The 42,435-nt window shown below is 30.8% G+C and carries 34 protein-coding genes and 1 tRNA gene (1 of these 35 running past the window's edge); 15 read left to right on the top strand and 20 right to left on the bottom strand.

Annotated elements, in window-relative coordinates; translation table 11 throughout:
• Positions 1–162: 162 nt before the first annotated feature.
• The 7 genes from KO500_RS02600 to KO500_RS02570 all read right to left on the bottom strand — a co-directional run bounded on the left by KO500_RS02600 (position 163) and on the right by KO500_RS02570 (position 8,256).
• Entirely contained in the window at positions 163–759 is a 597-nt protein-coding gene (locus tag KO500_RS02600) for a mobile mystery protein B (protein WP_215954937.1), read from the bottom strand.
• Positions 750–1,211, bottom strand: a complete 462-nt coding sequence (locus KO500_RS02595; protein ID WP_215954936.1) for a mobile mystery protein A — start codon at positions 1,209–1,211, stop codon at positions 750–752. Before KO500_RS02595 ends, KO500_RS02600 begins: the two co-directional genes overlap by 10 nt.
• A 360-nt stretch (positions 1,212–1,571) precedes the next feature.
• Complete coding sequence (locus KO500_RS02590) at positions 1,572–2,195, bottom strand: CatB-related O-acetyltransferase (RefSeq protein WP_215954935.1); 624 nt, start codon at positions 2,193–2,195, stop codon at positions 1,572–1,574.
• Between the two features lie 349 nt (positions 2,196–2,544).
• Positions 2,545–3,450 (bottom strand): sensor histidine kinase, encoded by a 906-nt coding sequence (locus KO500_RS02585; protein ID WP_215954934.1) that lies wholly within the window; start codon positions 3,448–3,450, stop codon positions 2,545–2,547.
• Between the two features lie 157 nt (positions 3,451–3,607).
• Positions 3,608–4,753 carry a PepSY-associated TM helix domain-containing protein gene (locus KO500_RS02580; RefSeq protein WP_215954933.1) on the bottom strand — a complete coding sequence of 382 codons (1,146 nt, stop codon included), beginning with the start codon at positions 4,751–4,753 and terminating at the stop codon, positions 3,608–3,610.
• 14 nt (positions 4,754–4,767) lie between these two features.
• Positions 4,768–5,817: an alpha/beta hydrolase gene (locus KO500_RS02575; RefSeq protein WP_215954932.1), complete on the bottom strand. Its 1,050-nt coding sequence runs from the start codon at positions 5,815–5,817 to the stop codon at positions 4,768–4,770.
• Positions 5,818–5,889: 72 nt separating this feature from the next.
• The gene (locus tag KO500_RS02570; RefSeq protein WP_215954931.1) at positions 5,890–8,256 is read right to left on the bottom strand and encodes a TonB-dependent receptor; all 2,367 of its coding nucleotides are present in this window, start codon (positions 8,254–8,256) and stop codon (positions 5,890–5,892) included.
• Positions 8,257–8,375: 119 nt separating this feature from the next.
• Here KO500_RS02570 and KO500_RS02565 point away from each other — a divergent pair, with 119 nt between their 5' ends.
• Entirely contained in the window at positions 8,376–9,365 is a 990-nt protein-coding gene (locus KO500_RS02565; RefSeq protein WP_215954930.1) for a helix-turn-helix domain-containing protein, read from the top strand.
• Positions 9,366–9,656: 291 nt separating this feature from the next.
• On the opposite strand, the gene KO500_RS02560 is transcribed toward KO500_RS02565, so the two are convergent.
• The 6 genes from KO500_RS02560 to KO500_RS02535 form a co-directional block, all read right to left on the bottom strand.
• Positions 9,657–10,187 (bottom strand): YSC84-related protein, encoded by a 531-nt coding sequence (locus KO500_RS02560; protein ID WP_215954929.1) that lies wholly within the window; start codon positions 10,185–10,187, stop codon positions 9,657–9,659.
• 128 nt (positions 10,188–10,315) lie between these two features.
• Positions 10,316–11,494 carry an acyl-CoA dehydrogenase family protein gene (locus tag KO500_RS02555; RefSeq protein ID WP_215954928.1) on the bottom strand — a complete coding sequence of 393 codons (1,179 nt, stop codon included), beginning with the start codon at positions 11,492–11,494 and terminating at the stop codon, positions 10,316–10,318.
• 162 nt (positions 11,495–11,656) lie between these two features.
• Complete coding sequence (locus KO500_RS02550; protein ID WP_215954927.1) at positions 11,657–12,358, bottom strand: hypothetical protein; 702 nt, start codon at positions 12,356–12,358, stop codon at positions 11,657–11,659.
• Positions 12,359–12,450: 92 nt separating this feature from the next.
• A complete protein-coding gene (locus KO500_RS02545) occupies positions 12,451–13,182 on the bottom strand; it encodes a tRNA1(Val) (adenine(37)-N6)-methyltransferase (RefSeq protein ID WP_215954926.1) in 732 nt (243 codons plus the stop codon).
• Positions 13,183–13,317: 135 nt separating this feature from the next.
• Entirely contained in the window at positions 13,318–13,959 is a 642-nt protein-coding gene (locus tag KO500_RS02540) for an HmuY family protein (RefSeq protein ID WP_215954925.1), read from the bottom strand.
• A gap of 15 nt (positions 13,960–13,974) precedes the next feature.
• Positions 13,975–16,050, bottom strand: coding sequence for a TonB-dependent receptor plug domain-containing protein (locus KO500_RS02535; protein WP_215954924.1), 2,076 nt, complete (start codon positions 16,048–16,050; stop codon positions 13,975–13,977).
• A gap of 94 nt (positions 16,051–16,144) precedes the next feature.
• Here KO500_RS02535 and KO500_RS02530 point away from each other — a divergent pair, with 94 nt between their 5' ends.
• From KO500_RS02530 to KO500_RS02510, 5 genes are all read left to right on the top strand, one after another.
• Positions 16,145–17,050 (top strand): DUF6607 family protein, encoded by a 906-nt coding sequence (locus tag KO500_RS02530; protein WP_215954923.1) that lies wholly within the window; start codon positions 16,145–16,147, stop codon positions 17,048–17,050.
• A 4-nt stretch (positions 17,051–17,054) separates the two neighbouring features.
• Positions 17,055–18,554, top strand: a complete 1,500-nt coding sequence (locus KO500_RS02525) for an ankyrin repeat domain-containing protein (RefSeq protein WP_215954922.1) — start codon at positions 17,055–17,057, stop codon at positions 18,552–18,554.
• 1 nt (position 18,555) lies between these two features.
• Positions 18,556–19,050, top strand: coding sequence for a DUF2271 domain-containing protein (locus KO500_RS02520; RefSeq protein WP_215954921.1), 495 nt, complete (start codon positions 18,556–18,558; stop codon positions 19,048–19,050).
• 9 nt (positions 19,051–19,059) lie between these two features.
• Positions 19,060–21,246: a PepSY domain-containing protein gene (locus tag KO500_RS02515; RefSeq protein ID WP_215954920.1), complete on the top strand. Its 2,187-nt coding sequence runs from the start codon at positions 19,060–19,062 to the stop codon at positions 21,244–21,246.
• Between the two features lie 96 nt (positions 21,247–21,342).
• Positions 21,343–21,705: a hypothetical protein gene (locus KO500_RS02510; protein WP_215954919.1), complete on the top strand. Its 363-nt coding sequence runs from the start codon at positions 21,343–21,345 to the stop codon at positions 21,703–21,705.
• A 14-nt stretch (positions 21,706–21,719) separates the two neighbouring features.
• Here the strand turns inward: KO500_RS02510 and rimM are convergent, their stop codons facing one another.
• Entirely contained in the window at positions 21,720–22,250 is a 531-nt protein-coding gene (gene rimM / locus KO500_RS02505; protein WP_215954918.1) for a ribosome maturation factor RimM, read from the bottom strand.
• Positions 22,251–22,267: 17 nt separating this feature from the next.
• A complete protein-coding gene (locus KO500_RS02500; protein WP_215954917.1) occupies positions 22,268–22,804 on the bottom strand; it encodes a 30S ribosomal protein S16 in 537 nt (178 codons plus the stop codon).
• A gap of 225 nt (positions 22,805–23,029) precedes the next feature.
• Here KO500_RS02500 and dnaE point away from each other — a divergent pair, with 225 nt between their 5' ends.
• The 4 genes from dnaE to KO500_RS02480 all read left to right on the top strand — a co-directional run bounded on the left by dnaE (position 23,030) and on the right by KO500_RS02480 (position 29,093).
• Entirely contained in the window at positions 23,030–27,463 is a 4,434-nt protein-coding gene (gene dnaE / locus KO500_RS02495) for a DNA polymerase III subunit alpha (RefSeq protein WP_215954916.1), read from the top strand.
• A 103-nt stretch (positions 27,464–27,566) separates the two neighbouring features.
• Positions 27,567–27,884 (top strand): thioredoxin, encoded by a 318-nt coding sequence (trxA, locus tag KO500_RS02490; RefSeq protein ID WP_215954915.1) that lies wholly within the window; start codon positions 27,567–27,569, stop codon positions 27,882–27,884.
• Between the two features lie 126 nt (positions 27,885–28,010).
• Complete coding sequence (locus tag KO500_RS02485; RefSeq protein ID WP_215954914.1) at positions 28,011–28,940, top strand: DUF58 domain-containing protein; 930 nt, start codon at positions 28,011–28,013, stop codon at positions 28,938–28,940.
• A 76-nt stretch (positions 28,941–29,016) separates the two neighbouring features.
• Positions 29,017–29,093: transfer RNA gene (locus KO500_RS02480), tRNA-Asp, on the top strand.
• A 66-nt stretch (positions 29,094–29,159) separates the two neighbouring features.
• Here the strand turns inward: KO500_RS02480 and KO500_RS02475 are convergent.
• Both KO500_RS02475 and KO500_RS02470 read right to left on the bottom strand, forming a co-directional pair.
• A complete protein-coding gene (locus KO500_RS02475; protein ID WP_215954913.1) occupies positions 29,160–29,885 on the bottom strand; it encodes a hypothetical protein in 726 nt (241 codons plus the stop codon).
• A gap of 113 nt (positions 29,886–29,998) precedes the next feature.
• Positions 29,999–32,035: a tetratricopeptide repeat-containing sensor histidine kinase gene (locus tag KO500_RS02470; protein ID WP_215954912.1), complete on the bottom strand. Its 2,037-nt coding sequence runs from the start codon at positions 32,033–32,035 to the stop codon at positions 29,999–30,001.
• Between the two features lie 281 nt (positions 32,036–32,316).
• Here KO500_RS02470 and KO500_RS02465 point away from each other — a divergent pair, with 281 nt between their 5' ends.
• From KO500_RS02465 to KO500_RS02445, 5 genes are all read left to right on the top strand, one after another.
• Entirely contained in the window at positions 32,317–32,829 is a 513-nt protein-coding gene (locus KO500_RS02465) for a hypothetical protein (RefSeq protein WP_215954911.1), read from the top strand.
• Between the two features lie 221 nt (positions 32,830–33,050).
• A complete protein-coding gene (locus KO500_RS02460; protein WP_215954910.1) occupies positions 33,051–37,709 on the top strand; it encodes a PAS domain-containing protein in 4,659 nt (1,552 codons plus the stop codon).
• A gap of 3 nt (positions 37,710–37,712) precedes the next feature.
• Positions 37,713–38,138 (top strand): response regulator, encoded by a 426-nt coding sequence (locus KO500_RS02455; RefSeq protein WP_215954909.1) that lies wholly within the window; start codon positions 37,713–37,715, stop codon positions 38,136–38,138.
• A gap of 4 nt (positions 38,139–38,142) precedes the next feature.
• Positions 38,143–39,177 carry a response regulator gene (locus tag KO500_RS02450; protein WP_215954908.1) on the top strand — a complete coding sequence of 345 codons (1,035 nt, stop codon included), beginning with the start codon at positions 38,143–38,145 and terminating at the stop codon, positions 39,175–39,177.
• A complete protein-coding gene (locus tag KO500_RS02445; RefSeq protein WP_215954907.1) occupies positions 39,167–39,571 on the top strand; it encodes a response regulator in 405 nt (134 codons plus the stop codon). The genes KO500_RS02450 and KO500_RS02445 overlap by 11 nt, the downstream gene beginning before the upstream one ends.
• Here the strand turns inward: KO500_RS02445 and KO500_RS02440 are convergent.
• The 3 genes from KO500_RS02440 to KO500_RS02430 form a co-directional block, all read right to left on the bottom strand.
• Positions 39,568–40,152 (bottom strand): precorrin-2 dehydrogenase/sirohydrochlorin ferrochelatase family protein, encoded by a 585-nt coding sequence (locus tag KO500_RS02440; RefSeq protein ID WP_215954906.1) that lies wholly within the window; start codon positions 40,150–40,152, stop codon positions 39,568–39,570. The two genes, KO500_RS02445 and KO500_RS02440, sit on opposite strands and share 4 nt — an antisense overlap.
• A gap of 102 nt (positions 40,153–40,254) precedes the next feature.
• Positions 40,255–41,400 carry an AEC family transporter gene (locus KO500_RS02435; protein ID WP_215954905.1) on the bottom strand — a complete coding sequence of 382 codons (1,146 nt, stop codon included), beginning with the start codon at positions 41,398–41,400 and terminating at the stop codon, positions 40,255–40,257.
• A gap of 105 nt (positions 41,401–41,505) precedes the next feature.
• Positions 41,506–42,435, bottom strand: partial view of a pyridoxal phosphate-dependent aminotransferase gene (locus KO500_RS02430; RefSeq protein WP_215954904.1) — the 3' portion only. The gene runs 261 nt beyond the window's last position; 930 of the gene's 1,191 nt are visible here — the last part of the coding sequence; its start codon lies beyond the right edge, outside the window — the gene reads right to left on this strand; the stop codon is at positions 41,506–41,508.

Below are 42,435 nucleotides of genomic sequence, written 5' to 3'. Positions count from 1 at the left end.
CAGGACGGGTCAAAATTGCGTAGAACGTGATTGTGTATGGTTAGTTGCGTGGTTAAGTAACTAATTTAGTAAACAAATACGAACCTGAGAAAATTCCGAAGGAATTTTCCAAATAAGCACTTGCCAAAGCAATTAATTATACACGGTGTTGGCTTTAGTTTTTTAGTTTTCTGCAAATTTTATTAATGGTTTTATATTTCCATTGTCAGCTTTTCTTAATGCTATGATATACTCTTTTCTTGTTTCATCCGCTCTAACCATATTTGACTTGTGCCAGCTGAAAATTTCTTTTCCGAAAATAGATTCAATAATTATATCAGCCATCATTCTTGAGTGTCTACCATTTCCATTAGGAAAGCAGTGAATTGCTACGATTCTATGTTTAAATCTAATAGCAATTTCTTTAGGTGGATAAGTCTTATTTTCTAACCAATATTTAGTGTCATCAATTAGATTTTTTAGTTCTATTCCGATTTGAGTCCATTTTATTCCAATGTTTTTGTCAGTCTTTCTAAATTCACCTGCCCATTTCCAAACATCGCTGTACATTTTTTTGTGTAAATCTTTTATAAACTTTTCAGTCAATATTTTTTCAGGTTTTAAATTAGCACGAATAGTCCATTCTACAGCTTTTTCAATATTTAACTGTTCAAATTCATCGAGTTCTTTTTGTGTTGTTATTGATTTTATTTTTAGACCTTCTTTTTCGTCTTCATCTAAAGGTGTTTGGCCATCTGCGTATTTTAAATCTAATCCCATAATGACTTTCTCATTTCCCTTTTTATTTCATTAGCCAAGTCATTTATTGAATGATCAATTTTATCTTCACTGATTCCTTGGTCCTCTAATTTCATATTTTGATTGGTCCTTAAAACAATTTTTCGGGCCAGTTTTTCAGCCTTTAAGTTGATTAGACTTTCGATGGTCCCATCTTTAGGAATAAAACCATAGATGAATTTCATATTCAAGGCATTGCCAACATCCTTTAGTTTATTGATGGTTATCTGACCTGTAGCTTCACGTTCCTCAATTTTTTGAATAGCTCCTTTAGTCAAGTCAAGTTTGGTTCCTAATTGGTCCCTTGTCATATTAAGAGTAGTTCTAATAGTATTTACCCATCCTTTTTGTGGGACCAGGACCATTCCTGCATCTTTAAAATTAGTCAGTTTTTGGTCTAATTGTTCTATGAGTAGTTTTTTCTTGTTTCTCATTTGTTAACATTTTATACATATAAGTATGTAAATTAAAACAAAAGTATACAAATATGTATAAATAAACAAATAAAAGAATACTTATATGTATTCTTTTTATGTCAATAATCATACACATATGTATGAATAAGTTTGTCTAAAAGGTTCTGATTTAAATTAAAGCCAACGGTTAGTATAATAATAGTAAGGGATTAAAAAATGCACTTACTTTCAGATTTAGCACTTAGCCAAATTTACAATTTCACCGTTATTTTTCTTTAAACTGTCAAATTGTAAATTTGGCGGACTTTGTTAATATGCACCAACTTTGGGTTTGGCACTTACCCTTATTATTTTTATACATTGTTGTGCGTTCGTTTTTTATTCAATTATTTTTTCAATTTCAGAGCCCGTCAAGTTTTTAATATTCTTTGTGATTTTTTCAATATCCCAATTCCACCATTTTAGCTCTAATAATTTTGAGATTGTTTCTTTAGGGAATCGTTTCTTTATTTCTTTCGCTGGATTTCCTCCAACAATTGAATAGGGTTCAACATCTTTAATTACGGTTGAGTTTGTCGCAATAATTGCTCCATCTCCGATTGTCACACCAGCCATAATAGTTGCGTTATAGCCAATCCAAACATCATTACCAATATTTATGTTTCCTTTTTGAGGATAAGATTTTCCTTCCATTGCATTTTCCCAACCATTCCCAAAAATCGCAAAAGGATAAGTTGTTAGAGAATTTGTTAGATGATTTGCTCCATTCATAATAAATTTTACATCAGATGCAATCATACAGAACTTGCCAATAATAAGTTTGTCACCTACAAAGTCAAAATGATATTTTACGTTTTTTTCAAAATTTTCTACATTTTCGAAATCGTCATAATATGTATAATCTCCAACAATGATGTTAGGGTTTTTTATGATATTCTTTAAAAAACAAAGTCTGTCATAATTCTCAAGTGGAAATTTTATGTTTTTATTTGGACCTGTCATATGTTTTATATTCTATTAAGTTTATTATGGTTCGAAATGACGCACAACTTGTTTATATACGGAACTTTCTTCCGGTTATAATGCCTTTTTGGTTGGCTATGCGGAACTTTTATGCTTTTTAGCTTCTTTTAATTTAAAAACATAAAGCTCCTAATTTGTACTAAATTAAGATATTGTGTGTTATTTATGACTAAAATAAAAGTAAATATTTTTTGTTTTCTACAGTTTGTAAAAACAATGGTTAGAAATTTTTTTTGATTGGTCTTTCTGCCTTATTTATCCTATAAATTAAAAACTATAATTTTCTATTGTAGCATAACTATTTCTATAAACTAAGTTGCTTAATAGCTTATCCTTTAGGTAATAAAATAGACACCTTAGTTCCTTTACCCACTTCACTATCAATTAAAAGATCGCCATTATTTTTTTTTAAATAATACAAGCATGTTCTTAGCCCAAAACCAGTACCTTTTTCTTCTGAGGTACCTTTTGTTGTATACCAGTTTTCGCCTTTTAAAATTTTCTCAATTTCTTTGGTATGTATTCCAACACCAGTATCAGAGATTATTGTATGTATTAAACCATTTATCTCCTTTGTTTCTAATACTATAATGCCAGATTGTTTAGTGAATTTTATAGCATTTTGCAGTATGTTTCTAAATACAAATGTATAACTGTCAATATCAGCATACATTTTAGTATTTAAATTGTTAGTGTTAATTGTAATGTTTTTCTTTAAAGCTTCGTGTTCAAGTAATTCCCACATTGGTTTAATTGCCTGTAATGCTTCAAAAGTAACAAAACTTAAAGGTTTGTTTTGTGTTTGTCTGCGTGACCAATCTAGCAATCCGTCTAAAAAAATATTTACATTTTTTACTTTTTTAGAGAGCTCTTTAAAGTATAATTTAGCTTCGTCACTATCAATATCATTGTTAGCGACTAAATCAATAGTGCCAATTAAACTTGCTAAAGGCGATCTAACATCATGAGAAATTAATAGAAAAAGCTTTTTATTAATAGTATCTAAATGCTCTAATTCTTTTTTTTGAGTATTTATTTTTTTAAAATTTTGTTGTAGAATAAAGGCTATAGGTAAGGCAATTATAATTGGTAAGGCAATGGCCAAATAAAGGCCTAACCAAAATTTTATCCAATGCACAAAATAATCACTTATTAAATAGCCTGCAACAGCTATAAATAATGCTAATGTTACCACTACAAATGGGTTATTTAATTTATCTCTTATTGGTAACATGTGTAGGGAGTAAATCCTATAAATTATAGTTAATTGGTTGCTTATTATAAAGATAAAATTACAAAAATATTGTATTAATTACTTACAATATTTAAAACGCAGTAATGTAAAGGTATTTTTATATCGTGTTGATATGAAGTTGTTTTGGTTTTTAAAATTATTTTTTCTTTAATTTATTAATCCAAATTATGGTGCCTGTAACGGGTAATGATGTAGCAATTAGGCAGGCTAAAAAATAGATGATTTTTGTAAAATTTCCTGCAAATGAACCTACATGAATGCTTCTAATTAAGATAGCTATTTTAGAGCCAAATTTTTCATTTTTAAAAAGGGTTTTCGAAACCAGTTTGTTTGTGTACGGGTTAAATTGAAGCTTATCGGTGGCATCATACGCTAAAAAGGCATTACTTTTTTTACGAATCATAACACTTTCATTCTTTTTTAAAGGCAAGTTAATTCTTGTTGCTTTATTTTCGTACGGCAGTATGCTATCTGCTTTTTGTAAAAGTGTGCTCAAATTTAATTTTGGAGAGTTCTCTTCTGTTGTATTTAATAGTATGGTGGTATCAAACCTAGATTTACCTAATTTGTCACCTAAAACAACTTCAAGACCATTATAATACCATTGAAAAGACCAAAGTAAACCTGTTAGCCCCATTAGTAGCATTGGAAATAGTGCATAGAAACCAAAAGTGTTATGTATATCGTAATTTATTCTTTTCCAGTTTGCTTTTGTTTTTAACGTTAAGCCTTGTTTCCATGATTTCCATTTTTTAAACTGCTTAAGCTTTTTAGGCATCCAGAGGATCAAGCCAGAAATACATAGTATGATAAATATAATGGTACACACCCCAACAATAGGCCTGCCAATTTTTGTGTCAAGTAACAAGTAACGGTGAAACTCTTCAATAAAATGAATAAAAGCTCTTGTTTTACCTATAGAAATTACCTTTTTGCCTGTGTACGGGTTTATTTGAACCGATTTTCCTCTGGCTGGTTTTCCAGAATTTGCTTCTTCCTTAGTCAGTAAAGTGAATTGAATGTTTTGACTTTCATCATTAAAAAAAATGAAATCTTTTACAACAGAACCATCAGCCTCTAGATTTTTTACAATAATCTCGAAAGGAACTTTATTACCTGTTTTTTCTGAAAAATGATCTTGTTTGTCAAAGGTTTGTACTAGTTCTGTTTCAAAAGCTAAAATTGTACCAGTCAAACAAACTATAAACAATACTATGCCACTTGCAATACCTAGCCATAAGTGAATATCATTTATAAATTTTCTGATGGTATAATTTCTCATGATAGGTGTTGGTTTTAGTTGAATTTGCTTTTCAAATAATTGTTCTGAGGGTATAATTTTTTATTGATGTTATTTAAAATTATAGCATTTTCTTTTTCACCTCTTTTTAATGCTAAATCTACGACACGGTTAATATATGTTGCTTGAGGTATAAAGTTATAATTTAAATTGGAAGATAGGTTACTGTAGTTTTCTTCTAATAAAGATGGATTTTTAATAAGTTCTTTTACATTAATACGAAATCCTGTAAAAACGGTGCGTAAACCATTTATAAGTGATGGTAGTACAACGCTACCGTGATCTTCATTTTCGTAATGCTTTACCACAAAATTTAAGTTTTTGGGTGTAGTAGTATTTAGTATTTCAATAGTGTTTTTTTTAGCTTTAAAATGTGCATAATGCTGTTCACTAGGTTTTGGTTGATTGCCTATTGAATTTGCATTGGCGAAAAATAAAACACTACCTGCGAAATCTAAAGTTTTGATATTCTTGTCTAACTTTTTTACAAGTAAATTATCATCCCACCACAAACTTGGGTCAATTGTAATATATGCATTAAAGGTTGATGGTTTATCAAATAAAATATTTAATGCAAAAAGGCCTCCAAAAGAATGGCCGATAAGTAATTTGTAATCTAAAGTTCTGTAATTTTTATTGATTTCAGGAACCAACTCTTCGCTAATAAATGCTGTGAATTTTGTAGCTCCGCCTGATTCATAATTTAATTTAGAATCTTTCGTTGGGGTTAAATCTCTTGATCTATTTGTATTTTTAATAGCAACTATAATACATTCAGGAATTAATGGGTAATACCCGTTTGATAAATTACTAACCATGCCACTAGTTACATGAAAAAATTTTTCACCATCAACTATGTAAATTACTGGGTATTTCTGATCTTGAAAATTTTTATTAGTATAGTTTTCAGGTAAAGAGATAAAGTATTCTCTTTCTTCACTAAGCGTGGAAGAATAAATGGTTTTCAACTCTCCAATTTCAACTTTTTGAGCGTGTACTAAAAATGAAAATATACAAAGTATTACAAATAGTATTCCTTTATTCATAAGTGTTGTTGCTTAAAATATAAAAAAGAGAATGCTGTTAAACATTCTCTTTTTGTATTTGTTTTTTATTTTTTAAAATGCGCTGTAAGTTAAACCTACTCTAAAATTAAAAGGTTTTTGCGGTATACCATAGCCATTATAGTATTCCTTATCAAAAAGATTATCAGCTTTTAGGCTAACCTTATATTTGTCTTTTTTGTAAAATGCAGTTGCATCAACAGTAGTATACGCTTCTGAACCAAAGTTGTTAGTGGTACTATTGTATATTTCACTCATATGGTTTGCGCCAAAACCAAAGCCTAAACCTTTAGCTTTACCTTTTAATGCTTGGTAGCTTAGCCAAAAGTTCCAAACATTTTCTGGTGTGTATGTTAAGCTGTTTCCTAAAACGGCCTCATTACCAAAATCTACTTTTTCTAATGTTGCTTTATTTTTTGTATAACCAGCAACAACATTTAAACCTGGTGCAGGGTTTGCAATTAAATCAATTTCAAAACCTCTACTTAATGTTTCACCAGTTTGAGAGCTAATACCATCTTCATCAGTAATTATATCATTATCAATTGAGATGTTATAGTAACTAATTGTACTTAATAATTTACCTTCAAAAAAGTCAAGTTTTGTACCTACTTCAAATTGTTTAGCTCTTTCAGCATCCCAAGTAATAACTTCACCAGTACCATTATCAGAAGGTGCATTATTACTAAGACCATCCATATATCCTAAAAATAAAGATGCTTTATCATCAAATGGGTTATAAGCTAAACCTAACTTGGTATTAAAAGTACTTTGATTATACCCGTTTGTGCCTTCTGCACCATTTGTAATTGTGTTTTTAGACATAAAACGGTCAAAACGTAAACCACCAGTTAAAGTTAACTTCTTATTTAAAGTAATCGCATCAAATGCATAAATACCTAAAGTTTGAAACTCAATAACTGTTTTGTTCTTTGTTTGATCAGCAATATTTGCTTCAAACTGATCATTTGTTAAACCTGAAATTACAGGATCTGTAGTATCAACAGCATCAATTTCATTCCAAACACCTGTTCTTTGGTAATCTTCTAGGTTGTGTAAGTAACTAACACCAGCAACTAATTTGTTGTCAATTTTATCACCTTCAATTACGTTTAAAAAGTCTTGTTGAATGTGCGTGTTGCTTGTTTCTCTAGGGTCGTATTGTAAATAGTATCTACTCACCGTAGTTTCATCAGTCATTACAACACGTAGATAATTAGCATCAGTATACGTAGTAGCTTTTGTTAATGTTGTTTTTGATGACCAAGTATCAGATAATTTATAATCTAAATGAATTTGAGCAGCTAAATTTGAAAAATAACCAGCCATTTCATTTGTTCCGTAGTTTGTGTAAAAATCCCAGTTTAAATCATCCCAAGAGTTTACATCGTCAGTAATTAGTGAGCTAGATAAACCTCTTGCAAAGTTTAAGTTACGTTTACTTTGGTTGTATTCTAAATTTGCATTTACCGTTAATTTATCAGATAAATCAATAGTTAATGATGGTGCCACCATAAACTCTCTTATAATTCCTTGATCTTGAAAACTGTTTTCTGATGTGTAAGCAGCGTTTAATCTAAAATAGATATTGTCATCTTCACTAACGACAGTATTATAATCAAGCGTAGCTCTTTCTTGTTCCCATCTTCCAGCAATAAAACCAATATCTAGTTTTTTACCGTCATAAGCTTGTTTTGTTACTTTGTTTACAACACCACCAAAATTAGCAATGTTATCTACATTTGTACCGTATAATAATGATCCAGGACCTTTTACAATTTCTAAACGCTCAATGTTTTGAGGGTCAATTGGAGCTTTAATCCAAGCAATACCACCATTTCTTAAATGTACATCAGATCTAAATCCTCTTAAATATACACTTACGTTTCCGTCGTTTGATTGTACATAACCACCACCAGTTATACTTTTAAATGCAGAAGGTAAATCTGTAGTAATTTGTTCTTCTAATAATGCATTAGTTACAACAGAATATGATTGTGGGTTGTTGATATTTTTTAAAGGTACACGAGCTACATATTCAGATTCTTTATGTGCAAACTGGTTTAGTCGTTGTGCGCTAACCACTACCTCACTTAACTGCTCATTACTTTCATTTAAAATTACATCTTGAATGTTTAGTGTAGGAGAGTTAACATCAATAGAAACTATCTTACTTTCCATTCCAATAAGGGAAAACTCTAAAGTATACGAACCGTAAGGTATATTTTTAAACTCATACTCACCATCAAAATTTGTAATTGTTCCTTTTTTGATAGACTTGATCATTACATTGATAAATTCTGCAGGCGAATTGTCAGAAGTAACAACTTGGCCATAAATTTTAGCGCTATTTTGTTGGGCGTTTAGATTAGTAACTAGCAAGAAGATAGTTAATATTGCTAGCATTTTAGATATTCTCATAATAATCTATTATTTTCGTTATTTATAATTAGTTTAAATAATAATAGCGACAAAAGTATTCTAATACTTTGTTAAAAAGTTAACGCGAAAAGTATTATTAAAGCCGTAAAAAGTATTTTATGAAATCAGTTTATAAAAACCACTTGTACCCCCATAAAATCATTGTAAATAATTTTTCTGAAGGCTTCAAAAAAAGAGTGATTGAAGATAAAATTATTAAGGCTGACAACCCTTTAGTAGAAGGTGAAACTCGTGAAATTTTACTAAATGGTATTAAGTTGAGCATGCGTAATGGTAAAATAACACCACCATTAATGGTTGATGTTGATCATGATTTTCCGTTTTTAAAAATTCATTTTGAAATGGAGGGAAGCAGTATTTATAAGCCAAGAAACAAGAAAAGTATTGAGGTAAATATACCTGGTGGCCATTATAATTTCTTTTTCTTACCAGAAGTAAGTGGAACTTTAAAATATGACGAACCTTATAGAAAGACTTTAGAAATACTTTTTACCAAAGATTATTTAAAGCGAGCTTTTGGTACATCGTTTAAAAAAGAATGTTCTGATTTTGGTACTGCATTGCAAAACAATGAGCCTTTTAAAATGTGGGAGAAGAGCAAGCCAATTACTCCTCAATTGCATCATCATATTAATGATATTATAAATTGTAAGTTTGAAGGAGGCTTAAAAAAAGCATATTTAGAATCTAAAATCACTGAAATATTGGCCATACTTTTTAATGATTTAAAAGCGAAAGATAAAGCTGACAAACAAATTGTAAGTGATGATGATTATAAAAAAATAATGGATGTTGAGGTTTTAATTAAAGAAAATTTAAAAAAGCCCTTAACTATAGCTGAACTTGCCATTATATGTGGCATTAACCAATTTAAACTGAAAAAGAATTTTAAGTTGATTTTTGGGAAACCTATATTTTCTTATTTAACGGAGATTAGAATGGAAGAGGCTAAAAAATTAATTATAGAGAAAGGGTATACCATAGCAGAGGCAGCTTATGAAATTGGTTATAAAAATCCACAACATTTTACTGTGGCTTTTAAAAAAGTGTTTCACTGCTTGCCAAGTACTTTAAAGAATAACATATAGATTAAAATTAAAAAGAGTCCGAAATCAATTAAGATCCGGACCCTTTTACGAGAACACTATATGAAAATGAAAAAATTATTTACGCTTTAATTACACTTCAAAGATATATAGGTAGCTCTCTTTTTTAAAACTAATGATGTGTAATAAGAGAATGTTGTTGTGAAATGATACGATTAAGTTATGTAGCTATTTTATTTCTAATTTTAAACGAATAATTAGCCTAACAAATAGGTTTGAAATAAAAAAAAGGAGCCAATTGGCTCCTTTTATACTTTTTTTGATATTCTTAAATTAAAAACTGTCATAGCTAAATTTTTGTCCTCCAACAGACGCATCAGCCATTAAACCTGCTTTAGGTAGAGCAAATACTGCAACGCCATCTTTATATTTTGCGTTGAATGCAATTCCAGATTTGATTGCTACAGCAGAAGCTTCAGCACCAAAATTGAAGTTTTCTTTTTTAAACTCCCTAACATCACTAGGTGTTTCAAAGAAAATTACTTCAATAATTGATTGTCCACCAGCCTGTAAGCCAATGTTTAGCTTTTTTAAGCCAGCCATACCAACTTTTTCTCCACCTTCATAAACAACACCATTACCAGATGCTCCACCAATAATGAAACCACCTTTACCTACGTTGGGGAAAATAACATAACCTGCGGCATTGTCAAAGAAATGCTTTAAGCCTTCATCAGTTTTTAAAAGTGTTTCTTTAGCTTCAGTAGCATCTTCAATAATTCTTTTTTGTTTGCTAGTCTGTGCATTTACATTAAATGCAAGTAATACTATAACTAGGGCCGTGAAATATTTCATCTTTTTCATATTTGTATAATTTTGATTTTGTAATTGATATACGAGCAAAATTATACTTCTTGTTTTTTGCGCTCTACTAAGAATTTGTTAAATAGCTATTTGTGGTATCTAATTAATTTTTAGTGTGCTTTTACCAATTATTGAAAAGCAGAAAAACCTGTAATATCGGCACCTGTGATTAATAAATGAATATCATGAGTACCTTCATAAGTAATAACACTTTCAAGGTTCATCATATGACGCATAATGCTAAACTCACCCGTAATACCCATTGCGCCTAATACTTGCCTAGCTTCGCGTGCAATTTTTAAAGCCATATCAACATTATTGCGTTTAGCCATTGATATTTGTGCACTTGTAGCTTTGTCATTATTTTTAAGTTGCCCTAATCGTAAAGCCAATAATTGTGCTTTGGTGATTTCAGTTACCATTTCAGCTAATTTTTTTTGCTGTAACTGTGTTGCTGCAATAGGTTTGCCAAATTGTACACGTTCTTTTGCATAACGTAATGCTGTATCATAACAGTCCATTGCGGCACCAATTGCTCCCCAAGCAATACCAAAACGAGCAGAGTCTAAACAACCAAGTGGAGCGCCTAACCCTGTTTTGCCTAATAAAATATTTTCTTTAGGTACTTTTACATTATCAAAAATAAGTTCACCAGTTGCTGATGCTCTTAATGACCATTTATTATGTGTTGTAGGGGTGGAGAAACCTTCCATACCACGCTCAACAATAAGTCCGTGAATTCTATCTTCTTCGTTTTTTGCCCATACTATAGCAATGTCAGCAAAAGGTGCATTTGAAATCCAAAGTTTTGCACCGTTTAAAAGATAATGGTCACCCATATCTTTGTATTTTGTTTCCATACCACTAGGATTAGAACCGTGGTTTGGTTCCGTTAAGCCAAAGCAACCGATTAATTCACCTGAAGCTAATTTTGGTAAATATTTAGTGCGTTGTGCTTCATTTCCGTATGTGAATATAGGGTACATTACTAATGAAGATTGTACTGATGCTGTAGAACGTATACCACTGTCACCACGTTCAATTTCTTGCATTATTAAGCCGTAACTGATATGGTCTAAACCAGCACCACCGTATTTTTCAGGTATGTATGGACCAAAAGCTCCAATTTCAGCTAAACCTCCTAATATTTCTTTAGGGAATGTAGCTTTTTGTGCGTGTTCTTCAATTATTGGAGAAACAGATCGTTTAACCCATTGCCTTGCCGCATCACGAACCAATTTATGTTCTTCTAAAAGTAAATCATCAATATTATAATAATCAGGAGCTTCAAATAAATCTTTTTGCATAAACTGGTTTTCAGTAAAGATAATTAAAGATTTGTAACAGTTAAATGATATATTGTTTTAAAAATATTTAATCAGGCTGATTTATGTATACGTTGAATTATAAAAAAAGCAGACTATTTATACAAATAGTCTGCTTTTTTAAAACGAGTTTATATGTGTTACTTAATTGCAATCTCTTTCAAAACCGATTGATGTATCAGCTTCATTGGTTAAAGCAACATATGTAGCTCTACATTCTTCAATGTTCCAATCACCAATATAATTGGCTAAAGTCATAGATAAATTATTAAAAGTAATAACACCATTTTCAATACTCCAATTTCCTTCGTCAACAATGTCACCGTCTGCATTGTAAACGTGAATATTCATATTCGAAAAATCAACTTTAAGTCCTTCTTCTGGCACATCACCATTCATATACCAGATACATTCTGCTAAATATGATATAATTTCATCATCAGAACAAGGTGCTTCACATTCCTGTGCTTCTAAAGTTATAGCCTCTTCGTCTTCACTACGTAAGAGTGAAAAATTGTCTTCACCACATTCGGTAACGCTCCAATCTCCATTGTAAAATTGTAATTCAACTAAATCACTAAATGTAATTACTCCGTTAGCAATACTCCAGCTAGCCTCTTCGTAAGCTTCACCGCTATTGTCATATAAAATAACTTCAGTTTCTGTAAAACTTAATAAACGGTCTCCCGTCATATTCCATTTGCAAGAATCTAATAAATAAGTTGTAATTTCTTCATCTGTACAAGGTGCTTCAGTAGTCATTTCTTCATTTGAATTATCGTCACTATCACATGATGCGAATAGTAACATAATTGAAAAAATAGCAATACTAAAAATTGATTTCATAGTTTTTCTAATTTGAGATTTATATGATATAAAAACGTTTGAAAAACTTAAATATTATTTTTTTTCGATGAACCGTAATTTCAATTTCTAATTTACATTTTTAAATAAAAATCCTTAGTTAGGGCTTTGTATTCATCAGTGTAACTATTACGTTCTTTTTCAATAATAAGTTCATTGGCTAAAACATCATCTTTGGTAAATGAATATTCTAAAAGGCTCCGTTTTATTTCAGCATTTTCATTGCCTTTAACTCGTGTTACTCTATTTAAAAATAACTTATGATTACTTGCTAGAACGGTAAAATGTTCTTCTTCTTTGAAAGGGATAATAGTTGAAAACACACCATTAGGGGAAAGAAGTTTTGATACTCCTGAGACTAATTCTTCAAAAGGTAAAGATGAATTTTGACGGGCATTATCTCGAGCATTATCACCACTAGAAACATCTTCATTGTAAAAAGGAGGGTTTGAAACAATTAAGTCATACAATTCGGCTTCATCGGGTTCTTCCTCAGTATATTCATCAACAAACTCATCAAAACCTGCATGAAAACAAAACAATCTGTCTGACCAGTCAGATGCTTCGAAATTTTCTGCGCATTGTTCAAAGGCATCACCATCAAGTTCAATTGCTTCTATATTTTCAGCATCACTACGTTGTGCTAACATTAATGATATAACACCAGTGCCAGCGCCAATATCTAATATAGAATAAGTGTTGTCTTTAATAGATGCCCAAGCTCCAAGTAAAACACCATCAGTACCAATTTTCATTGCGCACTTATCTTGATTTACTGTAAACTCTTTGAACTTAAATGGTTTCATATATGTAATTTGAATTCAAAATTAATACTAATTTATTGGGCATAAAAAAATCCCTCGACAATTACGTCTTGGGATTTAAAATTATATTGGAATAATTTTTGTAAAAAACACTAAAGCTAAAGTTGTTAAATTTTATTACTCAAAAGAAGTTTCACCTTCATTAGGTTGATATACATAATTAAAACTGTAGTATTGAGAGTTGCTTAAATCTTCATTTGCTTCTCCATCTTCATAATAACTAGTTATTTCAAATTTAGCATACGTACCGGTTGTAGTTTTAACAACTATAATTTTACCTGCAATTGGAGAAATTATATGAGTCGTAGAATCATAAGTATACCAGCCATTATCAGAACCTGTGGTAATTGCTAATCCATCAGTAGCACTATCAACTTCAAATAATTCGGTATTTACTTCTGTAATACTAGCTAAAGTACCAGATGCTATATAAATACCTGCATCACCTGTTCTTTCTGGTTCATCATCAGAGGTTGCTTCTCCTCCGTTAACTAAAATAGTAGTGCCTCTAAAAGCAACATCCCAGTCATCTCCGGTAGTTGTAGAGCCAGAATCAAAAGAAAATCGAATGTAATCTCCAGTAATTGTTGCAGGGCTTGTAGTGTAATCTGCACTTTGCGTAGCTTGTAAATTGGTAACTGTGTTTGATTCTACAGCTTCACTGCTTGAATTATCAGTGTCATCGTTATTGTCACAAGATGTAAATGCTAAAAATAGCCCAAAAGTTAGTACTAGTTGAATTGTTCTAATTGTTTTCATGAATATAATTTAAAGTTAAAAATGTATTTTTAGTTTTCCGTAAATAAGCTTTCCTGGAATATTGGTAATATTATCAGGATCAGTAAAATTGAATAGATTATCAATACCGAATCCTAGTTTGTAGTTTTTGTAAAATGTTTTATTGATAGAAAAATCTAGTATGCAATATCCATTAACAAAGTCATCATAATTGTCTAAATAAGTATTTCCGTTACTATCTGTTAGACCGTATTTACTTCTGTAAGTAGTTCTTATATTAGCGTCTGTTTTATATTTAGGAATGTTGTAGAATATTTTTAGGTTAGACATGTGTCTAGATCTATTGTATAGACCATAATAATCGTCTTTCTGTAATTGGAATGAAGAATTATTGTTGTCTCGTGCATATACTTCACCATTGTTAAATGCTTCTTTGGCATCTTTATCTTTGGCATATAAGAGTTGATACCCGCCTAAAATTTTTAAATTCTTTGTAGGGTTCCATTTTAAATTGAATTCTAAACCTTCTGTATAAACATTGTTCACATTGTAATAGCTGTATACGTTTTGCCCATTTGTTTTATTTGCTATTACTCTTGTGTCTATTAAATTGCTAATATTATTTCTAAAAAAATTTATAGTACTAGTAAGTTTTGAGTTGAATGTATAATCAATCCCTAGGTTTATGCTTACAGAACTTTCAGGTTTTAATTCGCTATCAAATTCAGAAATTGGAACTATAATACTTGATATTTCTCCTTGTGCTTCTAGTTCTGGTATTGCAGTGGCTACAGCATTATACCCTAATACCGTATAACCAACTGTTGCATTTGTAAAGTCAAAATATAGTTGCCTAAAATCGGGGGCTTTATAGCCATAACCTATAGATGATTTTATAGCTAATTTATTTGATAACTGGTATCTAATGGCAGTTTTTGGGCTGAATTGTGACTTATACTTATTGTGGCTATCAAAACGAGCACCAATAATTAAATTTAATTTATCTGTGGGGTTTGCATCATATTGAGCGTAAATGTAGGGAGAGTTAAATATTGGTTTTTCAGTAAAATCGTCACGATCAAGGGTTTCATGGTTTAAGCCAATACCTCCTATAAAACTATTTTTATTATTTACATGATATGCAACTCTAAATTCTGGTCTAATTAAAACTTGATCGTAGTTTGAATCACTATATCTAGAACCAGTACTAATAGAGTCTAAATATTCTTTTGCTATATAACGTGTTGTATATAAATCAAAATTACTACTCCATTTTTTATTATAATTATGACTTATTTTAAAGCGGGCATTCCATTCGTTAATGTTACTCTCGCCTTTTAATTCTTCTGAAGCAACGTAATCTTGATTCTGAGTATAATACCTTCCTGATAATAAAATTTTAGTTTTTTTTGAAATATCATAAGTAAGTTTGCTGTTAAAAGTATAGTTACTGTAAGGTTCAACTGTTTTTAGGGTAACATCGTCATCTAAATCGTAACCGTTAGAGCTATATCTATTGATAAATGTACTTATGCCTATTTTTTTCTTTTTATAAGAAATTAATGTGTTTAAATCGTGTGTATTATAGGCTCCAAGTCTGTAATTTATATCACCATTTAAGCCTTTTTTTGGGTTTTCAGTAATAATATTGATTACACCACCAAGGGCTTCACTACCATACAAACTTGATGAGGCGCCTTTTACTACTTCTATTTGTTTAATATTTCCAACTGTTAATCTTGTAATATCAAGAGTTCCTGCGGAACGACCTATTAGTGGGACTCCATCAATTAAAATTAGTGTATACTGAGAATCTAATCCTTGTAATTGTATTCCTTCCCCTCCGCCATAATCGGGTACGGTAATTAAGCCAGTTTGTTCATTTAATATATCACTAAGGCGGATAGAATTTGAACTTTCAATATCTTTTTTAGAGATTATTTGTACAGGAAGTGGAAGTGAAGATAACTGCCTAATTGTTCTTGTGGCTGTAATTACAACTTCATCAAGTTGTTTTATTTCAGTTGAATCACTTTTAACTGTTTGTGCTAAAAGAATGTAGTTTAAAAAAAGGCATAAAATAAATATGCAATTATTTTTATTTAGATTCATTCTTGATTAGATTTGTCACAAATATATAATCTTATTTTAATTGAGTCTAAATAAGGTTTAATTTTTTTGCATCAAATTGTTAAACACAGAACAAATGAAACAAACTTTTTTAGTAGCTATACTGGGTATGTTGCTTATTTCTAATTTAAGTGCTCAGAATAAAAAGAAACAAGATCAAAAGGCCATCAAAAGTATGTGTGGTTGTTATGAAGTATCTTTCAACTTTGCTGAAACTTTTCAGTATGCTGAAGATTCAACGTATGTAGCATCAAAAACCAAACATGATAAAGGTTTAGAATGGGTGCAATTGGTTGAAGATTCTGACGATAAAATTATGCTACAACATTTATTAATTGTTGGGCCAGAGTCATCACCTTATATTGTAAAACACTGGCGTCAAGATTGGGAGTTTGAAAATACAGACTTATATGAGTTTGATCATGATAACAAATGGAACTTTGTAAGTTTACCAAAAGATGAAGTAAAGGGTCAGTGGACTCAAAAAGTTTTCCAGGTTGATGATAGTCCGCGTTATGAAGGAAGTGCAACTTGGGTGCATGTTGATGGTAAAAGTTATTGGGAAAATACAACTGATGCACCATTACCAAGAAGGGAGTATACAACGCGTAGTGATTATAATGTAACAACAAGAACTAACAGGCATGAAATAGTTGAAAATGGTTGGTTACATGACCAGGATAATAACAAGGTGATACGTGAAGATGGTAAAGAAGATATTTTATTAGCGCAAGAAAAAGGACATAATACGTATGTAAAGGTTGCTGATGAGAAATGTAAAGCTGCTCAAGATTACTGGGTGTCTCATGAAAATAAATGGCAAATTGTACGTTCAAAGTGGAATGAGGTTTTTGCACGTAATAAAGTTTTACATTTAGAAGAAAAAGTTGATAATAAGTTGTTGTATAAATATTTATTTGACGACGAAAATTATAACACTAGCGAACAAATTAACCCAGTAATAGAATCATTTGTAAAATAAAATCATGAAAAAAACACTATTTATATTATTCATTTCAATTTTTAGTGCGCAGTTAAGTGCACAAGGTCATGGACCAGCAAAAACTGAAGAAAATGTTTTTTTAAATCGAGAATTTTGGGGCTCAAAACCTACGATTAAATTAATAGAGGAAAAAATTAATGAAGGAAATGATATTGCAGGAAAAACTTCAAGCAATTTTGATCCTGTTGTTTACGCAATTTTACAACAAGCAGATAATTCCGTAATTAAATATATTCAGTCAAAAGAAGGTAACGATGCCAATAAACTTACACATGACGGTAGAACATATTTATTTTGGGCAGCGTACAAAGGTAATGTAGAGATCATGAAATATTTAGTTTCAAAAGGAGCTAAAATGGATATCACGGACGATAAAGGAAGTACGGTATTAAATTTTGCAGCAGCAGCAGGTGAGCAAAATACAGCTGTTTATGATTTTTGTATAGCAAATGGTGCTGATCTTAAAAAAGACCTTACACCTTATGGCGCAAATGCATTGTTGTTAGGTATTCAAAAAGATAAAAATTTTAAACTAACGGATTATTTTGTTAGCAAAGGTTTGTCAATTAATAGTGTTGATGCAAAAGGTAATGATGCTTTTAACTATGTTGCAAAAACAGGAAATATTGAAGCTTTAAAAGCTTTACGTGAAAAAGGAGTTAACGGTAATGATAATGCTTTTATGTTTGCTACCCAAGGTGGACGTAGAGCTAAGCTAAAACCTTTAGAATTCTATAAATTTTTAGAATCTTTAGGTTTAAATCCTAATGTAATTGATAGTGAAGGGAAAACTCCTTTACATAACTTAGCTTCTTATGCTACAGATAAAGAAGTATTTAATTATTTTATAAACAAAGGGGTTGATGTAAACCTTGCAGACCAAGAAGGTAATACAGCGTTTTTAAATGCAGTGAATAGAAACGAAGTTGAGACAATTGAATTTTTTCTACCAAAGATAAAAGACATAAATCTTAAAAATAAGAAGGGAGAAACTGCTTTAGCAATTGCTACTGAAAATAATTCACCTAAAGTTGTTGCATTTTTACTTCAGAATAAAGCATCAATTAAAACTATTGATAATGAGGGGAATAATTTAGCTTATTATTTATTAAAATCTTACAGTCCAAAATCAAAAACTGATTTTGATGCAAAATTAAAATTGTTAACTGAAGAAGGTTTAGATATTACTGCTCCTCAAAAAAATGGAAATACATTATATCACTTGGCTTTAGCTAATAATGATGTTAAATTGTTAGAAGTGGTAAAGCAATATAATATTGATGTTAATGCTAAAAATAATGATGGTGTTGCTCCAATTCATGTAGCAGCAATGCGTGCAAAAGATGATAAAGCTTTGAAGTATTTATTATCAATTGGTGCTAAAAAAGATGCTACCACTGATTTTGATGAATCTGTTTATGATTTAGCTTCAGAAAACGAATTATTACAAGAGAAAAATATATCAATTGAATTTTTAAAGTAAGATGAAAAAAGTATTTAAAATAACATTTTTTGCAACAGTGGCTATTTTGGTGTTATCTGTTTATTCTTTCACCTTAAAACCTGCAACTACAAAGTATAAGTGTATGATGCAGATGATTAACTACACAGGTGAAGGTGCTTATGTGGTAATTTCATTAATTAACCCGGAAGGAGCATATGAAAAAACACTATATGTTCAAGGTGATGATAGTGAGTGGTATCATGATATTACAGAGTGGTGGAAATTTTATGGTAAAAAACGTTCAGATTTAGATGCTATTACTGGTGAAACTATTGCTGGTGGTGCGCGTACAATTAGTGTTATTGAAATAGATGATGATAAAGTAAATAGTGGTTACAAAATCCGTTTTGAAACTGCTGTTGAAGATCAGGAATATTATACCAAAGACGCAGAGTTTGAATTAACTTCTGAATCGGTAAAAAGTAAAGTAGAAGGTACGGGTTTCTTACGTTATGTGCGTATGTTGCCTAATTAATAACTACATATGACAATTTCTATTTGGAGATATAGCCACCTTGCACTGGCTGTATCTTCTTTTGTTTTTATACTATTAGCTTCTTTAACCGGAATTATCTTGGCTTTTGAACCTATTTCTGAGCAAATACAACCCTATAAAGTATCGGGGTTTGATGAGCTTACCGCTTCAGAAACTATTTCCGTTTTTAAAGATAAATATTCTGAAGTTTTGTCTTTAGAAATTGATGCTAATGATTTTGTAACTGCTTCGGTATTTACTGATGAAGGGGGATCATTAACAGGTTTTTTTAATCCGATTACTGCTGATTTCATAGGAGAGAAACCTGAGGTTTCAAAGTTTTTTCAGTTTGTAACCAGTTTACATCGTTCTTTATTTTTAAAAAGTATTGGACGTTTTTTTGTAGGTCTATGTTCTTTTTTACTCTTCTTAATTACCGTTTCTGGTACGGTGCTAATTTTAAAACGACAGGGTGGAGTTCGTAAATTCTTTACAAAAGTAGTTAATGAAAGTTTTGCACAGTATTGGCATGTGGTGTTGGGTAGAGCTACATTAATTCCTATAATAATCATTACACTTACTGGGGTGTATTTATCCCTTGAAAAATTCAATGTTTTTCCTGCCGATAAAAAATCGCATCTAATAGATTTTGAGCAGATTAATGCCACTCCACAATTAAATATTAATGATTTTCCTGTTCTGAAAGACGTACAATTATCAGATGTTGAGCACGTAGAATTCCCATTTTCTGATGATGTTGAGGATTATTACACGATTAAATTTCAAACCAAAGAATTGGTAATTAATCAATTTACTGGTGAAGTTTTAAGCGTGATTGAAGATCCTTTAATTAATGTGCTTTCAAAACTAAGCTTGAAATTACATACTGGTGAGGGTTCTATAATATGGTCATTTATATTATTGATAGCTACCGTAAACATTTTGTTTTTCATTTATTCTGGTTTTGCTATGACCCTTAAAAGAAGAGCATTTAGAATTAAAAATAAATTCACTAAAAATAATAGTGAGTATGTTATTTTGGTGGGTTCTGAAAACGGAGGAACTTTATTATTTGCTAATGCATTAAAAAAAGAATTAATTTTTAATGGTAAACGTGTTTTTGTAGCGGAATTAAATAAATATACTATTTATAAAAACATAAAGCATTTAATTGTTCTAACTTCTACTTATGGTGAAGGAGAAGCACCTGCAAATGCAACTAATTTTTTAAAGTTATTAGAAAAAATTAAACAAAACCAAAGCTTTGATTATTCTGTAGTAGGTTTTGGTTCGCTTTCATACCCAGATTTTTGCAAATTTGCTTTTGATGTAGATAAATCTTTACAAGATCAAAATATAAAACAGTTATTACCACCTTTTACGATTAATGATAAATCATTCAATAGTTTTGAGCAATGGGTAGCTTTATGGTCCAAAGCAGTAGGAACTCAATTGTCAATTTCTTCCGATGCTTTTCATACCATACCTAAAAATACGGTACCATTTAAAGTAGTTTCTAAAACCAATAAAGAAGATAATCCTGATGATACTTTTAGACTTGTTTTAAAGCCTAAAAAGAAGCTTCGTTTTACTTCTGGTGACTTATTAGCTATTTACCCTAAGGATGACTATAACGAACGTTTATATTCAATTGCCAAAGTCAATGGTAACATGCATTTAAGTGTGAAGTGTCACTTAAATGGATTAGGTTCTAATTACTTGAATGATTTAGTTGTAAACAAGCAGCTTAAGGCAAGGGTAATCCAAAACAAGAATTTTCATTTTCCTAAAAAAACTGATAGAGTAATTATGATTGGTAATGGAACAGGAATCATTCCTTTTATAGGTATGTTAGCTGGTAATTCAAAAAAAATAGATACACACTTGTATTGTGGAGTGAGAACGAAAAGGGCTTTCAATTTATACCAACCAGAAATTAGTACGTATCTAAAAGATGGAAATCTTACCAAGTTAACTATTGCTTATTCTAAAGAAGAATACAAAGTATATGTGCAAGATTTAATCACAGGGGATTCAGATTTTATTATGGAAACTCTTTTAAGTGAAGGTGTGTTAATGGTCTGTGGTTCTTTAGTTATGTATAAAGGTGTTCTTGATGCTCTTGAGCAAATTTGCTTAGCTAACAAGCTTAATATTAATGATTTTAGACATTTAATAAAGTCTGATTGTTATTAATTTTAAAAAGCAGGAAAATTAGTCCTCTTTTGTTTTTTATTTAGAATGATTCTACATAAATTCGTTATTTAGAATTGATATAAATAAATTACTCCCATGGACGACATTAATACGATTTACTATAATGAATTTGGAATAGCATTTCAGTGGACAAAAAATTCAGAAAAAGATAGTAAAAAAATTCAGTTGGTATTTAAAGACACTGGTGTTTATGTTACTAAAAACGAACTTGAATTATTTTCTATAATTATAGAAAATACCTTAGATAGTTTATGTGTATGCGATGGTTGTCAGCATAAAGATTCTTGTAAATCATATTTATTACAAACACCTTTTGGGCAAATTAGTTTTGCAATGACTTTAAAAGAATTGAAAGATGTTGAAGATTTAATAACAGGTACAATTTTCCAATTGCGTTTAGATAATATGCTAGAAAATCAATCTATTGATTTGAATTAAAAAAAGGAGATTTTTTATAAATCCATATACAATGCAACCAATCCTTCAGGTGTGGTTACATGTATTGTTTTATTCTCACGGTCTACTTTAGTGATAATATCATCATTTATAGGAATAAGTAATTGCTTGTCATCTTTAATAGCTTCAAACAATGCTTGTGATGTAGTATCATTTACACTTTCAATAGTACCAATATCACCATGAACACTGTCATTTAAAGTGAAACCAATAATTTCGTGAAAGTAGAATTTGTTACCCGTAAGTTTAGGTAACATAGTAAGTGGTAGGTAAATTTCTGAACCCATAATGCGATCTGCATCAGATTCATCTGCAATCTCTTCAAAACGAACACGTAATAATGTTGATTTATGAAGTTGCGATTTTTTAATAAAAAAAGGAACCAGATTATTTCCAAGGGAAATAAACACTGATTCCAATTTTTCGTATGCTTCAGGTTCGTCAGTATCTAACTTAATTAGTAACTCACCTTTAAAGCTGTATTTTGAAACGATTTTACCTAAGTAGAAACAATCTGACTTTAGCATATCGTTTTAAATATAAATTACTCTTTAGTTTCTGTTTCAGCAGCAGGAGCTTCCTCAGCAGGAGCAGCTTCTTCTGCATCAGCAACTACTTCTTCTGGTAAAGCAGCAGCGGCAGCTTCAGCAGCACGCTTTTCGTTAACAGCTTTTTCAGCTTCTAACGCTTTAGCTTTAGCATCAGCCTTAGCTTTATCTAAACCTTCTACTTTAGAACCAACTATTTTTCCTTTTTCTTCTAACCAAGCATTGAATTTTTCTTCAACTTGCTCTTCAGTTAATGCGCCTTTACGTAAACCACCTAATAAGTGGTGCTTTAAAAGAACACCTTTATAAGATAAAATTCTCTTAGCAGTTTCAGTTGGTTGTGCACCATTCTGTAACCAAGTAACAGATTTATCTAAGTTTAAGTCAATTGTTGCAGGGTTTGTATTAGGGTTGTAGATACCTAATTTTTCTAAGAATTTACCATCTCTTTTTGATCTTGCATCTGCAGCAACGATCCAATAAAATGGTTTTCCTTTTTTACCGTGTCTTTGTAATCTAATTTTAACTGGCATATCACATTAATTTGTAGGGTGCCCGACCCTTGATTATTAATTCTAAACTTTGCTTATTCTTAAGCGGGTGCAAATATAATCTTTTTTCGTTTATAAACAACATGTTTTTAATTACTTAATCACAACTAAAAACTTTGGTTAATAACTCCTTATAAAACTACTTTAAATAAACGGGGTATTTCACTATTTTTACAAGCTACTTTTCTTGACAGTAAAACACCTGCTATGTACTTAATTTTTGATACTGAAACTACCGGATTACCTAAGCGTTGGGATGCACCTATTACCGATTCTGATAACTGGCCACGTTGTATACAAATTGCTTGGCAGTTGCATGATGCTATGGGTAATGTTATTGAGCATCAAGATTATTTGGTAAAACCTGATGGTTTTAATATTCCGTATGATGCAGAGCAAATCCATGGTATTTCTACCGAATTAGCGGCGCAAGATGGTGTTCCGTTAGCTGAGGTTTTAGAAAAATTTAATACTGTAATGGCCAAAACAAAATTTGTTGTTGGTCAAAATGTTGGTTTTGATGTTAATATAATGGGGGCGGAATTTCACCGTTTAGCTGTTGAGAACCCCTTACAAGAGTTACCTGTTTTAGATACGTGTACAGAGCATACTGCGCAACTTTGTCAAATACCTGGTGGTCGTGGTGGTAAATTTAAGTTGCCTACGTTAACTGAATTACATCAATTTTTATTTGGAGAACCTTTTGGTGAAGCGCATAATGCCACAGCCGATGTTGAAGCAACCACGCGTTGTTTTTTAGAGTTAATACGTAAAGAGCAATACACTGTTGAGCAATTAGATGTTCAGCCAGATTATTTCAAAAATTTTTCAGAAGCAAATCCAAAAGAGATTCAGCTTATCGGTTTAAAGCATATCAATCTCAAAAAAGCATCTAAAAAAATTGCAGATGCGCTTTGGGCAAAAGATACTGGCGGTGTTTCTGAAGAAGAAATAGAAGAGAATTTAGCAACACTTGAGAATGCAAGTTTTGCGCATTTACATAATCATTCACAGTTTTCAATTCTTCAATCTACCATAAGTATTCCTGCATTGATTAGTGCAACGGCAAAAGCAAAAATGCCAGCTGTTGCATTAACCGATCATGCGAATATGATGGGAGCTTTTCATTTTGTAAATGGAGTTATCAATCACAATAAGGGAGTAAAGTCACGAAATGAAGAAAATTTAAAGCGTTTTGAAGCCACTCAAAATGGAACATTGGCTGAGGAAGAAGAGCCTTTAACGGAATTACCAGAGCCTGAAGTTGAAATTACTCCAATGGTAGGTTGTGAGTTTCAGGTTTGTGAAGACCATACCAACAAGTCTCAAAAAGATAATGGGTATCAAATCGTAATGATTGCTAAAAACAAAAATGGCTATTTGAATTTGGCAAAAATGTCATCTATAGCCTTTGTAAGCGGTAAATACTACGTGCCTCGTATTGATAAAAAAGTTGTTGAGCAGTATAAAGAAGATGTTATTGTACTTACAGGTAATTTGTATGGTGAAGTGCCAAGTAAGGTTTTAAATGTTGGTGAAAAGCAAGCGGAAGAGGCTTTAATTTGGTGGAAAGACACTTTTGGTGATGATTTATATATTGAGCTTATGCGTCACGGTCAAGAAGATGAAGATCGTGTAAATCAAGTATTAGTTCAATTTGCCAAAAAGCATAATGTAAAATTGGTTGCCACCAATAATACTTATTATGCGGAAAAAGAAAATGCTCATGCACACGATATTTTATTATGTGTAAAAGACGGTGAAAAACAATCCACACCAATTGGTCGTGGTCGTGGTTATCGTTATGGTTTACCAAATCAAGAATATTACTTTAAGTCTCCTGATGAAATGAAGGAGCTTTTTAAAGATATACCTGATGCGATCATTAATATTCAAGAAATAGTTGATAAGGTTGAAACTTTTACATTGGCACGTGATGTATTATTACCAGCTTTTGATATTCCAGAAGAGTTTCAATTTGAAGAAGATAAGTTAGACGGCGGTAAGCGAGGTGAAAATAAATTTTTACGTCACATTACTTACGAAGGTGCAAAAATTAGATACGGTGATATTACACCTGAAATTGATGAGCGATTAGATTTTGAATTACAAGTAATTGAAAAAACAGGGTATCCTGGGTATTTTTTAATTGTTGAAGATTTTATTCGTGCAGCACGTAAAATGGATGTTTCGGTTGGTCCGGGGCGTGGGTCTGCTGCAGGTTCTGCAGTGGCCTATTGTTTGTGGATTACCAATTTAGACCCGATTAAGTATGATTTACTTTTTGAGCGTTTCTTAAATCCAGATCGTGTGTCCATGCCCGATATTGATATTGATTTTGATGATGAAGGTCGTGGTCGTGTTATGGATTATGTGATTGATAAATACGGCTCAAATCAGGTGGCGCAGATTATTACTTACGGTACAATGGCCGCTAAATCTTCTATTAGAGATACAGCACGTGCACTTGATTTACCTTTGAGTGATTCGGATAGAATGGCGAAGCTAATCCCGAACATGTCTAAATTAAAAAAGATTATTGGGGTTGATGAAAAAGTATTAAAAAGTAAATTTAACAGTGAAGAACTCATAAAAGTAAATGAGTTATTAGCTATTTCTGAAGGTGATGATTTAGAGGCAGAAACGTTAAACCAAGCTTATATTTTAGAGGGCTCTGTTCGTAATACAGGTATTCATGCCTGTGGTGTAATTATTACACCAGATGATATTACCAAGTTCGTTCCTGTGGCATTGGCTAAGGATTCTGAAATGTACTGCACCCAGTTTGACAACTCCGTTGTGGAAGATGCCGGCTTACTAAAAATGGATTTCTTGGGGTTAAAAACATTGACCTTAATTAAAGATACCGTTAAAATTGTGAAAGCAAAACATGGTGTTGAATTAGATCCAGAAAATTTTCCATTAGATGATGTGAAAACATACGAGCTTTTCCAGCGTGGTGAAACAGTAGGGGTTTTTCAATATGAATCTCCTGGAATGCAAAAACACATGAGATCGCTTAAACCAACTGTTTTTGCTGATTTAATTGCTATGAATGCTTTGTATCGCCCTGGTCCAATGGAATACATACCAAGTTTTATCGCGCGTAAACATGGTACAGAAGAAATTATTTATGATTTAGATGCCTGCGAAGAATATTTAGCGGAGACTTACGGAATTACAGTATACCAAGAGCAAGTGATGCTATTATCGCAAAAGTTGGCGGACTTTACGAAAGGTGAAGCTGATGTTTTGCGTAAAGCAATGGGTAAAAAGCAGAAGCACGTTCTTGATAAAATGAAGCCTAAGTTTATAGAGCAAGCTTCAGCTAAAGGTCATGCCGTTGATAAATTAGAGAAAATTTGGAAAGATTGGGAAGCATTTGCAGCGTACGCCTTTAATAAATCGCACTCTACATGTTATGCGTGGATAGCCTACCAAACAGCGTATTGCAAGGCACATTACCCTGCAGAATATATGGCGGCCGTGCTTTCAAATAATATGAATGATATAAAATCGGTTACTTTTTTTATGGAAGAGTGTAAGCGTATGGGCTTAGAAGTTTTAGGGCCAGATGTTAATGAATCATATTACAAATTTGCAGTGAACGATAGGGGAGCAGTACGTTTTGGAATGGGCGCTGTAAAAGGTGTTGGTCGTGGTGCTGTAGAGACTATTGTTGAAAGTAGAAAAGAAGGGGTTTATAAATCAGTTTTTGATTTAGCAAAACGTATAGATTTACGTGCAGCGAATAAAAAAGCATTTGAAAACTTAGCAGTCGCTGGTGGGTTTGATTCTTTTGGTGATACGCATAGAGCACAATATTTTTATGATGATGGTGATGGAATTACATTCTTGGAAAAAGCTGTAAAGTATGGCGCTAAATTTCAAGAGAATGAAAACTCAAGTCAGGTAAGTTTATTTGGTGACGCTAGTGAAGTGCAAATACCTGAGCCAATTGTTCCACCGTGTGAAGAATGGGGGACGATGGAAAAACTTCGTAGAGAAAAAGAAGTGGTTGGTATTTATATTTCTGGTCACCCGTTGGATGATTTTAAAGCAGAAGTAAAAGCATTTTGTAATGCCAGTTTATCTAATTTAAATGCACTCGAAACTATCGTAAATAGAGAAGTATCTTTTGCAGGTGTAATTACTGATGTGCAACACCGAGTTTCAAAAAATGGAAAAGGTTGGGCAATGTTTACGATGGAAGATTATACCGAATCTTTCGATTTTAGAATATTCGGTGAGGAATATTTAAAATTCCGTCATTTTCTAATGATTAATAGCTTTGCGTATGTAAAGGTTTTTGTTCGTGATGGTTGGGTTAACAGAGAAACCGGTAAAAAAGGAGATCCTAGAATGCAATTTAATAGCTTTATGTTATTGCAAGATGTTATGGAAACCTATGCAAAAAAATTGACCATAAATCTAAATATAAACGATTTAAAAGAAGAAGGTGTTCGTACTTTAAAAGATACAATTTCGTCGCATGATGGTGATCATTCGTTAAGTTTTGTGGTGTATGAAATGAATGAAGAAATTAAGGTAACTTTGGTTAGTAGAAAGCAAAAAGTGCAGATTACGAGTGAGTTATTAGAGCGATTAGAAGAACAAGATGTGCTTTTTAAGTTAAATTAGGTATAAACTTTGTTGATAACACAATAGCTAAATCGTATATTGCGTTAGTAAGGAATTAGAATTTTATTTGACTAAATTTGCATAATATATAAAATATAAAAAAATGGCATTAGAAATAACAGACGCAACTTTTGACGAAGTAGTCTTAAAAAGTGATAAACCAGTAGTAGTTGATTTTTGGGCAGCATGGTGTGGACCTTGTAGAATGGTAGGGCCAATTATTGATGAAGTTAGTACAGAATATGAAGGTAAAGCCGTAGTTGGTAAGGTAGATGTTGATGCTAATCAGGAATTTGCAGCTAAATATGGTGTTCGTAACATTCCAACAGTATTAGTTTTTAAAGGAGGAGAAATTGTTAGCCGTCAGGTTGGGGTTTCACCTAAAAAAGTTTATACTGACGCTATTGAAGCAGCAATGTAAGATTACTTTCTTTTGATATATAAAAAAGGTTTGGCGAAAGTCAAACCTTTTTTGTTTTGTAAAATCTTATAATCGGTAGTTTCGTTACAATTGAATTTAGGGAATATTATAGCTACCTTTAAAATTATGAATATACAGTCTCAATTACATAATGCTTCATTATTTCAGAATTTAGAACTCTTAGCAAACCAAGTTGTTGAAGGTTTTGTTAGTGGTATTCATAAAAGTCCATTTCATGGTTTTTCTGCAGAATTTGCTGAGCATAAAATTTATAATAAAGGCAATAGTACTAAGCATATAGATTGGAAAATGTTTGCGAAGACTGATAAGCTGTACACTAAACGTTACGAAGAAGAAACAAACCTTCGTTGTCATATGATTTTAGATAATTCGGCTTCTATGTATTATCCTGAAATTGAAAACTTAGATTTAGATAATTTAAATAAAATAGGTTTTGGGGTTTTAGCGATAGCTGCTTTAATGAATATTTTAAAGCGACAGAGAGATGCTGTGGGTTTAAGCATATATTCTGATGAATATAACTTTTATAGCTCAGAAAAAGGCAGCGAGCGTCATCATCAAATGTTATTAGCGAAACTAAATGAAGTCTGTAAAAATAAAAACCCTTCAAAAGAATCAAAAACATATACCTATTTACATCAAATAGCGGAAAAGATAAAACGTAGAAGTTTAATTTTTTTATTTACTGATATGTTTCAGACTGATTCGGAAGATGAAAAATTGTTTGAAGCGCTACGTCATTTAAAATACAATAAGCATGAAGTTGTTTTATTTCATTTATTAGACAATAAGCATGAAGTAGATTTTGATTTTGAAAACACCCCAAAGCAGTTTTTTGATGTTGAAACAGGAGAAAAAATAAATTTATATGCCGATTCAATTAAACAAAATTATCAAAAAAGTATTCTTGAGTATAAAAAAAGTTTAAAATTAAAGTGCGGGCAATATAAAATTAAATATGTTGAAATTGATGTAAATGATTGTTTTTCAACGGTTATGAATACATACATGACAGAGCGCCAGAAATTTTTATAAATTTTTTTAATTTTTTCTTTAAAAAATGTTTGTAGAACCAAATAAGTGTCTTATATTTGCAACCGCTAAAAGCAACGGTTCGGTAGTTCAGTTGGTTAGAATACCTGCCTGTCACGCAGGGGGTCGCGGGTTCGAGTCCCGTCCGGACCGCCAACAGCAAAAGCCTTCAACGAAAGTTGAAGGCTTTTTGTTTTGTGAAGTTTTTTTATTGTTTGCTTATTATTCTTTATCAAAAAAGAACTCGTGTAATTCTATAAGACTTCCTCTTCCTATTTGAACCAAGTCTTTAGTAGCTTTTAAAAATATACCTAATGATCTTTCATTATAAATAAATTTCATTTCATCAGAATAATCAGTAGCAACATACATGTCTCCGGATAGTTTGTAAAAAGGTATAGTGAGTTTACTTTTAATTTTCACACCCTTATTAACGATTTTTCCATTTAATAAAGTTTGTTCAATATGGCTTCTGTTAGGTTCGCCAGATGCCACCTTTACATAAGAAACCATCATGTCGATCCATTTTGTTTTATCAATCAAAAACCACTTTATTTTATCAAAATCAATTCCGTATTCATTAATCCATCCGTGACTTGTGAAACCAAGTAATACAAACTTTTTACCATTCAACTCAGGTTCATCCATTGGTGAAAACTCTTGTATTTTAAAAGTAATTACAGATGTTGATGACATATCTTTTATTTTTTTTCCATCAAAGTCTAGAGTTTTTAGCGAAAAGCTCGTCATTTCAGGGTTATTAGCCAATAACCACTCTGTAGCAGTTAATTCCGCTCTTTCTTTCATTTGTTCTACTGCTCCAATTCCTGCTCCAATACCAACTAGTGCGCCAATAGCACCTGCAGTAACTGCACCTTTGCTTTGTGAAATTGAATGGTTAGGTGTTAATAAAATGAGAGTAATAAAAATTAATAATAATTGTTTCATTGTACTATATTTGATTAGTTAATTTATCCAAACATAATTACTTAAAAACTTTTTTCCTTACGGTTTTCCACAGTGTAATTAATTTTTTTTTTAATATGGGTTTATATTGTTTATTACCATTTTGGCAACGTAAAGTAAAAACTAGTTCCGTTGTTTAATGAGCTTTCAACTCTAATTTCACCACGGTTATTTTCAACCATTTCCTTACATAAAAGTAAGCCTAGTCCTGTTCCTTTTTCGTTATTAGTACCGTAAGTTGTGAAGGTTTCATTAGTATTAAAAATTTTAGTCAAGGCCTCATCACTTAACCCTATTCCAGTGTCTCTAATATAAATTTCCCATGTATCATTTAGCTCATTAGCTCCAATAGTAATATTTCCTTCTTTTGGGGTAAACTTAAGAGCATTACTCACAAGATTTCTAATAACAATACTTATTTGATTTCTATCAGCTATGGCAAAAGCAGAAGTGGGTATATCGTTTGTAACTGTTATCTGTTTTTGTTCAGCGGTTTTAGATAACAAATTTTTGTTTTGGCTTGCTATTGTATTTAAGTCTATATTTTCAAGATTAGTAACAATTCCATTTACTTGTGTTTGGCCCCAAGTAAGAAGATTGTTTAGTGTAAATGAAATACCATTCATATTTTCACCTAGTTTAGGTGCTAAACTCATAAACTCTTCCGTATTTATTTTTCCAAGCTCTAAAAGTTCAAAAATGCTTTTAAATGAGTTTATTGGCCCTTTTAAATCATGAGCAATTATTGAAAATAATTTTGATTTTGTGTCATTTGCATTTTTTAGAAAGGTTTCATTTTTTTTAAGTTCTTCAGTTTTATGAGTAAGTTTTTTGTTTAAATTTTCTTTAATTTTATTATTCTTTTTTAATATTATTATTATCATAAAAAATGCTATAATAATAATAATAGCTACATAAAAATAGTTTTTTTGCTGTGCTATTTTCTTCTCGTTTTCAAGTAAATACCTTTCTTTTTCTTGATCAAAAGCATATTTTGATTTTAATATTTGTAATTCTTTCTTGTTATTATTTTTGTTGATTGTATCTGAAATATTTTTTAATCCTTCAAGATATTCTAATGCTTTTGTGGGTTTATTTGTTTGCTTTTTAATTAAATAAAGTGTTTTTAAAATATCATCACGTTGATCAAGTGATTCAAATTTTTTACTCAACGCTAGTGCTTTTAAAGCACTTTTTTCTGCTTTTCCATACTGTTTTACACCTAAGTGCGCTTTTGCTATTCCATTATATAAAGGTATTTGGTACCTTTCAATGTCTATGTCTCCATATTTTAATTCACTTTTTTGAAACCATGTTAATGCTTTTTTAAAGTCTTCTTTTGCTAAATATATATTCCCTTTTAATTCGTAAGCAAAAGTTAACCAATCATCAAGTTGTAATTTTTCTAAAATTTGAATAGCTTCATCAATAGTTTCATCTGCTTTTTCTACATTATTGTCATTTAAATAGGTTGAAGTTAAATTGGTAAGTGTTATGGCAGTCATTCTTTCATTACCAGTTTTTTTATTTATTTCCATTGATTTTTTTAGAAAATAAATGCAATCCTTATACTCTTTTTGAATACTATATATAACAGTTATGCTTATATATAATGATGATAACCATGCATTTTCATTATTCTTTTTTGCAATTTCAATACTTTTGTAATATTGCTTTAATGCTTCGGTAAAATTTTCTTTGTGAGTATAGCCTATAGCTAAGCTACTTTTTGCTCTTAAAATCAATTTTATATTGTTTACTTTTTTAGCTTTTGTTAAAGCTTGAGCGTAAAGCTCCATAGCTTTTTCTTTATTATTATCAGAATAATAGTTGCCAAGAATTATTAAGCTTTGACTCTCGCCTTTAGTGTAGTTGATAGCTTTACTTAATTTAAAAGCTTCGTTACTAATTAATAATAGGCTGTCTAAATTATAATAACCAAAATCTTTTCCGTAACGATATAGCATGTTTATATATGTAGTATCTTTTTGGAAATTTGGTTTTAATTTAAACTGTTCAATTTTATGTTTTAAACTATCTTTTTCAGTGTTTTGCGCTTTTAAATTGTCAAAGCTTAATAAGCAAATCACAAATGAGAAAATACTATAACATATTCTTTTAAGATGTTTCATGATAAGTATATTAATTTTATTTAAAATCAAATATGTAGGAATTTTATTACAAAATTAATATATTTGTTTAATGTCAAATACTTTTGTTGGTCTAGAGCAAATTATATAAGTTAAGTTCTATAGAAGTGTCGATAAACGGTATTTTGTAATGTATTCTGTTACCGTTATATAGTTAAATAAACCTTCCACAACCCTTTTTGCTTAGTTGACAACAAAAGTAATTTTGTAAGAATACTTTATGTCTATTTTTATCAAGAATAATCAACCAAACCAAAAATAGAATGAAAAAATTAGTAGTAGTATTTGTTTTAGTATTTACAGGAATAGTATCATACGGACAAGAAGGATTGAAATTTGGAGTACAAGCAGGTTTACCATTAAGTGATTTTAATGATACTGTTGGTGTTGTTGTTGGTGCTGATTTTGGTCACATGTGGGCGTTAAACGAAACTTTTGATCTTGGTGTTATGGTGGGTTATATTCATGGCTTTCCTGAGAAATTTGATAATCAAGATTTGTTAGAAGACTTTCCGAGTGTTCAATTTTTACCACTATCTGCGTCATTACGTATTTGGCCATCAAATTCAATATCGTTTGGTGCTCAAGTTGGTCAGGCAATTGGTATTAATGATGGTAATGATGGTGGTTTTTATGTTAGACCACAATTAGGGATATTAATGAGTGCACAAACTGAAATTAACTTTTCATATACTTCAATAAGTTTAGAAGAAGCAAATTGGTCAACAATTACTTTTGGTATCATGTATACCTTACAACTTAAAAGACCCTACTAAACTGCCGTTTCTTATTATAACATAAATGTGCTGTATTTGTGTTATTTAGAATTATTATTATATGAAAATTCTTACTTTTGATTAAAATATTGTATTTTAACAATTAGAGATTAGCTCTTTAATCGTTTAAAATAAGTTTTACATTAAAATTACTTTTAAATATGTGTTTAAAAAGCATGACTTTCATTAGCTGTTAGTGTTTGTTAAATGTTTACTGATAGATGAAAGAATTTATAAAAAATAATTTAGTAAGAATACATATTGAGCCTCAATATAATGACTATGCAATGATAGCTTCAACATTGTGTAGCTGTTCGGTTGGTATAGTTTTAAATATTAATCCAAAAACTAAAGAATTTGATTTAAAAGGCTTGTTTGGTATTGATCAAACTGACGCTATTTTAAACGAACCTATTTTGCAAATATTATTAGGTGCTAACACTAAGTTTGAAGAACAAAAGGTATCAATTCTTAACTATAAATATTATGCTAGTTATGCTATTAAAAACAAAGGTGAAACTTATACAGAACTAGTCGTTTTAAATACGGAATATTTAAAATTATCAGAGAATCAAATTCAATCATTTAAAACAATAACAAAACAAGCTTCAGAATTTTTTTTTTCTGAGGAAGATGTAACTACGACTACTTTAATTAAGAGTAACGAGTTTTATGAAAACTGTTTAAGTTTAAATAATATTGGTTTATGGCAACTTGATGTTCCTACATTAACTTTTAAGCTAAGTGATGTAGGTTTAACAATGTTAGGTTATGATATTGATAATGACTTAGATTTTAGTTTTGATTCTTTCTTAGGTATTGTTTATGATAAAAATGAATGCAAATTATTTATAAACAAACTAATTAGCCAAGAAATTGATTCTTATGAGCATAAAATTAGGGTAAGACATAAAAAAGGTTACTGGAGTTGGACAAAAATTCACGGTAGAGTAACGAAATGGAATGAAAAAGGAAAACCTTTATTAGTTGAGGGTTTTATGGGTAACATTCATGATAATTATACATCTGAACTTCAATTTAAATCAATAATCGATTATGTCAATTGTTTGGCGTTTAGGCATATAATATTTGACGATAGAACAGAAGAAATTGTTCATTTGACTGATGGAACGGAAAAATTAATTGGTTATTCTAAAGAGGAATTGAACAATAATGTTACTCTTTTTTTGAATTCAATTCATGAAGATGATGTCGATAAGTTAAAAACTGTAATTAATAAGTGCCTAACTGATCATGTAGATTGGAATGAAGAGTTTAGAATTCATAATCATTTAGATAGTTCTGTACGTTGGGTCAAGGGTTATGGCAATACAATTGTTAATAATAATGGAAGTGTAAGTATTGATACTGTAATTGTTGATGTTACTTCAGATAAAGAAAAAAATGCAGAGTTTATCTATTTAAATGAGAAATTAAATCAAGCTCAAAACATTTCAAATCTTGGTTATTTTGAAGTTGACTATGTAAACGATACAGAGTATTGGTCTGATAAAATTTACGATATATTTGGATTATCAAAATCAGTTAAAAAATCTTTTGAAACTATTATTTCATTATTTTTTGATGAAGACCGAAAACTAATAATAAAAAAGTACGAAGATGCTCTTAAATTTGATAAAGAGTTTAAAAATGATAGTAAATTAAAAAGACCAAATGGAAAAGTTATTTGGGTAAGACATATTGGAAGTTTTACAAAAAATAAAAAAGGAGAATTACTTAAGTTTGAATGTACAGTACAAGATATTACAGATAGCAAAATAACTTCAATTGCTTTAGAAGATAGCATACAGCGTTATAACTATGTAATGCAAGCAACCAGTGATGCCGTTTGGGATCTAGATTTTGTTAATCAAAAGCTATATTGGGGAGATAATTATTATAAATTTTACGGGCATCCATCTCTAGAATCAGCAGAAGATAATTTAAAATACTGGGGCAATAGTATACACCCTGACGATAGAAAAAGAATTATTGATAGTTTTGATTCTTTTTTAGAAAGTAATGAAACTAATTGGGAGGGTCATTACCGTTTTGCGAATAGTGAAAATAATTATTTTCATGTTATAGATAAAGGCTTTATTATTCGTGATGAAAAAGGTGAGCCAGTCCGTATGGTTGGGGCAATACATGATGTAACAGATAAGTTAAAAGCCATTGAAGAGATAAAATGGTCTAAAGATCGTTTTGAAAAAATTGCAGAAGCTACTAATGATGCAATTTGGGAGTGGGATTTTATTAATAATAATGTGTTTCAAGGTCCTGGTTATTCTAAAATATTTGGGATTGAAGATTATAGCGCATCAGATGCTTTTGAAGTGTGGAAAAATAAAGTACACCCAGAGGATCTACCAGGAGTAATAGGAGCTTTAAAGCTACATAATGCAACCTGCGAAGAGAAAAATTTTAAAAACGAATATCGTTTTTTAAAAAAAGATGGTAGTTATGCAACTGTAGATTGTAGAGGTACTATAATGTACAATGATGAAGGAGATGCAGTACGGGTGTTAGGAGCTACTGAAGATATTACTGATAAACTAAAAGCTATTGAAGATATAAAAATATCTAACGAGCGGTTTGAGAGAATAACCAGTGCTACTTCTGATGCTATTTATGATATAGATTTTATTACTGGAAAAATTTTTAGAGGCGACAACTATAAAAAACTCTTTGGTTATTCATCAGTAGCAATGCTTAGTGATGATATAAATTATTGGGAAGATAGAATACACCCGGAAGATAGAAGTAGGGTTGTAAATAGTTACAAATTAAGTGTTGAGAAGGGAGGTGAAACTTGGGAAGAAGAATATCGTTTTAAAAATATAAATGATAAGTATTCTAATGTTTTAGATAAAGCTTTGTTTGTTCGTAATGCTAAAGGAGAGCCTATACGTATGGTTGGTGCCATGCAAGATGTAACGGATAAGCTACAAGCTATTGAAGATATTAAAATATCAAATGAGCGTTTTGAAAAAATAACAAATGCTACCTCAGATGCTATTTATGATATTGATTTTGTTTCTGAGAACGTATTTAGAGGCGATAACTATAAAAAACTTTTTGGGTATTCACATGAAGAGATGCTAACCGATACAGCAAAAGGAACTTTTTGGGAATCTAAAATTCATCCAAATGATAGAAAAAGAGTTGTTAGTAGTTGTGAAAGTAGTATAGCGGGAAATGATCTTAACTGGGAAGAAGAATATCGTTTTAAAAATATAAATGACGAATATTCATATGTTATAGATAAAGCACTTTTTGTTCGAAACAATAAAGGAGAATTACTACGAATGGTGGGCGCTATACAAGACGTGACTGAGAAAATCAAAGCCATCGAAGAGGTAAGAAGATCTAATGAACGTTTTGAGAAAATTGCAGAAGCTACTAATGATGCAATTTGGGATTGGGATGTAAAAAATAATTATTTGTACCAAGGTCCAGGGTATTATGAGTTATTTGGGCATGAGCACAATGAAAATTTAGATGCTTTTGAAGTCTGGAAAAGTCAAGTTCACCCAGAAGACATATCAAAAATTATTGATAGTATTAAATTATACAATCCAGGCGTTGAAGAACATTTTTTTAAAAATGAATATAGATTTTTAAAAGCAGACGGAACTTATGCAAATGTTGAAGATAGAGGTACTGTAATTTATGATAAGAAAGGAAATGCTGTAAGGTTATTAGGGGCAACACAAGATATTACTGAAAAACTAAGGTCAATTGAGCAAATAAAGCAAGCCAATGAACGTTTTGAAAAAATTGCAGAAGCTACAAATGATGCTATTTGGGATTGTGATCTTGAAAAAAATACAGTAGTGTATGGTTATAGTCATTTTAGGTTATTTGGTTATAAGGAGCTGAAAGAAGATGATGCATTTCAAGTTTGGAAACAACGAATTCATCCAGATGACTACGAGCGAGTGGGTTCAATAATTGAAGGTGTTTTACAACCAGGTGGAGACAATTATTTTAATATAGATTATCGTTATTTAAAAGCAGATGGTTCTTATGCGAATGTAACCGACCGTGGTAGTGTAATTACAAATGATAAAGGCGAAGCTATTAGAATGGTTGGTGCTTTTCAAGATATATCAGACAGAACAAAGTATGAAGAGTCATTAAAAGAATTGAATTATAGTTTAAAAGTACAAGCAACAGAATTAAGTAGGTATAATGAAGAATTAGAGCAGTTTGCATACGTGGTTTCTCATGATTTACAGGAGCCATTAAGAATGATAACTAGCTTTTTAACTCTTTTAGAAAAAAAGTATAATGAAGTAATTGATGATGATGGTAAAAAATACATTCACTTTGCTGTTGATGGAGCCAAAAGAATGCGGCAAATTATATTAGACCTACTTGATTTTTCAAGAGTAGGTAGAAGTGATGATGAACTAGAAACTCTAGATTTAAATATTCTAGTTGATAATATTAAATTAATATTTCAACAAGAGATTGAAGCTAAGCATGCAAAAATTTCAATAGAAAAATTGCCTATAATTAAAAGTTATAAAGTTTTAATAGAGCAATTGTTTCAAAACTTAATGGGCAACGCTCTTAAGTATCAAAAAGAAGAAAATTCTCCAGTGGTTTCTGTGTCTTATGAAGATATTGGTACGCACCATAAGTTTGTGATTAGTGATAATGGTATTGGTATTGATACTGAATATTATGATAAAATTTTTGTAATTTTTCAACGCCTGCATGGCAGAAACACATATAACGGTACGGGAATAGGATTAGCGTTAGCTAAAAAAATTATTGATACCCTTGAAGGTGAAATTTGGGTTGAAAGTGAATTAGGTGTGGGTTCTAATTTCTTTTTTACCATAAAAAAGAAAAATAATATATTAAACTAGTACATGAAGAGTATTACAATATTACTTGTAGAAGATAATGAAGGAGATGTTTTATTAACTACAGAAGCATTGGCTGATTGTAAAATTACCAATAAATTAAAAGTGGTAAATGATGGAGAAGAAGCATTAAATTTCATATTTAAAAAAGGTGAGTTTGAGAATGAGCCAACACCTAATATGATTTTATTAGATGTTAATTTGCCCAAAAAAAACGGACATGAGGTATTGCAAAAGATAAAGAGTAGTGATGAGTATAGGCATATACCAATAATTATGCTAACAACATCATCTTCAGTTGTTGACGTTAAAAAAGCATATGCGAATTATGCAAATTGCTTTATCACCAAACCAGTTGAATCCCATCATTTTATTAATGCTGTAAAAGAGATTGAAAGTTTTTGGATCAATATAGTGCAGTTGCCTAAATAGTTTTATGATTAAAGATAAATCAATATATAAAATATTAATCATTGAAGATAACCCAGGTGATTTGTATCTTTTTAAAGAGTATTTAAAAGATCAAATTATAAGCCCAGAGATTTCTTCTGCAAAAAATTTTGAAGAAGCTATAGCTATACTATCGTCGGAGGTAAATAATGTTTTTGATATTATATTTTTAGATTTATCGTTACCTGATAAAAAAGGGGAAGATCTCATATTAGAAATTGTAAAGCTTAGTTCTAAAAAACCAATTGTTGTACTTACAGGGTATTCTGATATACAGTTTAGTATAAAATCACTTCATTTAGGTGTTTCCGATTATTTAGTTAAAGACGATATTACGGCTTTAACATTATATAAAAGTTTACGTTATAATATTGAGCGTAGTAAGTATATAGCTCAAATAGAACAATCAGAGGAAAGGTATGCAGACTTATTTCATTTAAGTCCGCAACCCATGTTTATTTACGATGTAGAAACGCTTCAATTTATTGATGTAAATAAGGCATCAGTTGATAGTTATGGGTATACTCATGATGAGTTTTTAGCGATGACAATAAAAGATATTCGACCTAAAGACGATGTGGGAATATTGAAAAGTATACTCAATAAAGTTGATATTAATAAAACGATAAATATTGATAAATATATTAGGCATCAGAAAAAAGATGGAACTATAATTTATGTGGAAATTACAAGCAACTTAATACCTAGAAAAAATAAGTCAGTAAGGGTGGTTTTGGCCACAGATGTAACTAGCAGGGTAAAATATACAGAAGAGATTATAAATCAAAACGAGCGTTTAAAAGAAATTGCTTGGATACAATCTCATGTTGTTAGAGCTCCATTAGCTCGGTTAATGGGCATCATACATTTATTGAGATTAGAAGAAGATAAAAAGCACGAAAAATCTCATTTTCTTTTTGATGAGGCACTCAAGGCAACAGATGAATTAGACGAGATAATTAGAGATATAACAGAAAAGACCTCTAATATTGATATAAACGAAGACAAAGATGAAATTTGAGATATTACTAGTTGATGATGACCCTATAGTACAGTTTTTACATAAATCTGTATTAATAGAATGTAACCTTCCTGATCAAAAATTATTTTCAAATGGTGAATTAGTGTTAAACTATATCATAGAAAATAAAGATAATGATACTATGTTTTTAATATTACTTGATATTAACATGCCAATTATGAATGGTTGGGAGTTTTTAGAGCAACTAAGAAGTCATGTGCTTAAACCTATTTTAAAGGTTATTATAGTTACTTCTTCAATTGATTCTGTTGATAAAGAAAAGGCGAAAAAATACCCTGAAGTATTTGAGTTTTTTGAAAAACCCTTAGAGAATAAAATGATTTTAGCTTTAGAAGAAGATGATGATTTGAAATCTTTTATATGTAAAAGTTAATCTCCTTTTTTATTTACTAAACCTTTTGTAAACTCATTTAAGGTTTCTACTTTTTCTTCAAAATCTCCTTTTATAGTTTTTCTAAATTCATTTAAGTTTTTTACTAAATCGTCAATATTTTCAGGAATAACATCTTCAAAAAATTGTCGTAAACGTTTCGCTGTTGTTGGCGATTTTCCATTTGTAGAGATAGCTACTTTTACATTACCTTTTGTAACAATACCACCCATATAAAAATCACAGAACGGTGGATTGTCAGCAACATTTACTAATATGTTTTGTGCCCTACAATCATGATAAACCTGTTCGTTAACTGGTACATTATCTGTAGTAGCAATAGCAATGTGCTTGTTTTCTAAAAATGAACTATCATATGGAGCAATGTTCATTTTTATACCATACTTAGTAGCTAAAGTAATAGTTTCTTCTCTAAACATGGGTGAAACCATTTCTACTTGCGCATCAGGACTAGATTTTAATAAGAAAGTTAATTTTTCTAGTGCCACATTTCCACCACCAACAATAAGTATGTTTAAGTTAGAAACTTTAAGAAACACAGGGTATAGGTTATTACGTTCCATTGTAAATAAAATTAGTATCTATGAATTAATTGTCTTTTTTTAAAATAACAATTAACTCAAAGATACTGTTTATAAATTTTTTGTAATAATTAAAGCAAACGATTAGTCATTTTCGTTGGTCTGTGCTTCTAAATTTAATGACATAGCATCAATATGCTTATCAGAATGTGTTTTCGCTTTTTTAAAAGCTCTAATTGCATTGGGAATGTATGAAAGCAATAAAATTGAAACACCTGTAGTTAAAATTACAACGGGATCTACAAATATTTCACTGAATGAAAATATCCCGATAATTAATAACGTTGAAAATGGTAGCGAACATGCTAAAACATTAACGGCAAAATCAATATCAAATGTTGGTTTTTTTTGATCGTCTTTTTCTTCTAATACAGATATTGCGCTCATGTGTGCAAATGGCCAAAAGCTACATGAACTTTGCGGAAATACAATTAAAAAAAGAATCATACTTGCACCTAAGGCAGGGAAAAGAAAAACAAAGATTGCTGATAATAAAAATGTGATTCCAGCTCTTCTAGCTAATAATGATAATATTAAACCAAACTCGTTAGCATTTATTCGTACTGCCATACCAATGAATAAAAGGACCAAGGGCGCCATTATTGCACTCAGTTTAGTAATAGTGTTTCCTAAAAAGTTAGGTAAACTAGAGAGTGTAAAACCAAAACCTAAAAGTACTAAAGCAATAATCATTACAAGATTGATTGGTTCGTTAATCATTGAAATTAAAAGCCCTTTAATCTTTTTGTTCATTGATTTTTTTTCTTTTTTTATAGAACGTATGTTATACCAATGCATAGCTAACATATACAAAAGTATAAGAACAAATATTTTATTACCTACATCAGCGAGTGCTGCCAAGGCTAAATGGTCGTCACCCAAATACACTACTATAAAAGGGAAACATGATAAACCAGGTGCTAAAGACGGTAAAAGCATCATAATAGTTCTCTTTCTTGCATTATCTCCAGATGGAAGTACAGTGCTTAAGTAATATTTAGAAGCCAAAAGCATCAAAAGATTAAAAGCTAAAGCTAGTACCGGAAATATTAATAGTGAACTTTCTAGTTTTATTTTTAATAATGCTACAAAAATTACTGCAGGTAGGGCAACGCTTAAAATTACGACCTTAACCCCTTTTAAATCATTTTTAGCAACTTTTTTCTGTAAAAAAACACCAACCGCTATAATTAACAAGAGTTCTAATGTTTTTTGAAATGCAATATTCATAATTGAGGGTTTAAGAAATTATAGTTGTTATATACTCTAAAAAAGTCAATGGGCCACAGGAGTTGGCATAGTAAATTATGTCAACTCGTGGACCAATTAACAAACTTAGATAAGCACTTTTTCTAAGGCTGTAGTAAACAATTTCATTTCATCCATAGTACCCATACTTACACGACACCAATTTTTATCAAAAAACTCAAATGCACGTACACCAACTTTTTGAGCAGTCATTTTTTCTAAGAATTTTTTACCTTCCATTTCAATTGGGAATATGATAAAACTAGTAGAAGAGGGTACGTATTTAAAGCCCATTCGGTCTAATTCTGTATACACATATTCTCTACACTCTTTATTTAGGTCTCTAGATTTATTTTGGAATTCAGTATCATCCATACTTGCTGTAGCGGCATATATTGATGGAAATGAAATACCCATACCACCTCTAGTAATTTTTTGAATAATTCCTAAAGTTTCAGGTAATGCAACTGCGTAACCAACACGTAGACCAGCCATACCATGAATTTTAGAGAATGTTCTAGCAACAATGATATTTTTACCTTCTTTGATTAAAGAAACCATGCTTTTCGCTGCACTATCACCAAGAAAACCTAAGTAAGCCTCATCAACAAAAATTGGAACTTTATCAGAAACTCTTTTGCAAAAATCAAGTAGCTCGTCATGATCTGTCATGCTTCCTGTTGGATTATTTGGATTACAGATATATACTAGTTTAGTTTCACTGTCAATAGCTGCTTCCATCGCTTTTAAATCATGCGACCAGTCTGGTTTTAAAGGAATGGCTTTCCATTCAGCTCCAGTTGCTTGAGCAACTTTGATTAATGACATGTAAGAAGGGTCAGCAGAAACAATATTTCCTCCGTGTTGAAAGAATACCATTGCAGTTTTTTCCAACAAATCAGACGAACCAGGGCCCATCATAATATTTTCTTGCGTTACACCTTCTTCTAAGGCAATTTTGTCCATTAAATCAAACAACTCAGTCCAAGCATAACGATTACCTCTATATGCATTTTC

Origin of the sequence: Cellulophaga baltica (genome assembly GCF_018861125.1) — a bacterium.
Lineage (GTDB): Bacteria > Bacteroidota > Bacteroidia > Flavobacteriales > Flavobacteriaceae > Cellulophaga > Cellulophaga baltica_A.
This window is presented reverse-complemented; position numbering and strand designations above follow the sequence as displayed.

What these genes read in the sequence shown, in the direction of transcription:
- KO500_RS02590 (WP_215954935.1), bottom strand. Translation starts at nt 2,195, where the DNA reads ATGACAGGTCCAAATAAAAACATAAAATTTCCACTTGAGAATTATGAC.
- KO500_RS02600 (WP_215954937.1), bottom strand. Translation starts at nt 759, where the DNA reads ATGGGATTAGATTTAAAATACGCAGATGGCCAAACACCTTTAGATGAA.
- KO500_RS02555 (WP_215954928.1), bottom strand. Translation starts at nt 11,494, where the DNA reads ATGCAAAAAGATTTATTTGAAGCTCCTGATTATTATAATATTGATGAT.
- KO500_RS02515 (WP_215954920.1), top strand. Translation starts at nt 19,060, where the DNA reads ATGACAATTTCTATTTGGAGATATAGCCACCTTGCACTGGCTGTATCT.
- KO500_RS02465 (WP_215954911.1), top strand. Translation starts at nt 32,317, where the DNA reads ATGAAAAAATTAGTAGTAGTATTTGTTTTAGTATTTACAGGAATAGTA.
- KO500_RS02525 (WP_215954922.1), top strand. Translation starts at nt 17,055, where the DNA reads ATGAAAAAAACACTATTTATATTATTCATTTCAATTTTTAGTGCGCAG.
- dnaE (WP_215954916.1), top strand. Translation starts at nt 23,030, where the DNA reads ATGTACTTAATTTTTGATACTGAAACTACCGGATTACCTAAGCGTTGG.
- KO500_RS02530 (WP_215954923.1), top strand. Translation starts at nt 16,145, where the DNA reads ATGAAACAAACTTTTTTAGTAGCTATACTGGGTATGTTGCTTATTTCT.
- KO500_RS02470 (WP_215954912.1), bottom strand. Translation starts at nt 32,035, where the DNA reads ATGAAACATCTTAAAAGAATATGTTATAGTATTTTCTCATTTGTGATT.
- KO500_RS02435 (WP_215954905.1), bottom strand. Translation starts at nt 41,400, where the DNA reads ATGAATATTGCATTTCAAAAAACATTAGAACTCTTGTTAATTATAGCG.
- KO500_RS02440 (WP_215954906.1), bottom strand. Translation starts at nt 40,152, where the DNA reads ATGGAACGTAATAACCTATACCCTGTGTTTCTTAAAGTTTCTAACTTA.
- KO500_RS02475 (WP_215954913.1), bottom strand. Translation starts at nt 29,885, where the DNA reads ATGAAACAATTATTATTAATTTTTATTACTCTCATTTTATTAACACCT.
- KO500_RS02585 (WP_215954934.1), bottom strand. Translation starts at nt 3,450, where the DNA reads ATGTTACCAATAAGAGATAAATTAAATAACCCATTTGTAGTGGTAACA.
- KO500_RS02575 (WP_215954932.1), bottom strand. Translation starts at nt 5,817, where the DNA reads ATGAATAAAGGAATACTATTTGTAATACTTTGTATATTTTCATTTTTA.
- KO500_RS02540 (WP_215954925.1), bottom strand. Translation starts at nt 13,959, where the DNA reads ATGAAAACAATTAGAACAATTCAACTAGTACTAACTTTTGGGCTATTT.
- KO500_RS02460 (WP_215954910.1), top strand. Translation starts at nt 33,051, where the DNA reads ATGAAAGAATTTATAAAAAATAATTTAGTAAGAATACATATTGAGCCT.
- trxA (WP_215954915.1), top strand. Translation starts at nt 27,567, where the DNA reads ATGGCATTAGAAATAACAGACGCAACTTTTGACGAAGTAGTCTTAAAA.
- KO500_RS02485 (WP_215954914.1), top strand. Translation starts at nt 28,011, where the DNA reads ATGAATATACAGTCTCAATTACATAATGCTTCATTATTTCAGAATTTA.
- KO500_RS02560 (WP_215954929.1), bottom strand. Translation starts at nt 10,187, where the DNA reads ATGAAAAAGATGAAATATTTCACGGCCCTAGTTATAGTATTACTTGCA.
- KO500_RS02580 (WP_215954933.1), bottom strand. Translation starts at nt 4,753, where the DNA reads ATGAGAAATTATACCATCAGAAAATTTATAAATGATATTCACTTATGG.
- KO500_RS02520 (WP_215954921.1), top strand. Translation starts at nt 18,556, where the DNA reads ATGAAAAAAGTATTTAAAATAACATTTTTTGCAACAGTGGCTATTTTG.
- KO500_RS02595 (WP_215954936.1), bottom strand. Translation starts at nt 1,211, where the DNA reads ATGAGAAACAAGAAAAAACTACTCATAGAACAATTAGACCAAAAACTG.
- KO500_RS02450 (WP_215954908.1), top strand. Translation starts at nt 38,143, where the DNA reads ATGATTAAAGATAAATCAATATATAAAATATTAATCATTGAAGATAAC.
- KO500_RS02445 (WP_215954907.1), top strand. Translation starts at nt 39,167, where the DNA reads ATGAAATTTGAGATATTACTAGTTGATGATGACCCTATAGTACAGTTT.
- KO500_RS02535 (WP_215954924.1), bottom strand. Translation starts at nt 16,050, where the DNA reads ATGAATCTAAATAAAAATAATTGCATATTTATTTTATGCCTTTTTTTA.
- KO500_RS02545 (WP_215954926.1), bottom strand. Translation starts at nt 13,182, where the DNA reads ATGAAACCATTTAAGTTCAAAGAGTTTACAGTAAATCAAGATAAGTGC.
- KO500_RS02565 (WP_215954930.1), top strand. Translation starts at nt 8,376, where the DNA reads ATGAAATCAGTTTATAAAAACCACTTGTACCCCCATAAAATCATTGTA.
- rimM (WP_215954918.1), bottom strand. Translation starts at nt 22,250, where the DNA reads ATGCTAAAGTCAGATTGTTTCTACTTAGGTAAAATCGTTTCAAAATAC.
- KO500_RS02570 (WP_215954931.1), bottom strand. Translation starts at nt 8,256, where the DNA reads ATGAGAATATCTAAAATGCTAGCAATATTAACTATCTTCTTGCTAGTT.
- KO500_RS02510 (WP_215954919.1), top strand. Translation starts at nt 21,343, where the DNA reads ATGGACGACATTAATACGATTTACTATAATGAATTTGGAATAGCATTT.
- KO500_RS02500 (WP_215954917.1), bottom strand. Translation starts at nt 22,804, where the DNA reads ATGCCAGTTAAAATTAGATTACAAAGACACGGTAAAAAAGGAAAACCA.
- KO500_RS02550 (WP_215954927.1), bottom strand. Translation starts at nt 12,358, where the DNA reads ATGAAATCAATTTTTAGTATTGCTATTTTTTCAATTATGTTACTATTC.
- KO500_RS02455 (WP_215954909.1), top strand. Translation starts at nt 37,713, where the DNA reads ATGAAGAGTATTACAATATTACTTGTAGAAGATAATGAAGGAGATGTT.